The sequence below is a fragment of the Bradyrhizobium sp. ORS 285 genome (assembly GCF_900176205.1).
GTDB lineage: Bacteria > Pseudomonadota > Alphaproteobacteria > Rhizobiales > Xanthobacteraceae > Bradyrhizobium.
In genome coordinates, this window is record NZ_LT859959.1 from 7574139 (window position 1) to 7631809 (window position 57671).

Genomic DNA, 57671 nt, shown 5'->3' on the forward strand with positions numbered 1-57671 from the left:
GCGCGGCGTCGGCCAGGACAGCGGCAGCACGATGTCGAGCAGATGCGGCGCCGCCAGCCGCTCGCCATACTCGTAGACGAAGTCGCGCAAGGTCGTGCCGTGGCGGCCCATCTCGAACGAGAACATCGTGCGCCCCGCGATGTCCAGCGTCATGCGCTGCATGGTCTCGCGCAGGTCGATCGGCTGCCCGCACTGCTGCCGCAGCCGGTCGACGGTCTCGTCGGTCACCGCGACCATGTGCGGAATGAGCCCGGAGACGGCGCGCGGCGTGAAGGCCGGCGCCAGGGTGCGACGCTGGTGCTTCCACGCTCGGCCCTCGGCGATCAGGAGGCCCTCACCGAGCACCGGACGCAGCACGCGGATCGCGCCGACCGTGCGGGCGTAGTTCTCCCAATTGTCGACCAGCACATGCTTGATCGTCTCGGGCGTGTTGAGGATGTAGCTGGAGCTGCCGAGGAAGCGGCCGCGGATGATCTCGTCCTCATAGGCGCGCTGGCTCCAGGTGGCGATCGCGTTCTGCCCCATCATCAGCACGCGACGAAGCGCGCCCATGCTGTCGGGCGCGCGCGGCGGCATCGGCGGGATCAGCGGTCCCCGTGACTGCTGGACCCGTGCCTGCGGCAGATAGTGGATCTCGGCCGTGCTCATGGACGTCCTCGCAACGGTGCTGCGCCGAAGCGCCTGCGGCTGCAGACGTCGCAGCCGGGCGCGGACGGGCTCGCGCCCAGGACAAGCCTATCCGGGCCGCGTGCTGCCATCGTGACGGGGAGGACACGATCTCGGGTCCTCCGGGAACTCTGACGTACCATCTTACTCCAGCAACTAATTAGTCAGCTCGATCAGCGCAATCCTGCTCTCCGATGCTGGCCAAAGCCGGGCGGCGATGCGTTCCTCGTTGAACAGTCCGATGACGCTGCGGCCGACGTCGCCTGCCGGCAGCCGCAATGTCGTTGCCGCATCGGTCGGGACGCCCTTCTGTACGTCCGCGGGCTCCTTGCCGTCGAGCAGCACGATGTCGCGCGGCAGGCCAAAATAGCCGCGTGGCCTGGTCATGATGACGATGGCGCCCGCGCCAGCGTCGGCCTGGCCCATGGGGCGCGCTGCCCGCAAATGCACCACATCCGACGAGCGCGGGAACGGCGAGCGGTAAAAGTGCGTGATCGGTGCGTTCGGTGACGTCAGTACGATCTCGACAGAGGAGGTCGGATCGATCTCCGCAGGCCCCCAGCGACCATCGGCCCCGGTCTGGCCGCGATACACCGGCTCGCCCTGGCGTGCGCCGGTCTCGGCCGAGACGCGATACACCTCCACGCTGGCGCCGGCGACGGGGCGATTGGTCGGCGCGCCGCCCGGCGTTCCCGTGACGAGGCCGCTGATGCGCACCTCGCGCTCCGGCTGGATCGCGATGAAGGCCGGCTCACGGCCGGCGATGAACTTGTAGATCTCCCGGAACGCGCGTGGATGGAACGCGACCTCGCGATGGTCGAGCGCGCCGATCACGAGGTTGGTGGCGCCCTTCAGCGCCGGACCCTCGGCGGTGATGCCGGTGGGCACGCCGGGCTTGCCGACGAGGCGCCCATCGGACTGCGCATATTTGTCGAGCCCGTCGCTGCGCAAGGTCAGGAAGACGGTGCCTTCCGTCACCTCGCTGTCGCCGGTGTTCAGTCCGCGCAGGAATGGACCGCGGCCATTGAACTCGCTGCCGGGGCTGTCGTCCCAGTCGAACACGCCGTGATTGGGTGTGCCGCACAGCACGGCATGGCTGACATCGGCGCCGCCGCCGTTCTTGACGACGTTGCGGATCGCATTGCCGCCGCGCGAGCTGCCGACCAGCGCGACGCGCGCAGCACCCGTGCGCTCCTTCAGCGCCTTGATGGCGTCGCTGAGCTCGCGGCGCTGATCCTCGGTCGAGGACCGGTTCGGCTGCGCCACGGCGTCGTCATTGCGGGCCAAGGGATCGGTGAAGTTCAGCGCCGCGAGGCGCGCGCGCGGCACGCCGTTGGATTCCATCCGCCACAGCGCGGTCATCCACAGCGCCGCGTGATCGCCATTGCCGTGCACGAACAGCACCGGCGGCATGTCGCTCGCCGAGGGCGCTGCCGTCGTTTGCGCCGAGGCAGGTAAGGTCAGACCGCTGGTCAGCAGTGGCAGGGTTCCCATGCTCTGCAAAATGGTGCGGCGCGTCAGCGTCATCGGCGGTCCTCCGTCTCGTTCATTCTGTGTTCGTTGGCCGCAGTCCATGATCGGGGATCGCGCACTGGACAGCGGCTGATATTCGCAGGCATCACATACGTCCGGCCGGAATCAAGCGATAGTTCAATGCAAACGGACGACGTGGACGGACCTGAATGAATGCGCCTCCGAAACGAGAGCTGTTCGCCGCGGAGAGCATCGCCGCGCCGCTGAAGCACATTGTGTTCCGCCGCATCTGGCTGGCGAGCCTGCTGTCGAATCTCGGACTCCTGATCCAGGCCGTCGGCGCCGCCTGGGCGATGACGCAGATGACCTCCTCGGCCGACAAGGTCGCGCTGGTGCAGACCGCCTTGATGCTGCCGGTGATGTTCATCTCGATGCCGGCCGGCGCCGTCGCCGACATGTACGACCGGCGCATCGTGGCGCTGGTCTCGCTCGCGGTCGCGCTCGGCGGCGCCACGACGCTCACCGTGTTGGCCCGGCTCGGCATGATCACGCCCGAGCGTCTGCTCGCGCTGTGCTTCGTGATCGGCAGCGGCATGGCGCTGATGGGTCCGGCCTGGCAGTCCTCGGTGAGCGAGCAGGTGCCGCCGGAGACGTTGCCGGCGGCGGTCGCGCTCAACGGCATCAGCTACAACATCGCGCGCAGCTTTGGCCCGGCGATCGGCGGCGTCATCGTGGCCGCCGCAGGCGCGGTCGCCGCGTTTGCCGCGAACGCCCTGTTGTATCTGCCGCTGCTGGCGGCGCTGTTTCTGTGGCGGCGCGTGGTCGAGCCGAGCCGGCTGCCGCGCGAGCCGCTCAACCGCGCCATCGTCTCCGGCGTCCGCTACATCATCCATTCGCCGTCGATCCGCATCGTGCTGATCCGCACCCTCGTCACCGGCATCATCGGCGGCTCGATCTCGGCGCTGATGCCGCTGGTGGCGCGCGACCTGCTGCATGGCGGCGCGCAGACCTACGGCATCATGCTCGGCGCGTTCGGCATGGGCGCCGTGGTCGGCGCGCTCAACATCGGCGAGATCAGGAAGCGGCTGTCGGGCGAGGCCGCGATCCGCACCTGCGCGCTGACCCTGGGGGCTGCGACGGCTGCGGTGGGGCTGAGCGGCGAGCCGGTGCTGACGGCCGCGGCGCTGGTCATCGCCGGCGCCGTCTGGATGCTCGCGGTCGCGCTGTTCAACATCGGCGTGCAGCTGTCGGCGCCGCGCTGGGTCGCGGGCCGCGCGCTGGCGGCGTTCCAGGCGGCGATATCAGGCGGCATCGCGATCGGCAGCTGGGGCTGGGGCCGTCTCACCGACGCCGCCGGCGTCGAGGTGGCGCTGCTGGTCTCGGGCGCGCTGATGATCGCCTCGCCGCTGCTCGGCCTGTGGCTGCGCATGCCGCCGATCGGCGCCCGCAACGAGGACGGCGAGACCCTGGCCGATCCCGAGGTGCAGCTGGAGCTGACGCCGCGCTCGGGGCCGCTGGTGGTCGAGATCGAGTATCGCGTCGCCGAGGACACTGCCCGCGCGTTTCACGACCTGATGCAGGAGGTGCAGCTCAGCCGGCAGCGCAACGGCGCCTATGGCTGGTCGATCGCGCGCGACATCGCCGATCCCGAGCTCTGGACCGAGCGTTATCACTGTCCGACCTGGATCGACTATCTGCGCCAGCGCAACCGCTCGACCCGCGCCGAGCGCGAGCTGCACAAGCGAGCGATCGACTTCCACATCGGCGCCGATCCGGTGCGCATCCGCCGCATGCTGGAGCGGCCGTTCGGCTCGGTGCGCGGCCGCGACGACATCGACCGCACCGCGGAGCAGGCCCCGGCGGTGGCGTCCACGGCGCGGAGCGGACCGTAGCGCGGCGGCAGAGGACTTACTGCCCGTGCTCGGTCAGCACCTTGTCGCAGGCCTTCGACAGCTTGGCGCGGTGCTCCTTGAGGCACGCCAGGACCGCCTGGTCGCCGTTGTTCATCACGGCGCGGCAATGCCGCGACACGTCGCGTGCGCAGGCATCCTGGCCGACCTGCTGCTGGGCCGAAGCCGCTGACGCGAGCAGGAGGAAGGGGATGATCACCAAGACTTTGTTCATGACTGACGCCTCGCTCCCGGCATTGAGGGTTTGGCGGCGCTTTTAGTGGCCACAACCGGGCCTCGCAAGCGCCTCGGTCGCAGCCGAGGCGCGCAGGCGGAGCCGGGGAGGGGCCTCAGTTGGACTCGCCGGCTTCGGCGACCTTGCCGTTCCGCTTGAGGACCTCCTTGTCGAGCACCGTGCGGCAGCCGGAGCTCAGCGAGGAGCGGTTCTTGATCATGCAGGCGGTGACCGCCGGGATGTTCGGGATCTCGCTGCTGCACAGGCGGAAGGCGTCGCCGGTGCACATCTGCTGCGCCTCGGCGCTGAAGGCGAAGCTGGCGCTCGAGCTGAGGGCCGAGATGGCGGCGACGCCGGCGGCGGTCAGAACGGCGGTGCGGAGGAGATTGAAGGTCTTCGTCATGGCTGGCTCCCATCGGCTCCGCATCAGCGCGGGGCCCTTGTTCAATGCGTCCATCATGGCCGGCCCGCTCTCTAGCAACAGTGACGCGAGTCACGCCAGATCGGGCCCTTCAACCCAGCTCCGCAATCCTGTCGCGTGGCGCGTGCGGGACCTTGCCGCGGCGACATGTCACTCCGGCGAACTGCCGATCTGGCGCGTGCATCACTCTGGAAATGTTCGCCGATCACCACCGTGTTGGGACCGCGTTAACGAGTCGTTGGCATTAATGGATTTCAAATGAGGGCGGCGGAAATCCTCGTGTCCGCCTGTCACGTGTCTCGCGTTTTCGGGAAGAGTAACCATGCGTAATGCGTTAGGCTTGCTGCTGGCCACCGTCGTCGCGGCGCTGGCGATCACCGGTGTCTGGTATTGGGTGTCCAAGCCCAACGCCGCCAAGGCCGCAGCGCAGAGCGCAGCGGCAAAGCCCTCCGAACCTGCACCGCCGCCGCCGACCAGGGTCGCGGCCAAGGGCGCGAAGGACGATGTCGACTATACCGGCACCGTGCCGGCGAAGCCCGCGGCGTCCGCCGCCCTGCCGGTGCAGCCGAAATCGACCTGCGCCAATCCGGATGCGCTCGGCATCTCGCGGACCGTCGTGGTCGACACCACGGGCGGCCCCGGCTTCGGTCTCGACCATTTCAAGCAGTTCGACTTCCTCGCCGACCACGAAGTCGTGCTGACCTTCGATGACGGCCCGTGGCCGGTCAACACGCCGGCCGTGCTGAAGGCGCTGGCCGACGAATGCACCACCGGCATCTTCTTCACCATCGGCAAGCACGCGACCTATCATCCGGAGATCCTGCGCCAGGTCCAGGCGGCCGGTCACGTCGTCGGCGTGCACACCTGGTCGCACGTCAATCTGAACGGCAAGAAGATGACCGACCAGATTGCCAAGGACGAGCTGGAGAAGGGCATCAGCGCAGTGAAGTTCGCGCTCGGCGGTAGCAACCCCGCGCCGTTCTTCCGCTTCCCGCAGCTGCAGCACCGGCCGTCGGCGGTGGCCTATCTCGGCGAGCGCAACGTCGCGATGTTCTCCTGCGACGTCGACAGTTTCGACTTCCGCTCCAAGGACGCCGACCAGGTCGTGAACACGGTCATGACCGGGCTTGAGAAGAAGGGCAAAGGCATCATCCTGATGCACGACTTCCAGAAGAACACGGCGCTGGCGCTGCCGACCCTGCTGCGGCGGCTGAAGGCCGGCGGCTACAAGGTCGTCGCGATGAAGCCGAAGGGCACGCTCGACACGCTGCCGGAGTATGACGCGATGGTCGGCCAGGATCCGAAGCTGCCGACCACCATGACCAATGCGCGGCCGATCTCGAGCGTGATCCAGACCGTCCAGCAGTGACGCCGCATCCGCCTCTCAACGCGAAGGCCGGGCAGCTTGCCCGGCCTTTTTCGTTGTCGGCCTGATGCCAAAACTCACCTGATGCTGAGGCTCACCAATAGATGCCGTGGCGGTGCAGCTCGCGCACGATGCGCGCCTCCGTCCAGCCCTTGCTGCGCGGCTTGCTCGCGCGTGCCGATTTCGATCGCCGCGACGAGGTTTGCACCGGCTTGGCCTGCTCGGTGGCGGTGCTTGCGGTCGCCGGGGCGGCCTGCGCGGCGGCAGGTGCCGGTGCTGCTGCCGTCGCCGGAGCGGCTGACGCCGCCGGAGCGGGCTGGGCCTGGGCGGTCGCCGCCGGCGCGGGGGCCGGCGTGATCGTGACCTCGCCGGCCTGCTGCACATAGGTCGGCCGCGGCGCCGGCGCCGCGGTCTCGCTCGGCGACAGCGACAGGCTGCGGGTTCCCTGGGCCTGGGCTGTGGTGGCGGATGCGAGCACCAGGGCTCCGATCAGGATCATCTTGCGCATGTGAGAAACTCCCCTCGTTGATGGAGGCGAGGTTTAAGCGCTCGCGGGGTGCTTCGATGTGATGCCGGTCACATCAGCCGCTGCAAGTCTGAATTGAACCACGCCCGCCGGCACGTCGGCGCGGCACGGAGCACCATTTTTCTCGGAACCTTTTTGCCGTCGCGGCGACTTCCGTTGAGGACGACAGGCGTGGGGACGCATCGGTCCAACATTCCGATAAGCGATGGTTGGCAGCGCTCGCGCCGGGGGCGCATCGCAATTCCGCTCAGCCAGGTTTGCTACCACATTACCGTCATGACGAGGTGTTCCATGGAGACGGAACGGCCGAAAGCTCAGGTATGAGCGTATGCATACCTACTGCCTGTTGGTGATGTTTAGAAAGTTCGCCGAATTCGATACTGACCTTCGTTTAGCGGGAAGGATGGGCGCATGCGCCGGATGATGATTGCGTTTCTCCTGGCGGCCGCCGTCTTGCAGACCGTCATCGGCCCGGCCCTCGCCCAAGGCGGCGAGAACGAGGTCGAGGAGATCTATATCGGCCGCACCGTGCGCCATGGCCGCGTAGTGCCCTCGGATTTCTGCGCGCCGACCAAGACCGGCTTTGCGCCGGCGCTGGAAGACCAGCTCGCGGTCCAGTCCGTCAACGTGCAGCCCGGCGATGGCCGCATGACCGGCACCAACGACAAGAGCATCGGCGAGATGCGGGTGTGCATCGGGCAGGCGATGGACCCGACCCAGCTCGGCACCTACACCGAAGGCCAGCTCAACGGCATCGCCTTCACCGGCATCGGCGAGTGCCGGCTGGTGCGCGGCAATCTGCCGGAGGAGGGCATCCTCACCCACCGCTGCTTCATGGCGCTGTCGGGCTTGCCCGCGCCCTATGTCGGCGGTTTCCTGATCACCAGCTCGCTGTATTCGAAGACCCCGTTCGGGCCCGAGAGCTCGCCGCCGGGCTACGCCCAGGCCGGCATCATGATCGTTCGGCTGTGGAAGAAGCGGCTGCCCTGAGGCCGCCGTTCTCCACGCCTCCTAAAGCGCGATGAGATCAGGATGAATCGTCATCGCGCTTTAGGTTGTTGTTTGCGCATGATCTTTTCGGAAAACCGCTGCGCACTTTTCCGGATCATGCTTTGAGCATGCTGTGATCGCGCGGAAACGCGTCATACCTTGATCGCCATGCCCCCGATGATCACGACGGCAGCACGGCGATCTCAGTCTCACCCTCCCCTCGAGGGGGAGGGTCGATCGCACGCGAAGCGGGCGAGCGGGGTGGGGTGAAGCCGCGGAAACCGGTGCAAGTGGACAGACCACCCCACCCCGGCTCACACGCGCTTCGCGCCTATGAGCCGACCCTCCTCCTCCAGGGGAGGGTGATAGTTCTCCGGTCAGGCCGGCGAGAAGGTCTGCACGAAGGCGCGCACCGTCGCCGACACCTTGTCCTCGGAGACGTGCCACGCCGCGCCGTCATCGGCCGCAAAGAAGCTGGAGGCATTGGAGCCGCCCCAGCGGAACACCTCGAAGGACGGCCAGTACCAGATGTCCTCGAGGTTCGAGTTGTTCACGACCTCGTGCGCGACCAGCCGCATCGTGCTCTTCGACAGGCAGTCGGCCTGCACCACCGATTCATATTCGAACGATGTGAGCAGCGGCACTGGCGACACCGTGACGATGACCTTGATGCCCGGCGAGATGCTCCTGACGAAGTCGATCAGATAGAGCACGTTGTCGACGTTCTCCTGCACGGTCGCGGTGCGGAACTTGTACTTCTCGGCCAGCGCCCGCGAGTTCAGCGCGGTCGGCCGCGGCAGCACGAAGGCGCCGGTCTCGCGGTCGAAGAAGGCGGCGGCCACGCCCAAGGTCAGGATGAAGACGTCGGCCTGCCGGATCACCGACAGCGTGTTCTCCTTGCTCGAGCCCGGCGGCAGCAGCTCGACGATGCGCTCGCGGATCTCCGGATCGATCTTTGCATCGCGCAGCCAGTCGACGAACACGCGGTTCGCGAACGTGGTGTTGATGTATTCCGAGATCTCCATGTGGTGGCTGGAATAGCCGCTGTCGTTCAGGCTCTTCGACAGATTGCGCGCGAAGCACGAGCCCATCGTGAAGAAGCGCGTGCTCTTGTCGAGGAATTTCGGCGCGGCGGCGAGGTTGACGGCGATGTGGTTGGTGATCAGCGTCTGCAGATCGCCGAGAAAGTCCTTGGTCTCCGGATAGCGGCCGACCTTGGCGCGTCCCTTGACGTCCTTTGCCTTGCCCTTCTTGGCGTTGGAGCGCGCGATCTCCAGCGTCTCGCGATTGGTCGGCAGGTCATAGGCCGGGTCGAGCTTGATCGCCTTCTCGAGCGCGGCCACCGCCTCGTCGAACTCGTTGTTCTGGGTCAGGATCTCGCTGAGCGAGAAATAATCGGCGGCCTGGTTGGAGGCGTGGGCGAGCTTGCGGAACAGCTCCATCGAGCGCGTGAACGGACCGACATGGCTGCAGCGCACGGCGGCGCTGCGGATCAGATGCAGATTGCCCTCGGTCGCCTGCTCGAAAATCTGGGGGTTCTCGTCGAGGATCGCCAGCATCATGTCGCGCGCCTCGGCGCGCTTCTTGTGCGAGCCGTCGTCGATCAGCTGCGCATAGATGAAGCGGGCGTTGATGTCCTTGGGGTCGAGCTCGAGCAGCTTCTGGAAGGCGAGCTGCGCGCTGACGAAATCCTTGTCCTCGATATATTTGTAGGCGAGCGTCCGGATCTGGCCGAGGATCGATTGAAACTGCGTGTGACTGTCGAGGGCAGTGGTGCTCATGTCGAGGCTCGCCTTGTGTCTCGTTGCTGTTCGGCCGTTGATCCGGCTCGCTGCGGCTGCCAGAGCCGCGCGTCGTCGCGTCGGGCCGAATTGTCACGCGCGCACACAGCGCAGACCGCGAGCGGGACATCTCGACCATGACTTTGGATACTGATCGCCACCGGCGGGGCCGCTGGCGTACGCCCGAGCGCAGCCGACATTTGCGGGATTCGAGCGAACAAAACGCCGGATCGCCACCTGCTGCCAGCGCGGGTATTCGTCCCGCGGCTCGCGCCGGACGATGGCGCGATTTGGGTTAAGCAATTCTTAACCGGGCGTGCCGGCGGCAAGGGATCGAGGTGAGCGCTGGTAAGCGAGAGCGCGCCTGACTCCATGCGCGCTGTCCTGACCTCGTCCTCTGCCGGCTTAGCTATGGAGGAATGGCGCACAGGATCAAACCTTGGACTAAACGTCATGGCTGGCGTCATTCGCGGTGATTTACACTGCTTGCTGCCGGCTAGTAGAATCAACTAATAGTTGCTGGTTGGACATTGGAAAGAAGACCTTGATGAGCCGCCGCGAGCGCCGGGCTTCGCCCTCTCTCCGAGCATCGAAGACAAGCTCAAACGGCTCCAGGCTTGTCAATCCAGCTGCTCTTTATGAAACGGCGTTTGCCCAGTTTCAGGCCGGCAAGCTCCTGGAGGCGATGCGCTGTTGCCAGGACGCGCTTGCGGTCGACCCCAATCATTCGGATGCCATGCATCTCATGGGGCTTCTGTCGCTGCGGATGGGGCAGAATGGCCAGGCCATCGACTGGTTTGCGCGCGCGATCAAATTGGCTCCCAAGAGCGACTACGTCTCAAGCCTTGGATCGGCGCTTCGCAAAGCGGGACGGTTGGAGGACGCCCTCAAGGCCTTCGACAAGGCGGTCTCGCTCCAACCGGACAATGCCCAGTATTGGAAGGATCTCGGAGCTGTTCTGGCAGAGCTGGATCGTCCGGATGACGCCATCCTGAGCTTGCGCCACGCTCTGCAATTGTCGCCAGAATATGTGGACGCGGCCAATTTATGTGGCCTGCTGCTTTGCAGGCGGAATCGGTTTGCCGAAGCTCTCGAACTCTTCGACATCTCGGTGAAGGCAAACCCCGGCCAGGCAGAAGCGCTTCACATGCGCGCGCTCGTTCTTCAAAACCTGGGGCGGTTGGAAGAAGCGGCCGCCGATGGCCTGCGGTCGCAAATGCTCGATCCAGCCAATTTCGAGACGCACAATAATCTTGGCTGGGTGCTGCACCGGCTCGGGCGGCACGAACAGGCATTGGCCTGCTTTGATCGCGCCCTCTCGCTTCGGCCAGACTACGTGTTGGCTCTGAAGAACAAGGCGGATCTGCTGGCTGATGGCCTTCGATTCGAGGAGGCGATGGCTTGTCACGAGAGGGTCCAAACCATCGCGCCGAGTGATCCAATCACCATTTGGAACATGGCGTTGATCCACATGGTGACCGGAAATTTCGAAGCAGGCTGGCTGGGGCGTGAAATCCGATGGAAGACGGGGCTCGGTATCGCCCATCCGGATTTTGCCCAGCCGCAATGGTCGGGGGACGACTGCATTCGGGGCAAGACGATCCTGATCTTCGCCGATGAAGGACTCGGAGATGCCTTCCAATTTGCCCGATATGTTCCGATGGTGGCGGAGCTCGGAGCCAAAGTAATCCTTGCGGTGCAGGACCCGGCCTCCTCGCTATTGTCGAGATTGGCGGGCGTGACTGAATGCATCCCGAGATCGACGGCGGCCTCGGCAAGCTTCGATTTGCACTGTTCCATGTCGAGCCTGCCGCTCGCGTTCAAGACGACGCTTCGCACGATTCCAGCCGATGTGCCCTATCTGCCGTCGCCGCTCCCGGCACGGCAAGCGGAGTGGGAGAGAAGGTTGGGTCCGCACGACAGGCTTCGTGTCGGGCTGGTCTGGTCAGGTAACCCCGGGCACAGCAACGATCGGAATAGGTCGGTGCCCTTGCAGCTCCTCACAAGACTGTTGGACATCGATGCGCAATTCGTCAGCCTGCAGAAGGACGTCCGAGAGTCGGATAGGGACGTTCTAGCTGGACTCGACATCGTCGATACGACTGAGAGCCTGGCGGACTTCGACGACACTGCGGGACTTTTGTCCTGTTTGGATGTCGTCGTCACTGTCGACACGAGTGTCGCTCATCTCGCCGGCGGCCTCGGGCGTCCCGTATGGATCCTCCTGCCCTATCGGCCCGATTACCGCTGGCTGCTCGGCCGCACGGATTCTCCGTGGTATCCGACAGCGCGTCTCTTCAGGCAGAACGAAGCACGCGACTACGGCTGGGTCATCGATCAAGTGCGCCACGAATTGGCGGCCGAGGCCGCGGCGTTTCGAGGCGCGCCTTGTGTCTCGCTGCGGTTCGGCGGTTGATCCGGCTTGGGGCTGCCACAGCCGTGCGTCGTCGCGTCGGCTGAACTGAACGAGCGCACGCATCGCAGACCGCGAGCGGGACATCTCGACCATGGCTTTGGGTGCTGATCGCCACCGCCATGTCACTATTGCTCAAAGCACCCGCCAAGCGCAGAGTCGTCGTCCTTGCGGGAGCATCAAACGAGGGGGAAGTGATGCAGCGAGCCGATATACTTATCTGTGATATATTTCCTCGTGCCGAAATTGACCCGATGTCGAAAAAGCCGAGATCGACGGATGTACCGCGATTTTGGATGCTCGAGCTTTGCAAGGCGCGCGATTTTCTCGATAAGGCAGAGCGGCTTCTAGACGAGTCGGAGGCGACTAACCGAACTGATGGATTCGGCGTACGCTATACGCGATCATATTTGCAGGTGGGCTAACGTCATAAACTATGTCCAACCGGCCCACGGCATATTCGTGAGCGGAGGCGGCAGTGATTCCGTACACGTATGAGCAGATGCAGGCAGTCGTTGATGAGATTGCGAAACAATCCGATCGTGGCGCAGCACTCGTTGCTGCATCCGCCGTCGACAACTTCTTAGAGTGTCTCATCATCGCAAGGCTGCCTCAGCTCGAGCCGAAACGGCAAAAAGCACTGTTCAGCCAACCAAATAGCCCATTATCAAGCTTCTCTTCTAAGATAGAGATTGGCTTCGCTCTCGGCCTTTTCGACGAAGAACGAAGGGTAGCTCTTCACCTAATACGTGACGTCCGCAACCGTTTTGCCCACAAAATGGATCCTATCAGGTTTGAAGATCCAGATATTTGCGCAATGTTGGAGCAGCGACTTCCCACGGGCATCAAGGCATATAGGACTATGTCGTCGCGGGAGAAATTTCTCCTGATGGTCAATACTTTAATCCCCGTACTCGGCTTCGCCGCTTATTACCCTCAGATCAAGATCAACAGACTTGATTGTGAGCCGTCATTTCGCTCGTATGTTCAGGCGACGGTGGACGTCCTGATGCGTCATGTGACGTCTAAAACGACAGGCGAATGAGAACCAAGATTGAAATGTCGGGCTCTCCGAAATCAGACGACAACTCGCCATTTAAGGTCAAACGGCTAGCCTCGATCTGGAGTTACGGTGACGCATTTATGTCCGAGTATTTTTCTCCGGCGAAGGTCTAGTTGACGCTTCGGGACATACTCAGGTGCAGATCGCGTTTACGATCAGTTCTAGGGCAACTCACCGCAGGAGATCCAGCCGCAGCGCGCATGGTGCCAGCAAACGCGATGGCTTCTGAATACCAGAAAATTCCTTGACGCCGACCCCAAATCAGTGGTCTTATCCCGCCATCCTGCTTCGCCGAGAGGGACGTATCGCGATCGTCACGGCACGTGAGGTGGGTTGCGGTGGCCGTGGCTTCGTCAGGCGCTTTTGCGCGACGACTGATGAGGTGCGGACGGCGAAGTCGCGTGGTCCTGGCGCCCCGAAGCTGGCGTCAAGGTCGCAGCGTTCATGACGAGCGCAGCGGGCGACGGGGGCAAGACAGCCGGTCCCCGGGGAGATCGCGTATAAGACGTAAAGCCACCGCGCGGGGAAGGCCGGATGTTCGGCCGTACCTGTGGTTCTGCCGCGTGCTTTTTTGCTGCACGCGGACCGCGGGTGTGGTCAGCACCCGGCCTTCCTCGCGCCCTCTCACCTGAAGAGGACGCCGATTGCAGCAGAGCTCGGGCCGATCCGGCCGCGGGATCGCGGCGGCATGGGCGTCAGCAAGGCCGCAATGAGCGCCTCGCTGTTTGACAGAGTTCATTGGGATCAGAGAGCCGGGCTTGGCTGAAGCACCTGGGGGGCTCAAACGCCCGGCTTCGCCAAGTGGCTACGCCGAGCACGCTTCGCCCTTCGGGCCACTGCGCGGCTGCGCCACGCGTAGCCCGAAGGGCGAAGCGTGGTGCCGCAAGAGGGACTCGAACCCCCGACCCCGTCATTACGAATGACGTGCTCTACCAGCTGAGCTATTGCGGCGAACCAAAGCGGTGCGTGCCCGGCACGGGCCGGACGACGCGGACGCGCTCCTGATATCGGGCGAACGGGCGGTTGGCAAGGACAACCCGTGCCGCCCGGGGCCGGAATCGAGCCGGTGTGACCGGAACGGCTGGCCAGCCTGGCCGTTCGCCGGCCTCAGCTCCCGAACCGGGACCAGAACCCGCGCCAGCCGCCGGCCTGGACCTTGGGGGCGATCTGCTCGGCGAACTCGTCGCGCGGCTGGTCCTCGTCCTCGACACCGGGATCATCCGGCGGGCGCATGATCGGGACGATCGCCTGGATCTGGGTCTCGGCCGGCTTGGCCAGGTCGTTGCGGTTGCGGAACAGCGGCGTCGGCGCGGCGGCGGCAGTCTCTGCTGGCTTCACGGGCTCGGCCGGCGCCTCCGGCTCCTCCGCGGTCTCAGGCTCCGCTTCGGCCTCGCTAGGGGCGGCCGCCTGCAGCGGGGGCGCAGGCTCGGCGGCCGGCGCGGCGACGGGCTGCGCCGTCACCTCCAGCGAAGGGTTGTCCTCAGCCTTCTCAACAGGGATATCCACCGGCTTGTCGACAGGCTTGTCCACCGCCGCCTGCTCGCTCGGCGTCGCAGCGCTGGGCTCGGGCGTGGCGACGATGTCGGCGGGTTTCGGCGGATCGTTGTCCTGCAAGGTGGTCGGCGCGATCACCACCGGAGCTGAGGCCGCGCCGCGCGGCGGCTCGACCAGGCCCTCGGGGATCGCCGGGCGGCTCGGCGGCGCCAGCACGGCCTCCGCGAATTCCGAGCTTTCGATCACGCTGTTGCGCTCCGACGGCAGGCTCGCCACCGGGGTCTGCCACTGGAACGCGTCGAGCCGGCCGGTGACCGGCGAGATCGGCCGCCAGCGGTCGCTGACATAGCCGTCGGCGGTCCAGGCCGGGTCGTGGCGGGCGCGCACCGCGCGCAGGGTCCATTCGCGCGCCTTGCCGGCATCGCCGTGCTCGGTGCGCTCCAGCTCGGCCATCAGCATCGCCACGCGCTGGGTCGGATCGTCGGTGAACGGCGCCAGCACTGCGCGGGCGCGGCCGAACTCGGCGGCGTCGATCGCGGCGCGGGCCACGGCCAGCGCAGCCTCGACATGCTCGGGCGTGCGCGCGGCGAGGCTCTCGATCCGGGACAGCCGCTGCCGGGCCGAATCGCCGAGCCGGACATGGGCATAGGCGTCGGCGAGATCCGGATGCGGGCAGGATGCCCAGGCCGCCTCGATGATCTTCATGGCGCGCCGCACCTGGTGGGCCTCGCTCTCGAACTTGGCGGCGAGCACGGCGGCCGGCACCAGAGTCGGCGCCAGCTTCACGGCTTCCATCGCGCTGGAGCGCGCGAGGTCGCGGTCCTCGGTCTCCAGAGCCATCGCGCGCGCCGTCAGCAGCACGCCGCGCTGGCGGCGATAGGTCGGCTTGTCGATCATCCCGGCGGTGTAGTTGCCGTCGAGGATCGCAAGCGCCCCGTTCCAGTCGCCTTGCGCGCAGCGGAAGCCGAGCACGGCATGCGAGGCCCAGGTCGCGTTCGGGGCGAGCTTGAGCGCCTCGTCGGCGATCACGACAGCGGCCATCGCGTCATCGGCGCGCTGCGCCTCGACGAATAGGCCGCGCAGGCCGAGCAGGCGGGTGTCGTGGCGCTCGGCCATGGCGCGGAAGGCGCGGCGCGCGCCGTCGCGGTCGCCTTCGAGCTGCGCCGCCTGGGCGTGCAGCAGCAAGGTCAGCGGATCGTCGCCGGCCAGCCGCTTCGCCATGTCGGCATGCTGGCGCGCGGCGGTCGAATCGCCATGGCCGATCGCCAGCAGGCCGTGGGTGATGGCGTGGCGGCCGCGCCGGTGCCGGCGCTCGCGATGCGCATGGCGGATCCGGCCGGGCGCGCGCAACAGCGCGCTGAGCAGGTTCCAGACCAGCACGCAGGCGGCAATGGTCAGGCCGAGCGCCAGCACGAACACGGGCAGCGTCATGGCGATCCGCCAGGGACCCCAGTTCAGCACGACGTCGCCGGTCTGCTCGGCGACCCAGGCGGAGCCCGCGGCGGCGAGCCCGACCAGGATGAGGAAAACAACGATCCGGATCATGAGCGTCCTTGGGCGTCCTATTGCGCGGGTTTGGCGAGCGCGGTCATCGAGTCGTCGGCGAATTTGCGTGCCGCCGACAACGCGGCATCACGCGCATCGGCCTTGGCGAGCCAGTCATTGGCGGGGACGCGCTCGTCCGCCGGCAGGCTCTTCAGCTCGCGCCGCGCCTCGGCGAAATCGTTGCGCAGCGCCGCCGCGGTGATCCGCGCGACCACGGCGCCGCGGTCGGTGCCGGCTCCGTCGGTGCGCTCGACCTTGACCAGGTTCGAGGCGCCGGCCGAGAGCTTGCTGAGGATCGAATTGCCGGTGGTGCTCTCGGTGGCGGGCGGCGCCAGCTTCGGCACGATGGTCAGGAGATCGCGGCTGAGCGCGGCCGGGCTCGGGACGCCATTCGCCGCGAAGGCCTCCAGCGGCTTCAGCGCGGCGGCATCTGGCGCCAGCGACTTCGCGGTCGACAGCGCCGCCGCATAGGGATCGCCGTGGCGGACGGCGACGTCGAGCAGCGTCGCCGCGACCACGCGGCGCAGCGGCGCATCATCGGACGTCTTGGCCGCCTCGGCGGCCTCCGTGAGCTTGCGGCTCTCCTGGGCGAGCGCTGCGCTCTGCGTCCTGCTGGCGCGCTCCAGCGCGTCGATGCGCGCGGTCAGGCCGGACAGGTCGACCGGGGCCGGCGCGGGTGCCGCCGCAACACCGTCGCGCGGTTGCGCCTTGACGTCGTTGAGCGCCGCCACCGTCTTGTCGCTCTGGCTGCGCAGGCCGGCGACGTCGCTGCGGACGCCGGTGATCGCCTTGTCGATGGCGTCGATGCGGCCGGTCACGGCGGCATCGGGCTTGCCGATGCGCTGCTCGAGGCCGGCGACGCGCGAGGTCAGCTCGTCGACCGCTGTCGACAGCGGCGTCGTCGGCGACGGCGGTTGCACCGGTGGCCAGCCCAGCATCCAGCCGACGCCGATCACCAGCGCCGCCGCAGCCGCGCCGGAGAACGGCGCGATGATCCAGGGCGACACCGGGCGCGGTGGCGGGGATGGCGGAAGATCGGCGCGCGGCGGCTCGGCCGCGGCGACCGTCTCGTCGGGCGTCTCGGTGCTGGCGGTGTCCGGCGCGATATCGTCGGCGCCATGCGGATGCGACTGGCTCGCCGCGCCGGATGACCCCTCGGCGACCGCCTCGGCCGGCGCGGACCATGGCGAGGGCGTCGGCCGCTCGGCTGCGCTCTCGCTCGCGGCGGGACGCTCCTCGCGCGAGGTCGGCTCCAGGTCGATGGTCGGCGGTGGCCGCTTCGGCCGCCCGGTATCGGAGGCCGGCGCAACGGTGTCGGGTTCATCGACCATGGTGGGAGTTCCCTGGCTGAGGCAAGATTGAGCAGGCCCTCTTACGCCATTCACGACCGTAGCGCACGAGCTAGCCCTTCCAGCATCTGGTTTTCATCCGGATGCGCTGGGATTGTGACCTGGGTCGCCCCGGCCTCACGCAGCACCTCGGCCACATTGGCCGACAGGCAGCCATGCGGCACGGCCAGCGCCGAGATTTCCACGCCCTCGGCCCCGATCGCCGCCACGAATGCCGCGGCACTTCGCCGCGAATAATGCAGCACGGCCTCGATTCGATTGGCCGCGAACGCCTCGCAGACGGCGCGCGGCAGCGCCGCGACCGGCACCATGCGGTAGACCGTCTGCGTGACCACATCGAATCCGCGCTCCGCGAGCTCGCCGGCCAGATCACGCGAGATGTCGGCGCCGGCCAGATAGAGCAGGGTGCCGCCCGCGCCGATCACGCCGCTGGTCGCGATCAGCTCGCGCAGCGCCGTGGCATCGCCGGACGCCGACATGACCTGCCCGAAGCCGGCTGCGTGCGCTGCGGCGGCAGTCTGGTCGCCGACCGCGAACAGCGGCAGGCCGAGCAGCGCCGAGCCCTCGAGCTGGGGCGCGATCGCACGCAGCGCATTCGACGAGGTGACGATCACGGCCGCGGCATCGCGCCCGGCATCCTCCGACAGCGCCACCGGCTCGAAGCGCAGCATCGGCGCCAGCAGCACGTCGAAGCCGCGCGCGCGCAAAGCCGCGGCGGTGCGTTCATTGTCGGGGGCGGGACGGGTCACCAGCACGGCCATGTGCTATGCTCCCGTCGAATACGGATCGGCCCGGCTGCAACGGACGGACGATTGCACCTGGCGACCTCGTGGTGTTAGGCGGTTCCGCGCACTCATAATAACCGAAGGGTTGAGATTGGGTAACGATTCGACAACGCTGCTGCTCGGCATCGAGACCACTTGCGACGAGACCGCCGCAGCCGTGGTCTCCAGGGATTCGGACGGCAAGGGGCAGATCCTCTCCAACGTGGTGCGCTCGCAGACCGATGAACACGCGATCTATGGCGGCGTGGTTCCCGAGATCGCGGCGCGCGCCCATGTCGACATGCTCGATCACCTGATCGACGCGGCGATGCGCGAGGCCGGCGTCGACTACGCCGAGCTGGCCGGCGTGGCCGCCGCGGCGGGGCCTGGCCTGATCGGCGGCGTCATCGTCGGTCTCACCACAGCCAAGGCGATCGCGCTGGTGCATGGCACGCCGCTGATCGCGGTCAACCATCTCGAGGCGCACGCGCTGACGCCGCGCCTCACCGATGCAATCGACTTCCCTTATTGCCTGTTCCTGGCCTCCGGCGGTCACACCCAGATCGTCGCGGTGGCCGGCGTTGGCGATTATGTCAGGCTTGGTACGACGGTCGACGACGCGATGGGCGAAGCGTTCGACAAGGTCGCCAAAATGCTCGGCCTGCCCTATCCCGGCGGACCGCAGGTGGAGCAGGCCGCGCGCACGGGCGATGCGACGCGATTCGCCTTTCCGCGCCCGATGCAGGGGCGCAGCGATGCGAACTTCTCGCTGTCCGGCTTGAAGACCGCCGTGCGCAGCGAGATCGGCCGTCTGGAGAGCGTCAGCGAGCAGGACACCGCCGATCTCTGCGCCAGCTTCCAGGCCGCGGTGCTTGAATCCACAGCGGACCGCCTGCGTGTCGGCCTCGATCTGTTCAAGCAGCGTTTCGGCGCACCGACCGCGCTCGTCGCCGCCGGCGGCGTCGCCGCCAACCAGGCGATTCGCGGCGCGCTCGACGACGTCGCGCAGAATGCCGGCACCCGCCTGATCATGCCGCCGCCCGCGCTGTGCACCGACAATGGCGCCATGATCGCCTGGGCCGGCGCCGAGCGACTCGCGCTCGGCATGGTCGACGGCATGGACGCCGCTCCGCGCGCCCGCTGGCTGCTGGATGCCAATGCGCAGGTGCCGGGCAAGTTCGCGAAAACGCGCGCGGGGTTTTGAGCTTGGGAAGGCCGATTCCAAATCCGCAACTCGTGGCGGTCGGTGGTTGGGGCTGCCCCTCACCCCAACCCTCTCCCCGTAAGAACGGGGAGAGGGAGTGCGGCGGCGCCTGCCGTCAATGACGTCTTTCCAAACCATCTCCATCATCGGCGCCGGCGCGTGGGGCACCGCGCTCGCCGCCGTGGCGGCACGCGCCGGCCGCGCCGTGACGCTGTTCGCCCGCGATGCCGATCATGCCGCACGCATCGCAGCCGCGCGCGAAAATCCGCGTCTGCCGGGCATTCCGCTGGCGGACAGCATCGCCGTCACCGCCGATCTCGCCCAGGCCGCCCGCGCCGATGCCGTCCTCATCGTCGTCCCCGCGCAGCACCTGCGCGGCGCCGTCATGCATCTGGCGCCGCTGCTCAAGCCAGGCACGCCGCTCGTCGCCTGCGCCAAGGGCATCGAGCACGGCACCCACAAATTCATGACCGAGGTGATCGCCGAGGCCGCGCCGAACGCCACGCCCGCGATCCTGTCCGGCCCCAGCTTCGCGGACGACGTCGCCCGCGGCCTGCCAACCGCGGTGACGCTCGCCGCACCCGACGAGACGCTGGCGGCCGATCTCGTGCAGGCGCTGGGCTCGCCGACCTTCCGCCCGTATCACTCGACCGACGTGCGCGGCGTCGAGATCGGCGGCGCCGCCAAGAACGTGCTGGCGATCGCCGCCGGCATCGTCGCCGGCCGCAATCTCGGCGCCTCGGCGCTGGCTGCGCTGACCACGCGCGGCTTCGCCGAGTTGGTCAGGCTCGGTCGCGCCTATGGCGCGCGCAGCGAGACGCTCACCGGCCTGTCCGGCCTCGGCGACCTCATCCTCACCTGCGCCGGCCCGCAATCGCGCAACTTCGCCGCCGGGCTGGCGCTCGGCCGAGGCGAGCCGCTGCCCGCGGGCAAGCTCGCCGAGGGGCAGTATACCGCGCCGGTGCTTGTCGAGCTCGCCGCCTCGCGCGGCGTCGAGATGCCGGTGGCGCAGGCGGTGGCCGCGATCCTGGCCGGTGCGGTCACCATCGATGCCGCGATCGAGGCGCTGATGATGCGGCCGTTCAAGGCGGAGGAGTGAGTACGTAGGCCACGCCTTCGCGCACGGACCTCTCGCTGCCGTCATGCCCGCGCTTGTCGCGGGCATCCACGTCTTGGATAATGGACAAAGCGGTGAGACGTGGATGGCCCGCACTTCCGAAACGCGAGGGCCGCGTCTATGCCCGGCCATGATGAATGGAAAGAGAACGGCAAGATGAGCTACTGGCTGGTGAAATCCGAACCCTCGGTGTGGTCCTGGGACCAGCAGGTGGAGAAGGGCGCCAAGGGCGAGGCCTGGACCGGCGTGCGCAACTACACGGCGCGGCAGAATCTGGTGGCAATGAAGAAGGGCGAGCTCGCCTTCTACTACCATTCCAACGAGGGCAAGGAGATCGTCGGCATCGCCGAGATCATCAAGGAAGCCTATCCCGACCCGACCGACAAGACGGCCAAGTTCGTCTGCGTCGACATCAAGGCGCACAAGCCGTTCAAGACCCCAGTGACGCTGGCCGCCATCAAGGCCGAGCCGAAGCTCGCGGAAATGGCGCTGGTCAAGCAGTCACGTTTGTCGGTGCAGCCGGTGACGCCGGAGGAGTGGAAGCTCGTCTGCAAGATGGGTGGCGTGTAACGGACCGCTGGCATTTCTCCCAGGGCACCGATCGTGCCGACATAACTCAAGACACGCCAGACGGTGGCGGAACATTGGCGGCGTACCAGTCGCGGAGCGGCTCCAGCGCCGGGTGTGCCAGTGAGCGGTGCAGATAGCCCCAAATGCGGGGCTGGTGTTTGAGGTAGTGCGGCTTGCCGTCGCGGCGGTTGAGGCGGGCGAAGGTGCCGAGCAGGCGGGTGTTGCGCTGCGCGGACATGATCGCGTAGTGCGCGCCGAACTCATCGGCGTCGAAGTCCGCGGCGGCTGTTTGACGTGCCGCGACGTAGCGTTCCCGCAGCGCCTGCTCGATATCTGCGGGGACATCGATGCGGGCGTCCTGAGCCAGCGACACCACGTCATAGGCAGGAGGGCCCATCACGGCGTCCTGGAAGTCGATCACGCCGACCCGCGCGATGCCCTCGCGCGTGGGCAGCCAGAGCAGGTTCGGCGAGTGATAGTCGCGGATCACCCAGGTCGGTTTCGCGGCGAGCGGCGGCTGCAGCAGGTCGCGCCACATCTCCAGGAATTCGGCGCGCAGCACCTGCGACGGCTCCACGCCGCGATCAGGCAGGTACCATTCGAGCATCAGGCCGATCTCGATCAGCATGGCGTCGACGTCGAAGGTCGGGACCTTGTAGGTGACTTGCGGGGCGAGCGGCAGCACTGAGGGCACGTCCTGCGCATGCAGCGCGGCGAGCAGGTCGGTCGCGGCCTCGTAGCGCTCCACGATCGGACACGGCGGCTCGCCTTCGATGACGCCCGCGCGCCCCAGGTCCTCGGTGACCAGGAATCCGTGGTCGAGATCGGCATCGTTGATCTTCGGCGCCGAGATGCCGCGGCCGCGCAGCGCGCCGGCCATCGCGACGAACGGGCGGACGTCCTCGGCAAGATGCACGGCGCCGCTATAGGGCTTGCCGTTGTAGATCGCCGGACCATCCGGCCGCTTCGGCGAGTTCATCAGGATATAGACGCGCTCACCCTTGTAGAGCCGCGCATAGGAACGGGTCGACGCATCGCCGGCCATGCGCTCGCGGCGCGATTTGCTGTGGCCGGCTTCGGTAAGGAATTCGCGCAGCGCCTTCAGACGCGCCACGATCGCCGCCGCCTTGCCGGTCCCGGTGAGCTCGATGCTCCGCGCGTTGTCGCCTTGCGCTGCATCGTGGCGCAATGCGATGTCGATGCGGTCCTGCGGCAGCGCATCGCCGGCGCGCTCGGGCCATTCGATCAGTACCACCGTCGCTTCGGGCAAGGGCGAGAGCCCGATCTCCTCCAGCTCGGAGGCATCGCTGATGCGGTAGAGATCGGCATGGACAAGGGGAAAGCTCGGCAGGTCGTAGCTCTGCGCCAGCGTGAAGGTCGGGCTCGGGACCTCCAGCTCGGCATCATCAGCGAGATAGCGGATCATCGCCCGCGCGGCCGCGGTTTTGCCGGCGCCGAGATCGCCCGTCAGCGTGATCAGCACGCCTGAGCCGATCAGCAGCGCGAGGTCGGCCATCAGGGCGGCGGTTGCGGTCTCGTCCGCCAGCGCGGTCGTGTATGTCTGCCGGTCCGTCATTCCGCGGCGTTGCGTTGGGCGATGTGGTCGGTCGGGAAATCGCAGGTGACCGTGGTGCCCTTTCCGACCACCGAATCCATCCGCACCTTGCCGCCATGCAGCTCGACGAAGGAGCGCACCAGCGACAGGCCGAGCCCGGCGCCACGATGGCGCGAGCCCTGCGAGCGGCTGACGAACCAGTCGAACATCTGGTCCTTGATATCGGCCGGAATACCGGGGCCCGAATCCGTGACCGCGAAGGCCACGCTGTGATCGGTGCGGCGGGCCGACACCACGACGGTCGAATCCTGCGGCGAGAAGCCGACGGCATTGGCGAGCAGATTGTACAGCACCTGTACGACGCGGCGCTCATCTCCGACGAAGCTGCCGACATCGGCCGCGACATCGACCGTGAGGCGGATGCGATCCGTGGCGAGGCGGTCCTGCACGCCCTCGGCCGCGGCCTCGATCGCCTTGGCGGCATCGACGGGGCCGAGCTCGAGCTTCATCGCGCCGGCATCGATGGTGGCGAGGTCGAGAATGTTGTTGGTCAGCGCCAGCAGCGCGTTGGTCGACTTGGTGACGTAGTCGAGATACTCGGCCTGCTTCGGCGTCAGCGGTCCGGTCGACGGGTCCGACAGGAAATGCGCGAAGCCGATGATTGTGGTCAGCGGGGCGCGCAGCTCGTAGGAGACGTGGTGGACGAAGTCGATCTTCATCTGGCCTGCGGCTTCGAGCGCCTCGTTGCTCTCGCGCAGGGCACGCTCGACATTCTCGGTGTCGGTGATGTCCTGGAAGGTCAGCATGGTCGCGCCGTCGGGCAGTGGACGGCTCATGCAGTCGAGCACGCTGCCGTCCTTGCGCTCGAGCTTGAGGGCCACGTCGAGCCGGTTCTCGATCGAGGTGATGGCTTCGCGAATGGTGCGCCAGGCGACGCCGTCGTCATAGAGCGAGCGGCACCAGGATTCGACGGTGTCGATGTGCGGATGCTCGCGCAATGAGTCCGGCGACAGCCGCCACATCTTGGCGAAGGCCGGGTTGAACAGCTCGACGCGGCCGTTCGAGCCGAACACCGCGACGCCCTCAGCGAGGCTGTCGAGGGTTTCGCGCTGAACGCGGATCAGGCCGTCATAGCGACGGGCGAGCGCAAAGCTCTCGGTGACGTCGTCGAACAGATAGGTGACGCCACCTTCCGGGTTCGGCGTGGTGACGACCGAGAGCGCGCGGCCGTCGGGCAGGAACCAGGTGTCCTTGGCCGCCTCGACCGCGCGATAGGCCTCGTGCAGCTTGGCCTTCCAGGCGCGGAAATCCGCCTGCTCCGGGAGCTTGCGCGAGGCGCGCAGGCGATCGAGCACGGAGGAATCATCCGGCTGGCTGTCGAGGAAGGCGGTGTCGAGATCCCAGAGCCGGCGATAGCTGTCGTTGTAGAAGGCGAGCCGGCGCTGGCCGTCGAATACGGCGACGCCCGACGACAGCTGGTCGAGCGTGCGGCGATGCGCCTCGTGCATCCGCACCAGCGCATCGGTCAATGCGGCCGCTTCGCTGGCGTCGATGGCGACACCGGCGCTGCCGCCGCCGAGCGTGAAGGCGCGGACGTCGTGCATGCGGCGTTCGCCGCCGGTCACGATCGGCAGCCGTCCCTCGAAATGGCCGCCGGCGCCGAGCGCGCGCTGCAGGTCGGTTCGATCAGCGGAATCGAGCAGCTCGAGATTGCGGCTGATCGCGTCGGGGATGTCACGCGCATCGGCGGCGCGGGCATAGGCGGCGTTGACGTAAGACAGCGCGCCATTGGCCTGCCGGGCCCAGATCGGCCAGGGCAGCGCGGAGGCGAGCGCGCGTAGCGACTCGGTCTCCTCGCCGAGCGCCTTGAAGCGCAGTTGCGTCTCGGCGAGCTCGCGGCGCAGGCCGGAGAGCTCGCGGATGCGCACGATGGCCTGGCCGCCTATGGCGCGGCCCATCGCCTCGATGGCGTGGCCATGCGAGGTGGTGAGATTGAGCATGAAGCCTTCGCCGGCCTCGCGCAGTGCCTCCACCGCGTGGTCGAGCTGCAGCGCCGGCTCCGGCGGCAGCCAGGTGCCGAAGGCGAGGATGCGCTGCGGCTGATCCGATGGCACCAGCATCGAGGTGTCGCCGGAGATCTGCGGGCGATGACCGCCGGCGGGCCAGGCGATCAGGATCTGCGGCTCGGCAAACAGCAGCGCGCGATAGCGATCAGCCTGCAATTGCAGCTCGGCGACGTCGGCGCGCAGCCGCGCTTCTTTCCGCGCAGCGGCAAGCCGCGTGCGGACCAGCGCGATGGCTGCGACGACGGAGAAGCCGAGCAGCGCGAGCATCGCCGTGACCTCGGCGACATCGGATCGGCTCAGCTCGAACAGCGTAGAAATCGCATCCGCCGGCACGCCATCGCCCGCGAGGACCGGTGTCGCCGGCGCAAGCGCAGTCGCAGCGAGACCCATCAGGCCTTTGCGCGCGAGTGACGTGCACGACAGCAGCGTCTGACGCATCACCACGATCACGCCCGACATATTTGCCCCAAACCGCACGAAAGTTCCGCGCGGCGCCGATCGGGTCGACCGCGCCGTCTCACGAATCAATCAACAATAACCGCTTCGGGACTCCAGCGGTAAGAGTCCAGACCGTGAACGGTGGTTGCACGGAATGAAAATGCGTTCATCGATGGGCATAGCCGAGTCGGAACTGTGGCGAAGTCCCGTAGTTCAACGGCCTGTCGAGCCGAAGCCGCCGCTGCCGCGCGCCGTCTTGGACAACGTCGTGACGATGCTGAGCTCGGCGCGTGCGACCGCTGCGATCACCATTTGCGCAATGCGCTCGCCGCGCTTGATCAGAAACGGTTCCTGGCCGTGGTTAATCAGCAGCACGCAGACCTCGCCGCGGTAGTCGGCGTCGATCGTGCCCGGCGAATTCAGCACGGTCACGCCGTGCCGGGCGGCGAGCCCGGAGCGCGGCCGCACCTGCGCCTCGAAGCCGTCGGGCAGCGCGAGCGACAATCCCGTCGGCACCATCGCGTGGCGGCCCGGCGCGAGCACGACAGGCGCATCGTCCGGCACCGCCGCGAGCAGATCCATGCCGGCCGCATGCGCGGTCTGATAGGCCGGCAGCGGCAGCCCCTCGCCATGCGGCAGGATCTGAATGTCGACGGCGATGGCCTGTGTCACGCTGATGGTCCTATCGTTCGGGCGATCTCGGCGACGAGGGCGGTGGCAACCTCGTCCTTGGTCATGATCGGCCACGACGCGACATGGACGCCGTCGGCATCCCTCGTCAAGAGATGCACGGTGTTGCGGTCGCCGCCCATCACGCCGGTCGCGGGCGAGACGTCGTTGGCGACGATCCAATCGCAGCCCTTGCGCGCGAATTTGGCTTTCGCGTTGTCGATCAGATGTTCCGTCTCGGCCGCGAAGCCGATCACGAGGCCGGGCCGCTTGTCCTTCAGCTTGGAGATGGTCGCGAGGATGTCGGGGTTCTCGACCAATTGCAGCGGCGGGATCGCCTTGTCCGTCTTCTTCAGCTTCTGGCCGCCTTCACTGGCGACGCGCCAGTCCGCCACGGCGGCGGCAAAGATCGCGACGTCGGCCGGCAGTTCGGCTTCGACCGCGTCGAGCATCTGCCGCGCGGACTCGACATGCGTGACCTTGACGCCCTTGGGATTGACCAGCTCGACGGGTCCGGCGATCAGGCGCACGTCGGCGCCGGCGGCTTGCGCCGCGGCGGCAATGGCAAAGCCCTGTTTGCCGGAGGAGCGGTTGGCAATGTAGCGGACGGGGTCGATCGGCTCATGCGTCGGTCCGGCGGTGATCAGCACGCGGCGGCCGGCGAGCGGCCGCGGCACCGGCGGCTTCAGCATCGCGACCACGGCCTCCGCAATCTCGGTCGGCTCGGCCATGCGGCCGACGCCCGCCTCGCCCTTCTCGGCCATCTCGCCGGCGTTCGGCCCGATCATGTGGATGCCGTCGCGCTGCAGGGTCGCGGCGTTGCGGCGGGTTGCGGGATTGCTCCACATCATCGGGTTCATTGCAGGTGCCAGCAGGATCGGTCGGCTCGCGGCGAGCAGGATGGCGCTGGCGAGGTCGTCGGCGGCGCCTTGCGCCATCTTGGACATCAGGTCGGCGGTCGCCGGCGCGACCACGATCAGATCGCAATCGCGTGCCAGCCGGATGTGGCCGACGTCGAACTCGCTGCGGGGATCGAACAGGTCGGTGAAGACGCGGTCACCCGACAGCGCAGAGGCAGCGAGCTCGGTGACGAACTGCGTCGCCGCCTTGGTCATGACGCAGCGGACCTGGATGTGGCGCTCTTTCAGCCGCCGGATCAGGTCGAGCGATTTATAGGCCGCGATGCCGCCGCCGATGATCAGGGTGACGCGCGCCTCGCGCGCGGCGCCGGGCTGCGGGACGAGCGGCTCGGGCAGGGGAGCGGGAGCAGGGGGCGCCGATGGCGGCTCGGACGGATCGACCGGCTCGATCAGCGCGCGCAGAATGACACGGACTTCCTCCTCGACGGACCGGCCGTTCTGCGCGGAGCGCAGGCGGAGATAGGTTTTCAGCGAGTCGTCGAGCTTGCGGATGGTCAGGCTAGCCATGACCGCCTCCCAGCATTGTCCCTGTGAAAGCAATGCTAGCAGAAAATGAATGCAGTGCAATCATTGGCAAAGCCTGCCGCCGGCCCCGGGGCGCGTTCCTTACCTCGCCCCGCTTGCGGGGAGAGGTCGGATCGCATCGCCAGATGCGATCCGGGTGAGGGGGACTTTCCGCACGGTCGGTGGGTGGGGCGGCCCCTCACCCCAACCCTCTCGCCGTGAAGGACGGGGAGAGGGAGCTGACCGGCGGGGAGAGAGCCCGGCTCTCAAATGATCACAGCCGCAGCACCGCGAACAGGATGCCGATGAACGTCAGCGCGATGACCCACAGGGCGATGGCGCGCCAGCGGCTCTTTTTGCCTTCGGTGCGGCCCATGGCGGCGATGGTTTCCGGCGACAGGCGCAGGCCGTCGCGGGTCATGGTCTCCAGGTTCTCCAGCACGGCGGCGGCGCGGGCGGCGAGCACGGGCAGGGTGGCCGTCAGGCGGGCCAGCTCGCCGATGCCGGTGACGGCGCCCTCGATGCGGCCAAGCGGGCCGAGATTGCGCTCGATCCATTCGCGCACCACGGGGTCGGCGACCTTCCAGATGTCGAGCTTGGGATCGAAGCCGCGCGCGACGCCCTCGACCACCACCATGGTCTTCTGCAGCAGGATCAACTCCGGCCGTGTCCGCATGTCGAACAGGCCAGTGACCTCGAGCAGCAAGGTCAACAGCTTGGCCATCGAGATCTCTTCGGCCGTGCGGTTGTGGATCGGCTCGCCGATGGCGCGGATGGCCTGCGCGAAATTCTCCACCGAATGATGCGGCGGCACGTAGCCGGCCTCGAAATGCACCTCGGCAACGCGGCGATAGTCGCGGGTGATGAAGCCGAGCAGGATCTCGGCGAGGAAGCGCCGCTCCTTCATGCCGAGCCGGCCCATGATGCCGAAATCGACCGCGACCAGACGTCCCTGCTTGTCGAGGAACAGGTTGCCCGGATGCATGTCGGCGTGGAAGAAGCCGTCGCGCAGCGCGTGGCGCAGAAAGCTCTGGATCACCTTGCGGCCGACATCCGGCAGATCGACATTGGCCTGCGCGAGGCGGACGTGGTCGTTCAGCGCGATGCCGTCGATCCACTCCATGGTGAGCACGGTGTTGGCGGTGCGGTCCCAATCGACGGTGGGGACGCGGAAGTCGGGATCGTCCTTGATGTTCTCGGCCATCTCGGACAGCGCGGCGGCCTCGAGCCGCAGATCCATCTCCATCGCGACCGAGCGCGACATCGTGTTGATGACCTCGACGAGGCGCAGGCGGCGTGCCTCGGACGAATGCGCTTCCGCCTTCTCGGCGACGAAGAAGAAGTCGGAGAGATCGCGCCGGAAGCGCGCCGAGACGTTTGGCCTGAGCACCTTCACCGCCACGGCGTGACGGACGCCATCGCGCTCGACCTCGCCGCGATGCACCTGCGCGATCGAGGCGGCCGCGACCGGCGGCCCGAGCGAGGTGTACAACTGGCTGATCGGCCGTTCGAGCGCGGTGGCGATGACCGCTTCGGCCTCGGCCTGCGGGAACGGAGGCAGCCGGTCCTGCAAGGATTCGAGATCGCGCGCCATCACGACGCCGACCACATCCGGCCGCGTCGCCAGGAACTGGCCGAGCTTGAGATAGGCCGGGCCCATTCGCTCGAGGGCCCGCGACAATCTCGGCCCGGATTTGGCGCCGGGGCGCTCGACCAGGCGCGCGAGCTTCAACGCGATCTGACCCGGCGGCGGCGCCAGGCTCGGATCCACGGCCCCGAACACGCCTTCGCGCGCGAACACCAGGGCGGCCCGGGCGAGCCGCGTAATATGAGTGAGTGCAGAGATCACAAACGCCAGCCGGAATGGAGCGCGACGATGCCGCCGGAGAGGGTCTGCCAGGACACACGCGAGAAACCGGCCGCCGAGATCATCTCGGCGAAGGCGTTGGGGCGCGGAAACTGGCGGATCGATTCGACGAGGTAGCGATAGGACTCGGCATCGCCGGTGACGGCGCGGCCGAGCTGCGGGATGACGTTGAACGAGAACAGGTCGTAGAGTTTGTCGAGCCCGGGTACCTCGACAGTCGAGAATTCCAGGCACAGGAAGCGGCCGCCGTGCTTGAGCACGCGATAGGCCTCCGCCAGCGCCAGCTCGATCTGCGGCACGTTGCGGATGCCGAAGGCGATGGTGTAGGCGTCGAAGGAGCGATCGGGGAAGGCGAGCTTCTCGGCATTGCCTTCGACGAAGGAGACCTTGTCGTCGAGATATTGCTTCACCGCGCGCTGGCGGCCGACTTCCAGCATGTCACTGTTGATGTCGCACACGGTGGCGTGGAATCCAGCGCCGGCCTTTCGAGCGGCGCGGAACGAGATGTCGCCGGTGCCGCCAGCGACGTCGAGCAGCGCAAAAGGCGCATCGCTCTTCGGCGGGTTCAGCGTGTTGATCATGATGTCCTTCCAGACGCGGTGCAGCCCGCCGGACATCAGGTCGTTCATCAGGTCATAGCGGGAGGCCACGCTGTGAAACACGTCGTTCACCAGCGTCTGCTTCTCGCCCAGAGGCACGTCCCTGAAGCCGAAATGAGTGGTCTGGTCCGTCTGATCCATCACCCTTACTCCGATACGGCACCATAGCGCCGGTGCGGCCAAGGCGCTATCACGTCGGCCGGACAAGGTGAATGGTCGTGGACGCAAAAGGTGAAATGAACAGACATGCCTGAGCTGCCCGAAGTCGAGACCGTCCGGCGCGGGCTGCAGCCGGTCATGGAAGGGGCCAAGATCGTCACCGCCGAGGCCCGGCGCGGGGACCTGCGGTTTCCGTTTCAGCCCGATTTTGTGAAGCGCTTGCAGGGCCAGACCGTCAAGGGGCTCGGCCGGCGCGCCAAATATCTGTTGGCCGATCTCGGCTCCGGCGACGTGCTGCTGATGCATTTGGGCATGTCCGGCTCGTTCCGGGTGGTGAAGCCGGAGCATGAGGAGACGCCGGGCGAGTTTCACTATCCGCGCGGCAAGGACAGCGTGCACGACCATGTCGTGTTTCACATGTCCTCCGGCGCCGACATCGTCTTCAACGATCCGCGCCGCTTCGGCTTCATGAAGATCATCGGCCGCGGCGAGATCGAGAGCGAGCCGCATCTCAAGGATCTCGGGCCGGAGCCGCTCGGCAACGAATTCGACGCCGCGATGCTGGCGCGCGCCTGCGCGGGCAAGAAGACCAGCCTGAAGGCGGCGCTGCTCGACCAGCGCGTCGTCGCAGGGCTCGGCAATATCTATGTCTGCGAAGCGCTGTTCCGTTCGCATCTGTCGCCGCGCCGTCTGGCCGCGACACTGGCGACCAAGAAGGGCGAGCCGACCGATCACGCCAAGCGGCTGGTCGAGGCGATCCACGCCGTGCTCAACGAAGCGATCCGCGCCGGCGGCTCGTCGCTGCGCGACCATCGCCAGACCACCGGCGAGCTCGGCTATTTCCAGCATTCGTTCCAGGTCTACGACCGCGAGGGCGAGCCGTGCCGAACCGACGGCTGCGAGGGCGTGGTGAAGCGGTTCGTGCAGAATGGACGTTCGACGTTCTGGTGCCCGAAGTGTCAGCGCTGAGGTGACGGCTGGAACGCGCGCCGGGCCTGCGGTCTGCTTGTAGGGGTCGGTTGCGGGCGTATACTCCTGACATGGCTGTCAGCTCGCCCGACCTGAAGGCATTCCTGCTCGCCACGCCGTTTTTCGGCGGCCTGTCGGACGCGAGCCTGGAGCGGCTCGTGTCCATGCTCGTCGAGCGTCGCTTCGAGGCCGGCGCCAGCATCGTCGCCGAGGACGAGCCGGGACGTTCGATGTTCGTGGTCCACAGCGGCACGCTGGAGGTCAGCGAGCGCCTACCGACGGGCGGGGCGATCCACATGTCGAATCTCGAGCCCGGCGATTTCTTCGGCGAGATGACGATGCTTGAGATGCAGAACAGGTCGGCGACGGTGGTCGCGCAGACTTCAACGGTCTTGTACGAGCTGACGGCGCGCGAGCTCTACGGGTTCTACAAGGCCGACATCCAGGCCTATGTGCTGGTGATGCAGAACATCAATCGCGAGCTGTGCCGCCGCCTGCGTCGCGCCGACGCGCGCATCAAGACGCTGGAGATGCGGGAGGGTGGAGCGCGGCCGGAGTAGATGGCCAAGGTGGTCAAGGCATCACATCGTTCTGAGATGCACTGCTCCGAGCGCGACGCGCGGAGTTGCTAATCCGTTGCTCGTCATGCCCGGGCTTGTCCCGGGCATCCACGTGGTTCTCAGTATGACGCGCGACGTGGATGGCCGGGACAAGCCCGGCCATGACGATGCGCAGACAGAGCGGCTCAAAAATCCGATCGTCAGATCCGATGCGCCTGACTGAGCGGGACGCCGGCTCGTTAGAGGCAGGCGTCCCAGAACAGATTTGCTTCGCTCGACGGCGTTGCTGGTGCGCTGAGATTCGTTGTGCGCGATTCTGCAAAAGCGGCCCGCGCCGACCGGCCGCAGCCGTCCTCGCTGAGCTGCGCCTCGACCCATTGCCATAGCAGCCGCATTTCATGGGCCGACTTCCCTGCGGAATGGAATTCGGTCACGCCCAATCCGGCAGCCAGCGCGTCCTGGTGATCGATGCGCAGCGTGATCAACGGCCTGGCGACGACGTCGGCGAGATCACGGTCGGCCTGCGCCAACGCGCTAGCCGCCTCGGCGCCACGTTGCCCGCGATGCGGCGCCTGGTTGAGCACGAAAGCAAACCGCCCGCCGCTACTCCTGATGATTTTCACCGTCGGCTGTGACGCCACGATGTCTGCGACGCAAGGGCGCGCCGGCACCAGGCAAAGGTCGGCATGCTCGATCGCGGCACGCGTCAGCGCGTTGATGCCGCTCGAGGTATCGATGACAGCGAGCGTGACGCCGCCGCGCGCCAACGCATCGATGCGGCGGCCGAGATCCAGGGGCTGATGAACCGGTTCGACGAAGGGTTCGGCGAGTCCGCGACGGCTCTGCCAGTAGGACAAAGTGCCCTGCGGATCAGTCTCGAGTACGCGTACGCTCTCTCCGGCCTGCTGAGCGGCGACGGCAAGACCCATCGCCAGCGTGCTCTTGCCGCTGCCGCCCTTCTGAGTGGCCAAGACGATCGTGCGCATCCTGCATTCCCTTGCGCGTCCGCAAAAGCCGTCTGCAGACCACCGCAACGGAAGCACCGTTCGAACGGTTGGCAGCCCTTGGTGCCGAGCGCTCACTTTGAGCGGATCGACCCGAATGCGTGTCTCGAATCGCAAGCTTTTACGTCCCGGCCGAACTATGACACTCGTGTGACGGTTGTAAATGTCGGATGACGGGCGTAGCGCGCAAAGTTGGTAGTTGTGTCGACGGGGCTGTATCGATCCGCGGCGCTTGTCGACGCGGAGGTGAAATGCAAACGGCCGCTCGTTGTGCGAGCGGCCGGCTTCGACAGCAAATGATTCGCGTGAGCTCGAGTCAGGCGGAGCCTGGCAGCGGGACTACAGCCCTGCCTTCCAATTGATGCCGTTGTCGGCCCAGGTCGGGTAAGCGCGCGTCACCGGCAGCTTCGGCTCCTCCGGCTGCGGCGTCAGCATGATCGGGAATTCGACCTCGACGTGCTCGCTCGCGTCCTTCAGCTCGCCGGCCTCGTGCATGACGTGGTCGCCGGCAAGCTTGCCCGCGGTCCAGCGCCACAGGCTCTTGATCTCCTGCGCCGACTTGCCGTCGCCGTCGAACTCGGTGACGCCGAGACCGGCGGCGAGCGCGTCCTGGTGGTCGTTGCGCATCATGATGAAGGGCTGCGCCAGTACCTCGGCGATGTCGCGCGGCGCGTCGGCATCCAGCGCCGTGGTCGCGTCGGTGATGCGGTGGCCGCCGCGGATGGGGGCCTGGTTGAGCACGAAGGCGAAGGGCTTGCGCCAGGCCCTGACGACGCTGAGCGTCGGTGCCGTCGCTTCGATGTCGGCGACGCTCGGCCGCGCCGGGATCAGGCACAGATCGCAATAGCGGATCGCGGCAGTGCTGGATGCCGTGATGCCAGCCCCGGTGTCGATGATGCAGACGGTGACGCCGTCGCGCGCCAGCGTCGCCAGGCGCGGCTCGATCATCTTGGCGTCGTAAACGGCTTCGACGATCGGCTCTTGCGCGGCGCGGCGCGCCTGCCATTTCGTCAGCGTGCCCTGGCGGTCGGTTTCGATCACGCGCACCTTGTGGCCGGCCTGCTGGGCCGCCACGGCGAGACCAATCGCGAGCGTGCTCTTGCCGCTGCCGCCCTTCTGCGTGGCCAAAACGATCGTGTACATCGGGAGACAGTCCTTCGGATGTTGACGGAACTAATGAGAACGCCAAAGCTGAGGTGCATCGCGGTCGCGATACGGAGCTATTCTCGCTCAGGACAGTCCCGGCCCGATCCTGCTCACATGGAGGGATCGCGGTGGTCCGAATCAGCACGCCGACAAAACTGTTCGAACTATCTCATGCACGGCCCGTGCTTGCACAGACCGTTTGACTACGGCGGGAGCCGTTCCGAGTTGATAGCAAGGTGCTAGGAAGCGAGCCGCGAACGAGCGTTCGGCATCGTCGGGCATCGTCACACGCAGTCGCGATGCTGCACCTGAGATCCCCGTCGGCCGCCGTTGGGCCCTTAATTTTTTCTAAAAGGACATGCTTAATTTTGCGTAAGCACCCGCCGCGCTGCAGTGCGCGGCGAGACCTCCGCAGCGCTATTTGCGCACGCAGATCACGCGCACGGTGGCGGCCTTGACATCGAGCGACGTGCCGTCCGGCTTGACGCCTTGCGCCGAGAGGAAGCCACGGACCGCATCGGCGCTCACCATCACCACCTGTGTGGATGGAACGAGCCCCGTGCCGGCGAGCACGCCCGGCTTGAGCAGCGTGACGCCGGCGAACTTGCCGTCGCCGTCGAGCGCGGCCGCGCCGGAGAAACCGAGGCCGGGCGCCGGCGCGAGCGACACGTCGCCTGGGCCGCTGCCCGCAAGCTGCGCCCTGACGGTGCTGATCGCCGCGCCGCCGCCCTGGCTCTGCGGGTCGGCGATACCGACGATGTCGACCGATGATTTTGCATTGCCGCCCGACAGCGCCAGCGGCTTCAGGCCGCGCGCGCCGTAGATGCGCAGCAACGCCAGCCCGTGCTCCTTGTCCTCGGCAATACGCTCGGCATGGCCGAAGCCGGGAGCGGTGATGGCCACGCAGGCATCGGTCACCTCGCGGTCGGCGATCACGGCGCCGTCCTGGCTGACGACGATGCCGGTGCCGTAGTCGACGCTCCGCCGCGGTGCCGGCTGGGCAGCCAGGGATGCTGCCGGGAATGCGGTGAAGGCGCTGGACATCGCGATCACGACCGCCTCGACGGTGTTCTCCGTGGCCTGGTCGTACAGGATCGTGAGGATGCGCACCTCGTCGCCCTTGAAAGTGCCGCGGATATAAAACTTCTTCAGGTTCTGCAGGCCCGACAGCACGAAGAAGTCGGGCTTCACCACGGTGTAGTCGACGGTCCGGCCCGGCTCCTTCTTCTCGCGGTCGGCCAACGCCGCGGTGGTCGGGTTAGCCTCCTTGCGGCGCGACAGCACGACCTGCACGGTGCCCGTGGGCGAGGTCCATTTCGAGCCGTTGGCGTCAGTGGTCTGCTGCGGCACCAGTCTGGTCGGAACGCCTAGGCGCGCGCCGCTGGTCGGCTCGGTCACGAGCTTCCACCCGACGCTCTCCTGCTTGCGCCGCGCAGTGTCGGCAAGCCCGGCGCGCTCCTGCGGATTGAGCACGCCGGTCGGCTTGCCGCCCTTGAGCTTCTGGTACTCCTTGATCGCATTGACCATGCGCTCGCTGACGTCGCCGGTGATGGCGCCATTGTACTGGCCGACCCAGGCAAGGTCGGATTGCAGCGACAGCCGTTCGGCCTGGCTCATCCCATTGGCGGTGTCGGCCGGCGCCTGCACGGCGGGCCGCACGGCCTGGGTGGCGACCGGCTTGGGCTTGGCGCCGGGCAACACGCCCTGTGCCGGCGGCGTCTGCGCCTCCGCCGACGCGCACGCGGCGATCGCGCAGATGAAGGTTGCCGTGGCCAGCCGTCTCATGACAAATCCCGCTGCTCTTGCCGCTGCCGTAAATAAGCACATCTGCTTGGTCGGTCACAATCCGGCGAGGGTTCAGTGGGGAGATGTCCCGTCTCCATCGTCGCCCACAGCGAATTGGTAGCGGAAGGACGTTTGTAACGATGCTGAGCGACGAGGAAGTGGAGCGCTACGCGCGTCACATCGTGCTGCGTGACGTCGGTGGTCCCGGCCAGGCAGCGCTGAAGCGTGCAAAGGTGCTGGTGATCGGCGCGGGCGGGCTCGGCGCCCCGGCGCTGATGTATCTGGCCGGTGCCGGCGTTGGCACGATCGGCGTGGTCGATGATGACGTGGTATCGCTGTCCAACCTGCAGCGCCAGGTCATCCATGCGACGCCGGATATCGGCAGGCCGAAGGTCGACAGCGCGGCCGAGCGCATCAACGCGCTCAACCCCCATGTCGATGTCGTGACGCACCGGACCTGGCTCAATGCCGACAATGCGCTCGACCTGATCGGCCGTTATGATCTCGTGCTCGACGGCTCCGACAATTTCGACACCCGCTATCTCGCCTCCGATGCGTGCTTCCTTGCGGGCAAGCCGCTGATATCGGGCGCGCTCGGCACCTTCGATGCGTCGCTGACGACGATCCGCGCGCATGAGCGCAATGACAGAGGCGAGTTCAATCCGACCTATCGCTGCCTGTTCCCCGAGCCGCCGCCGCCCGGCACGGTGCCGGCCTGCGCCGAAGCCGGCGTGATGGGCGCGCTCGCGGGCATGCTCGGCTCGATGATGGCGCTGGAGGCGATCCGCGAGATCGTCGGTTTCGGCGAGGGATTGGTGGGGCGGCTGATGATGCTGGATGCCCGCACCATGCGGTTCGAGACGTTGCGCTATGGACGCGATCCGGCCAACCCGCTGAATGGCGATGGACCAGTGATTGCGGATCTGAGCGCGCATCGGAAGTGAGATCGCAAATCGGCCTCACATATTCGGCTTTGGCCATGAGTTGGAGGTTCGCGCCTCAACCTCCGCCGTCATCCCGGACAAGCCTGCCGACGCAACGCGGCGGTAGGCGCCGATCCGGGATCCATACGCCGCAGCGCTTGTTTTAGGCAAAAAGCCAATGACCAGCGTGCCTCAAACTGCACCCTGGGCGTATGGGTCCCGGCTCGAGGCCGGGACGACACCGAGGGTGTTGCGCGAGCGTGGCTCACTCCTGCTTTCCGCGCTCGCTGTCCATGTGCACCAGTTGCGCCTCCGGATAGCGCTCGCCCGCTGCGACGCCGGGCGGAAACGCCTTGTCCAGCGCGGAAAGCTGCACCTCGGTGAGCTTCACGCAGAGCGCGCCAAGCGCTTCGTCGAGGCGGTCGCGACGGCGGGCGCCGACCAGCGGGACGATGTCGTTGCCTTGCGCGGCCACCCAAGCGATCGCAACCTGAGCCGGCGTTGCGCCGACCTGATCGGCTATGCTGCGCAGCGTCTCGACGAGATTGAGATTGCGATCGAGATTCTCGCCCTGGAAGCGCGGTGAATGACCGCGGAAGTCGGTCGCGCCGCCGCGGTCCTTCGACCAGTGGCCGCTGATCAGCCCGCGTGACAGCACGCCATAGGCGGTGATGCCGATGCCGAGCTCGCGGCACGTCTTCAGAATGTCGCTCTCGATGCCGCGCGAGATCAGCGAATATTCGATCTGCAGATCCGAGATCGGATGCACCTTGTGCGCCCGGCGGATCGTCTCGGAGCCGACCTCCGACAGGCCGATATGCTTGATGTAGCCGGCCTGCTTCAGCTCGGCCATGGCCCCGATCGTGTCCTCGATCGGTACGTTCGGATCGAGCCGCGCCGGGCGGTAGATGTCGATGGCATCGACGCCGAGCCGCTGCAGCGAATAGGACAGGAAGGTGCGCACCGCCTCCGGCCGGCCGTCATAGCCGAGCCAGCTCTTGTCGGGGCCGCGCAGCGCGCCGAACTTCACCGAGATCTGCACGTCGCGGGGGCCGACTGACGCCAGCGCCTCGCGGATCAGCATCTCGTTGTGACCCATGCCGTAGAAGTCGCCGGTATCGAGCAACGTCACGCCGGCATCGAGCGCGGCATGAATGGTAGCGATGCTCTCGGACCGGTCATTGGGGCCATAGAAGTCCGACATGCCCATGCAGCCCAGGCCGAGGGCCGAGACCGTGGGGCCGGTGGTGCCGAGTTGGCGGGTTTCCATGATCATCTCCCTGCGTCGGAACGGCCAATCGGCCGCTTCTTCAACGCAGGAATCGCATCCTGGCTTCAATCGTTCTCACGGTCCCCGCCGTGGAACCGCGGCCTAGCGATGAGATCACGATGAAGCGTCATCGCGGTTTACGCTTCTGTGTGCGCACGATCTTTCGGAAAACCGCTGCGCACTTTTCCGGATCATGCTTCAGAGCATGCTCGGCAGCACGCGGTCCGGCGGACGGTGGTTGTCGAGGAAGGTCTTGATGTTGATGATGACCTTCTCGCCCATCTCGACGCGGCCCTCGATGGTGGCCGAGCCCATATGCGGCAGCAGCGTCACCTTGCCGGCCTTGGCGAGCCGCACCAGGCGAGGATTGACGGCGGGCTCGTGCTCGAACACGTCGAGCCCGGCGCCGGCGATGTCGCCGGCTTCGACCAGCCGCGTCAACGTCTCCTCGTCGATCACCTCGCCGCGCGCGGTGTTGACGATGTAGGCATCCTTGCGGATCAGTTTGAGCCGGCGCGCCGACAGAAGATGGAACGTCGCCGGGGTGTGCGGACAGTTCACCGAGATGATGTCCATGCGCGCCAGCATCTGGTCGAGGCTCTCCCAATAGGTCGCGCCGAGTTCGTCGGCGATCACGGGGGCGACCGGGCGGCGGTTGTGATAATGGATCTGCAGGCCGAACGCGCGGGCGCGGCGCGCCACCGCCTGGCCGATCCGGCCCATGCCGATGATGCCGAGCCTTTTTCCTCCGATGCGGTGGCCGAGCATCCAGGTCGGCGACCAGCCCGCCCAGTTCTTGCCCTCGGTGAGCACCGATGCGCCCTCGATCAGACGTCGGGGCACGGCGAGGATCAGCGCCATGGTCATGTCGGCGGTGTCCTCGGTGAGCACCTTCGGCGTGTTGGTGACGGTGATGCCGCGCGCCACGGCCGCGGCCACGTCGATGTTGTCGACGCCGTTGCCGAAGTTCGCGATCATGCGCAGCTTGCAGTCGGGCTGATTGAGGATGTCGGCCGAGATGTGGTCGGTGACGGTCGGAACCAGCACCTCGGCGGTGCGCACGGCGTCGGCGAGCTGCTCCTGGCTCATCGGCTCGTCGTCGAGATTGAGCCGCGCGTCAAACAGCTCGCGCATGCGCGTCTCGACCGAGTCCGGCAGCTTGCGTGTCACCACGACGAGGGGCTTTTTCCTACCTGACATGTGCTGCTCTCATGAGATCCTTCAGACCTCATTAACCGGGTTCGCCGAAACTACCGTCGTCGTCTGAGAGCGGCGTTTCCCTGGACTGGCGTGTCGGATCTCGTGGCGTAGCCGATCCGTCCCTGACAGGGTTTCGCGAGCGATTCTCAGGCGCTTCCTGGCCGCTTGTGTTCGGTCCTGTCTAGCAGAAGGCCGGGCCAAGACAAGAAGCCAACGGCGGGGCCAGGACCTGCGCTGCGGCAAGCCCTCTCTGTGCACGAAGGGGGGCAGCCCGGCGGTTCGATGGGGATCGGGCGAAGGGGGCGCGCGCGGCGAAGGCGGCGTTCCCTGACGAGGGAGAGTGAGTTGAGTTCAAGCGTGTTGGGACGTCTCGGTGCAGTCGCAATTGTCGTCGCGGTTTTCTGCGTCAGCCTGCTCCACGGTTCGGTCAGCACCGGTGCCGTGGCCAAGGATTCGGTTCTGCCCGCCAGCGGCCTGCCGGTGCCGCGCTATGTCAGCCTGAAATCGGATCATGTGAACGTCCGCGCCGGTCCGACCAAGGACAACGACGTGGCCTGGGTCTACACGCGCTCGGGCCTGCCGGTGGAGATCACCGCCGAATATGAGAATTGGCGCCGCGTGCGCGACTCCGAGGGGTCCGAAGGCTGGGTCTATCACTCGCTGCTGTCGGGGCGCCGCACCGCGGTCGTCACGATGAAGAACAAGGACGATCTCGCGCCGATCTATGAGAGCGCCGATACGACCAGCGCGGTCACGGCGCGGCTGCAGGCCGGCGTCGTCGCGCAGGTGAAGAAGTGCGGCAATGGCTGGTGCCGCGTGCTCGGCAACGGCTTCGAGGGCTGGATCCAGCAGCAGCGGCTGTGGGGCGTCTATGCCGACGAGCAGGTGAACTGACGTGATCGACGGTCGGCATCGCCGGTCGTTGTTCCGACGCTCAGCTGACACAAAAATGCCCGCGGCTGACGCGGGCATTGGCTTGTTCAGAGGCTGCGTTAACGTTCAGCGCTTCTTGCGCAGCCGGACCACCATGTCGATCCGGGCGATCTCGTAGCCCTCCGGCGCCTCCGGCAGCTTCGACAGCGCCAGATGCTGGTCCGGAATGTCCACCAGCTCGTGATTGTTCTCGAGATAGAAGTGGTGGTGCGCGGTGACGTTGGTATCGAAATAGGTCTTGGTGCCGTCGACGCTGACCTGGCGCAGCAGGCCGGCATCGGTGAGCTGGTTCAACGTATTGTAGACGGTAGCGAGCGACACGGGAACCTTGGCCAGCGTCGCTTCCTCGTACAGCATTTCCGCCGTCAGGTGGCGCGCGCCCTTGCCGAACAGCAGCCAGCCCAGCGCCATGCGCTGGCGCGTCGGACGCAGGCCCGCCGTCTGCAGCATTTCGTTGACGTCGTGCCACGGACAGCCATTGAGCGCAGGCTGCCGACCCGTTCCCAGTCCATCCGGACCGGCCCGATCGTGACCACTCATCGAAGCGTTGTTGCTGGCGTCCACGTCATGCACCGAAAAATTCACATCGACCAGTTTGGATATAGGAAGAAACCTGCTCAGATGCAAGCTTATCGCAACTACCCTATCTAGAACGACCCTAAACTGCATCTGCTGCCCGGGGCGGTTGCGCGCCCGGGGCCCGCGTCGATTTAGCTGGATACGCGCATTGACGCCGCAATCCCCTATGTTAGAGAGCGCGCGGACCCGATTTGACCTGCCATGGCGGGCGCAGCTGGCCGCGATGGCCGTCTGTGCCGTTCCAACTGCCTGGTTTGGGGCGCTGGCCAGTCGACGGTATGGCCGGACGGCGAAGCGGCGCATCAAGGGGTCGACGCGCGAAGGGGCATGTCGCGCGCCATATTTTCCACTGGGGACGTTGAGAAGGGCTCATCAAGCATGCTGGATCGACGCGGCAGTTATGAATACGAGGACCTGCTGGCCTGCGGCCGCGGCGAGCTGTTCGGTCCCGGCAATGCGCAGCTGCCGCTGCCGCCGATGCTGATGTTCGATCGCATCGTCGAGATCTCGGAGACCGGTGGCGAGTTCGGCAAAGGCGTCGTGCGCGCCGAGCTCGACGTGAAGCCGGACCTCTGGTTCTTCGGCTGCCATTTCAAGAACGATCCGGTGATGCCGGGCTGCCTCGGCTTGGACGCGATGTGGCAGATGGTCGGCTTCTTCCTCGGCTGGACCGGTGGCGCAGGACGCGGCCGCGCGCTCGGTCTCGGCGACCTCAAATTCTCCGGCCAGGTTCTGCCGACCGCCAGCAAGGTTGTGTACAACGTCGACATCAAGCGCGTGATGCGCTCGAAGCTCGTGCTCGGTATTGCCGACGGGTGGCTTTCGATGGACGGCGACATTATCTATCGCGCCAAGGATCTGAAGGTCGGTCTGTTCAAGCAGGACGCCGCGCCGTCTTGAACCGGCGGACTGCGATCATCGACAGTGCAGCAGGCATGACTGCAACAAAACACACGAGCAAGGCGAGGCGGACATCATGAGGCGGGTCGTCATCACGGGCATGGGCATCGTCTCGTCGATCGGCAACAACACCCAGGAGGTGCTTGCGAGCCTGTACGAGGCGAAGTCCGGCATCTCCCGTGCTGAGAAATATGCCGAGCTTGGTTTTCGTTCGCAGGTGCAAGGTGCGCCGACGCTGAATCCGGCCGAGGTGGTCGACCGCCGCGCGATGCGCTTTCTCGGCGAGGGCGCGGCGTGGAATCACGTCGCGATGGAGCAGGCGATCCTCGACTCCGGCCTGGAGCCATCCGACGTTTCCAACATCCGCACCGGCATCATCATGGGCTCGGGCGGACCGTCGACGCGCACGCTGGTCGAAGCCGCCGACATCACCCGCACCAAGGGCCCCAAGCGGGTCGGACCTTTCGCGGTGCCGAAGGCGATGTCGTCGACGGCGTCTGCGACGCTCGCGACCTGGTTCAAGATCAAGGGCGTGAACTACTCGATCTCCTCCGCCTGCGCGACCTCGAACCATTGCATCGGCAATGCCTATGAGATGATCCAGTACGGCAAGCAGGACGTGATGTTCGCCGGCGGCTGCGAGGAGCTCGACTGGTCGCTGTCGGTGCTGTTCGACGCGATGGGCGCGATGTCGTCGAAGCACAACGACACGCCTGCGACCGCCTCGCGCCCCTACGATGTGAGCCGCGACGGCTTCGTGATCGCCGGCGGCGCCGGCGTTCTCGTGCTGGAGGAGCTCGAGCGCGCCAAGGCGCGCGGCGCCAAGATCTACGGCGAGATCGTCGGCTATGGCGCGACCTCCGACGGCTACGACATGGTCGCGCCGTCCGGCGAGGGCGCCGAGCGCTGCATGCAGATGGCGCTGTCGACGGTGAAGACCAAGATCGACTACATCAATCCGCACGCCACCTCGACGCCGGCCGGCGATCCGCCTGAGATGGAGGCGATCCGCAAGGTGTTCGGCGTCGGCGAGAAGTGCCCGCCGATCGCGGCGACCAAGGCCCTGACCGGCCACTCGCTCGGCGCCACCGGCGTCCAGGAGGCGATCTACTCGCTGCTGATGATGAAGAACGGCTTCATCTGCGAGAGCGCCAACATCACCGAGCTCGATCCGGTGTTCGCCGACATGCCGATCGTGCGCAAGCGCATCGACAATGCCAAGCTCGGCACCGTCTTGTCGAATTCGTTCGGCTTCGGCGGCACCAACGCGACGCTGGTGTTCAAGCAGCTCGACGCCTAAGGTTTCGAACAGGATCGTTCCAATCGGCATCATGGCCGGGCAACAGCGCGAAGCAATGTCTTCGCACCGATGTCCGGCCATTTGCGTCTGTGACGGGCGGTCGTTTCAAGCTGCCAGGGCGCGTGCCCGGCATGACGAAGGAGAGACATCATGCAGGGTCTGATGGCAGGCAAGCGCGGTCTGGTCATGGGCATCGCCAATGACCATTCGATCGCCTGGGGCATCGCCAAGACGCTGGCCGCGCACGGCGCGGAGATGGCCTTCACCTATCAGGGCGATGCGCTCGGCAAGCGCGTGCGTCCGCTGGCTGACGAGCTCGGCGTCAAGCATGTGCTGCCTTGCGACGTCGAAGACATCGCCAGCGTCGACGGCGTCTTCACGAGCTTGCGGGACGCCTGGGGCGGGCTCGACTTCATCGTCCACGCCGTCGCCTTCTCCGACAAGAATGAGCTCAAGGGCCGCTACGCCGACACCTCGCGCGAGAACTTCTCGCGCACGATGCTGATCTCCTGCTTCTCTTTCACGGAGATTGCCAAGCGCGCTGCCGAGCTGATGCCGGAGAGCGGCGGCAGCATGATCACGCTGACCTTCGACGGCTCCAACCGCGTGATGCCCAACTACAATGTGATGGGCGTCGCGAAGGCCGCGCTCGAAGCCTCGGTGCGCTACCTCGCCGCCGATTACGGCCGCCGCAGCATCCGCGTGAACGCGATCTCCGCAGGCCCCGTGCGGACGCTGGCCGGCTCCGGCATCGGCGATGCCCGCTTCATGTTCGCGTTCCAGCAGAAGCACTCGCCGCTCGGCCGCGGCGTGACCTTGGAGGAGCTCGGCGGCTCCGCGCTGTATCTGCTGTCGGAGCTCTCCGGTGGTGTCACTGGCGAGATCCACTACGTCGACTCCGGCTACAACGTCATCTCGATGCCGCGCCCCGAGGATCTCAAGGCGGAATAGTCGCCGTCCGGTCCACAGCGGGCGTCTGATCGGCGGGTGCGGCCGCCGATTGCTGCGATGCGCCCATTTTTTCCCAGTTGAAGACGATCGATCCCCCACTGATAATCGATCGACCTTGACGCGACCTCGGCACGCGCGGCCCCGCGTTGGGCAGCCAGTCGGGTTCGCGCCGGCAGCAAGACGACATCGTGGGGGCGATGATGCCGCATTGGAAGGCCTGCGTCGTCGCGTTCTGCGCGGCGGGCGCCTCATACGTCGCCGGCGCTGTGCCGGCGCGGTCTCAATCGACCGTCTGGGATTCGACGATCTCCAACACGAACTGGTATGTGCCGACAGCCCAACTGCTGGCCTACATGTCGCCGAAGACAAGTTTCACCAACCCGATCCCGATCGGCGACCAGACGCTGTGGTCCCTGGGCACGGCGACCAACGGCGCCTTCACCGGCACCAGCGTCGCGCAGCTCCGGATCGGTCCGGCCCTGTTGACCGACAGCTCGACAATCCAGGGCTTCGTCACGCCGCGGGGACAGATCACCATGCTGTTCACGCCGGCGGGCGGCGGCACTGTCACGGTCGGGCTCGGCTATATGCGCACGCTCAATGGCGTCACCAGCATGGAAATGCAGATGATCACCGGCGAAACGCTGCTGGTGACGCATTGGGCCTACATGTTGCCCTACGATCCCGCCACCTTCACGCCGCCGCCGTCAGCGCCCGTGCCGGCCAATTCAGTGCCGCAATGGGCGTGGACAGCAGGCACGCCGTGGCGGATCGTCAGTCCGGCCCTGTTCGGCACGCAGGCGCCGGGCCGCTTCGTCATCACGAACTATCAGAACGGTTATTTCTGGGGGGCAGGCGTCGCGCCGGCCGGCAGTGCAGCCGGCGGCTTCACGCTGCTCGGCTCGGTGACACCCGAGGGCAGCGTGCTGTTCAACACGCTGTCACGCGGCAATCTCACCAGCCTGTACGGCGCGGCCAGCGGCAATGCGTCGGGCGCGCAGATGATCACCTCGACCTATGATCTCACCGGCAACATGACCGGAGATCTGGCGTCGATGTCGCTGGTCCAACCCTATGGCGATACGTTGCGCTCGGCCGGCGACAGGGTCGGCCTGGCGGCCGCCGATGCGTTGTATCGGCTATCGATGACCTCGGCAGGCTGGAGCGGATCGATGGCTTCAGGGTTCGTCGCGCTCGATAATCTCAGCGGTCCATCGCTGAGCAACGCGGTCAAGCAGACGCTGCCGGTGCTGACCGGCGCTGCGTCGCAGGCGACCTATGTGACGCAGCGCGATTTCCGTCAGACGATGACCAACCGGCTCGATGAGATCAGCGGCGCCGCCGGCCGCAATGTCTGGGTGCAGCCGCTCGGCAGCGTCACGCGGCAGGCCGGCCGCGATGGTGTTCCAGGCTATGACGCCTCCGGTGGTGGCCTGGCCTTCGGCGCCGATGCGGCGCTGTCGCCACGCGCCATGGTCGGCGGCGTCTTCGGCTATTCACGGCAGACGATCACGGGCAGCGATGATGCCGTGCCGAACCGTCTCGGCCTGTCGTCCTACCAGCTCGGACTCTATGGAGCCTACGCGATCAGCCGCGACGTGATGCTCGACTATCAGCTCGACGGCGGGTGGAGCGACAACGGCGAGAACAGGTCGCTGACTTTCATGGCGGCGTCCGCGGGCGGAAGCTATCGCTCCGTCACGGGTCATGCCGGCGTCGGTATCAAGACGCGAATTCCGCTGACGGCAGACGTCGCGCTGATCCCGTCGCTGCGGTTCGACTACGGCACCGTGCGCAGCGATGCCTATCGGGAAAGCGGGGCCGGCGGCTTCAGCCTCAACGTCGACCCGCAGAGCTATCAGGAGCTGACGACGACGGCCGGCTTGAAAGCCGTCTACCAGCTGGCGAGGCAGGTTCGTCTGACCGCCGATCTCGGCGCCGGCTACAACGCCCTGAACCAGAGACTGCAGGTCGGCGCAGCCTTCTCCGGCGGCGGCGACAGCTTCGTCACCAACGGCCTCGGCCTGTCGGCGTGGACCTATTCGGCAGGCCTTGGTCTGATCACGACCGCCAGCGACCGGCTCGATCTCAGCCTTCGCTATGGCCTCGACACGACGCCGTCTGGCCTGGTCCGGCAGTCAGGTCATGGAGTGCTTCGCCTAAGGCTTTGACGGCGAAGCCGCCGGCGTATCGCCGCGTTTCCAGCGGTAATATTTCATGATCCGGCCATGCACGGGATCGGCCTCCGTCTTCTCCAGGACGAAGCGTTCGCGTTCATACCAGCGCCACGCCCTCTCGTTGCCTTCGGCGCAACGCAGCCAGATCTCGTGCGGGAGCAGCTGGCGGGTGAAGCCGAGCAGGCGTCGGCCGAGCGAGCGGCCCTGATAGGCAGGGGCGATCATCAGCTGGTCGAGATAGAGCCGTTCGACGTTGATCGCGAGCATCGCGGCGAGCGCGCCACCGTCATCCGCGACATAGAGGCTCCAGCCGCCGGCAACCTCGCGCGGCACGCGGTCAGCGAGATAGGTCAGCAGCTTCTCGCTCGGGCTATCGAGCCCGGTCGAGCACCAGCTGTCCATCCAGAGCCGGGCGACGGCGTCGTATTCTTCGGGGCGGGCCATGCGGATGATCAGCTCGGGCATGGACGTGTGACCTCCGGCGGGACGTGGAGGAAGCCTAAAGCGCGATGAGATCAGGATGAATCGTCATCGCGCTTTAGGTTGTTGTTTGCGCATGATCTTTTCGGAAAACCGCTGCGCACTTTTCCGGATCATGCTTTAAGCTTTCTCATCCGTCATTGCGAGATGTCGACCGCCGAAACGAAAAGGGCGGCCCGAGAGCCGCCCTTCGTATCTCATCGATGAGCTACCAGCTTACTCGCCGGCGGCTTCGCGCGCCTCGGCGGGCGCGTCCTTCTGCTTGGCCTCGAGGTCCTCGCCGGTGGTCTGGTCGACGGCCTTCATCGACAGCCGGGTCTTGCCGCGGTCGTCGAAGCCGAGCAGCTTGACCTTGACCTTGTCGCCTTCCTTGACGACGTCGGTAGTCTTCTGCACGCGCTTGTCGGCGAGCTGCGAGATGTGCACGAGGCCATCGCGGGTGCCGAAGAAGTTCACGAAGGCGCCGAACTCCATCACCTTGACGACGGTGCCGTCATAGATCTGGCCGACCTCCGGATCGGAGGCGATCGACTTGATCCACTTGATGGCGGCCTTCATGGCCTCGCCGTCGCTGGAGGCGACCTTCACGGTGCCGTCGTCCTCGATGTTGACCTTGGCGCCGGTCTTCTCGACGATCTCGCGGATCACCTTGCCGCCGGTGCCGATCACTTCGCGGATCTTGTCGGTCGGGATCTTGAAGGTCTCGATGCGCGGCGCGTATTCGCCGAGCTCGGCGCGCGCGTTGGTCAGCGCCTTGGACATCTCACCCAGGATGTGGATGCGGCCCTCACGCGCCTGGCCGAGCGCCACACGCATGATCTCCTCGGTGATGCCTTCGATCTTGATGTCCATCTGCAGCGAGGTGATACCGCTCTCGGTGCCCGCGACCTTGAAGTCCATGTCGCCGAGATGGTCCTCGTCGCCGAGGATGTCCGACAGCACGGCGAAGCGGCTGCCCTCCAGGATCAGGCCCATCGCGATGCCTGCGGTCGGCCGCTTCAGCGGCACGCCGGCATCCATCAGTGCCAGCGACGAGCCGCAGACGGTCGCCATCGACGACGATCCGTTCGACTCCGTCACCTCCGACACGACGCGCGTCGTGTAGGGGAATTCGTGATGCGGCGGCAGCACCGGGTGGATCGCGCGCCAGGCCAGCTTGCCGTGGCCGATCTCGCGGCGCTTGGTGCCGCCGAGGCGGCCGGTCTCGCCGACCGAGTAGGGAGGGAAGTTGTAGTGCAGCAGGAACGTCTCTTTGTACGTTCCCGACAGCGCGTCGATGTACTGCTCGTCCTCGCCGGTGCCGAGCGTGGTCACGACCAGCGCCTGGGTCTCACCGCGGGTGAACAGCGCCGAACCGTGGGCGCGCGGCAGAACGCCGACTTCGCAGACGATGTTGCGCACGGTCTTGGCATCGCGGCCGTCGATGCGCTTGCCGGTGTCGAGGATGTTCCAGCGAACGATCTTGGCCTCGAGCTCCTTGAACACGGCGGCGACCCGGAGCTTGTCGTATTTCGGCTCCTGCCCCTCGGGGAAGAAGTAGGCCATCACCTTTTCCTTGACGGCGCCGACCGCAGCGTAGCGCTGCTGCTTGATCGGAATCGCGTAGGCGGTGCGCAGGTCCTGCTCGGCGATGCCGAGCATCTCCTTCTCGATCGCGCTGTTGTCGATGATCGCGACGTCGCGCGGATCCTTGGCGGCCTTCTCGGCCAGCTCGATGATCGCGTTGATGACCGGCTGGAAGTGACGGTGACCGAACATCACCGCGCCGAGCATGATGTCCTCGTTGAGCTCCTTGGCCTCCGATTCCACCATCAGCACCGCGTCCGAGGTGCCGGCGACGACCAGGTCGAGCTGGGTGTCGGCCATCTCGTCGAGGGTCGGATTGAGGATGTATTCGTCATTGGCGAAGCCGACGCGGGCCGCGCCGATCGGGCCCTTGAACGGCACGCCCGAGAGGGTCAGCGCAGCGGACGCGCCGACTAGCGCCACGATATCCGGATCGTTCTCCATGTCGTGTGACAGCACGGTCACGATGACCTGGGTCTCGTTGCGCCAGGAGTCGACGAACAGCGGGCGGATCGGACGGTCGATCAGACGGGAGACCAGCGTCTCCTTCTCGGTCGGACGGCCCTCGCGCTTGAAATAGCCGCCGGGGATGCGGCCGGCCGCGTAGGCCTTTTCCTGATAGTCGACGGTCAGGGGCAGGAAGTCGACGCCGTCGCGCGGCGCCTTGGCGGCGACGACGGTCGCCAGCACGACGGTCTCGCCATAGGTGGCGACGACGGCGCCGTCAGCCTGGCGCGCGATCTTGCCGGTTTCCAGCTTGAGGGGACGTCCACCCCAGTCGATCTCGACGGAATGCTTGGTAAACATGGGTATCTTCTTTCATAGGATGAGAGAAGGCAGATCCCCCAAAACAAAAAAACCATGCGCAAGATTGCAGGGCGCTGGATTGCGATCAGCGCCCTGCGATCCTGCCATGGTTTTCTTATTTCGGATGGCGTCCATCCTTCTTGTCGTACGGGCACCTTGCCCGTCACGCCCAGCGGCCGGATTGCTGCTGAGGCGTACTGTACAGTCTGGGCGGAACCGGCGGGTCAGCGTATCGCTTCTTTCCGGATTCCGGCCAGACCGCATGATCCCGGACTTCGCGAACGCCGCGACCTGCGGCGTTCTCAGGACCATGCCATCACGCGCGCGAACTCGCGCGCGCTCACTCGAGGTCGAAGCTCAACGACGGATGTTGTGCTTCTCGAGCAGCGCCTTGTAGCGCGCCTCGTCGTTCTTCTTCAGATAGTCCAGCAGCGAACGGCGGGTCGACACCAGCTTCAGGAGGCCGCGGCGGGAGTGATTGTCCTTGCCGTGGGTCTTGAAATGGTTCGTCAGGTTGTTGATGCGTTCCGACAGGATCGCGACCTGCACCTCGGGAGAACCGGTATCACCGGCCTTGGTGGCGTTCGCCTTGATGATTTCCGCCTTGCGCTCTGCGGTCACCGACATCGTCAATCTCTTTCGTTGCGACCGGAGCTGGCAGTCAGTCCGGTCAGGTTGAACACGCGCTTGGGGATGAGTTCGCCATTGCCAATTTCGGCAAGCGCCAAAAGGCGGCCTGCGACCGTGACATAGACTGTGCCGCTACTCTGGGGCGCATCCCGTCCGCGCAACAAGACGGCCTGGCCCCGGTGGAGCCTTGCCGCGTCAGCCCGCGTGACGGCCAGTGCCGGGATGTCGTCCAGCGCGGTCTCAACGGGCAGCAGTGCGTCGGCGAGGTTTCCCTCACCGGACGCGGCTCTATTGCACAAAGCCTCCAGCTGTTCCAGCGGAATCATGTCGTTCTCGGTAAACGGACCGACCAGGGTCCGCCGGAGCGCGCTGATATGGCCGTAGCAGCCGAGGATGCGGCCCATGTCGCGGGCCAGCGCCCGGACATAGGTTCCCTTGCCGCATTCCGCCTCGAACACCGAATGGTCGGCGTCGGGCTGGTCGACGAGGGTCAATTCGTGGATTTCGACCGGACGCGGCTGCAACTCGACGACCTCGCCATCGCGGGCGAGGTCATAGGCGCGCTCGCCCTGGATCTTGATCGCGGAATAGCGCGGCGGGGTCTGTTCGATGCGGCCGGTAAATTGCGGCAGCAGCGCACGGATCGCTTCGACGTCCGGCCGGCTCTCGCTGGTGTGGACGACGCGGCCTTCGGTGTCGTCCGTATCGCGCTCCGCGCCCCACGTGACGGTGAAACGGTAGCGCTTGCGGCCGTCCATCACGAACGGAACGGTCTTGGTCGCCTCGCCCAGCGCGATCGGCAACCCGCCCGAGGCGAGCGGATCGAGCGTGCCGGCATGGCCGGCGCGCTTGGCCTGGAACAGCCGCTTGGCAACGGCGACGGCCTGCGTCGAAGTCATGCCGATCGGCTTGTCGAGCACCACCCAGCCATGAACGTCGCGACGGTCGCGGCGCGGCTGTCCCTGATGGTTTCCTTGGCGCTGCTTGTTGCGCGGATCATTGTTGTCGCGCGGACGTCCGTCGGCCGAATGATTTTTTTTCGCATTGACGGCGATCGTATCGGCGGGAAGCGATTCGACAGTGCCGGTTTCGGGGGGAATGGTCATCAGCTCTCTTCCGAATCCGAGTTGAGATCTCTCTGCACCGCAGGTGTTCTTAGTAATTTCTCGATCCGTTCCGCTTCGTCGAATCGCTCGTCGACGCGGAAGCGGACGTCAGGTGCAAATTTCAGGTTAACGCGCCGCGCGACTTCGCCGCGCAGGAACTTCTTGTTGCGCTCCAGCGCCGCGAGCACGACGTCCGTGTCGCGTCCGCCGAGCGGCATGATGTAGATCGTTGCAAGCTTGAGATCGGGCGACATGCGGACTTCGGGCACCGTAATGATGTGTCCCTCCAGGTCCGGATCGTGCGCATGACCCTGACTGAGAATGTCGGCGACAGCGTGGCGCACGGTTTCGGCGACGCGCAGCTGGCGCTGCGAGCCCCCGGAAGCCGCGCTTCCCCTCTGATGATGACGAGGCATGTTGCGAAATATCCAATGGATCATCGCCCCGCGCTGACGCGGGCGAGAGGATCATTCTGATTGAGTTCAACGACGCTTGGTTAAGTTCAAGCTGCGCAGCGATTCCGCAGATGCACGGAATCGCTGCTCACTTGAATGCAGCGCGCTCTGTAGGATTCGGACTTACAGCGAGCGCTGAATGGTCTCCACGCGATAACATTCGATGACGTCGCCGACACGCATGTCGCCGTAGCTCTCGAAGGCCATGCCGCACTCCTGGCCGGCCTGCACTTCCTTCACTTCGTCCTTGAAGCGCTTCAGCGTCGACAGCTTGCCCTCGTGAACCACGACGTTGTCGCGGATCAGGCGGACATTGGCGCCGCGCTCGACGGTGCCGTCGGTGACGCGGCAGCCGGCGACCTTGCCGACCTTGGAGATGTTGAACACCTCCAGGATCTGCGCATTGCCGAGCATGGTCTCGCGCAGCGTCGGCGCAAGCAGGCCGCTCATCGCCTTCTTCACGTCATCCACGAGGTCGTAGATGATGTTGTAGTAGCGGATCTCGATGCCGTTGCGCTTGGCGAGCGCAGCCGCTTCCTTGTTGGCTCGGACCGAGAAGCCGATGATCGCGGCGTTGAAGCCTTCCGCCAGCGTGACGTCGGACTCGCTGATGCCGCCGACGCCGGCATGCAGGATGCGGGCGGCGACCTCGTCGGTGCCGAGCTTCTCCAGCGAGCCGAGAATGGCTTCCAGCGAGCCCTGCACGTCGGCCTTGATGACCAGCGGGAATTCCTTGCGGCCCGCCGTCTTCAATTGCGACATCATCTGCTCGAGCGAACCGCGCATGCCGGAGATCGAGGCGGCCGCGTTCTCGCGCTTCTGGTGCGCGCGGTAGCTCGTGACCTGGCGGGCGCGGGCTTCGTTCTCGACGACGGCGAGACGATCGCCGGCTTCCGGCGGACCGTTGAAGCCGAGCACCTCGACCGGGACCGAGGGACCGGCCTCCTGCAAGGTCTCGCCCTGATCCGAGATCAGCGCGCGGACGCGGCCCATCTCGGCGCCGGCGACGATGATGTCGCCGACCCGCAGCGTGCCGCGCTGGACCAGCACGGTGGCGACCGGACCACGGCCGCGATCGAGCTTGGCTTCGATCACGGTACCCTCGGCCGGACGATCCGAATTGGTCTTGAGGTCGAGGATGTCGGCCTGCAGCGCGATCATCTCGAGCAGACGATCGAGATTGGTCTTGTTCTTGGCGGACACTTCGACGTCGACGACTTCACCGCCGAGCGATTCGACCTGCACCTCGTGCTGAAGCAGCTCGGTGCGGACGCGCTCGGGACGGGCGTCGGGCTTGTCGATCTTGTTGATCGCCACGATCATCGGCACCTTCGCCGCCTTGGCGTGGTTGATGGCCTCGATCGTCTGCGGCATGACGCCGTCATCGGCCGCGACGACCAGCACGACGATGTCGGTGACCTTGGCGCCGCGGGCGCGCATCGCGGTGAACGCGGCGTGGCCGGGCGTGTCGATGAAGGTGATCTTCTTGCCGCTATCCGGCGCCGTCACCTGATAGGCGCCGATGTGCTGGGTGATGCCGCCGGCTTCGCCCGACACCACGTTGGCGTGGCGCAGCGCGTCGAGCAGCGAGGTCTTGCCGTGGTCGACGTGACCCATGACGGTCACGACCGGCGAACGCGGCTCGGTGTCGCTGGAATCGTCCACGACGTCGAACAGGCCCTCTTCCACGTCCGACGCGGCAACGCGCTTGACGGTGTGGCCAAGTTCTTCGGCGATCAACTGTGCGGTGTCGGCATCGATCACGTCGGTGATCTTGTGCATCGCGCCCTGGCGCATCAGCAGACGGATCACGTCGACTGCGCGCTCCGACATGCGGTTCGCGAGCTCCTGGATGGTGATCGCCTCGGGAATCGTGACCTCGCGGATCAGCTTTTCCTTCTGCTCGTTCGCCGCATGGCCCTTCAGGCGCTGGGTACGGCGGCGGAACGAGGCGATCGAGCGCTCGCGGACATCGTCGGCGGTGAGCGCGGTGACGACGGTCAGGCGGCCGCGCTGCTTCTGCGGGCCGGGCTTGTGCGTGGTCTTCGGCGGCGGCGCGGGACGCGCAGCGCCACCGGGGCCACGGCGGATCTGGCGCGGACCTTCATCCTCGTCGGGACCCGCGGCGACGCCAGGCGCACGGCCGAGCGGGCCGCCACCGGCCGGACGGGCTCCGGCAGGGCGGGCGCCTGCCGGCTGAGTGCCGGGCGGCCGCGAGCTCGGACCACCGATCTGCGGCGGCCGGCTACCGGGTGCGCCGATCGGGCGGCCGGGCGCCTGGGCCTGGCGGGCCGGGGCGGTCGCGGTCGGCTGCGGGGCCGCTGCGGCGGCCGGACGCGGCGCTTCGCCTTCGCCGAAGCGCTTCTTGGCCTCGAGCTCGGCCTTGCGCTTGGCTTCCTCTTCGTGGCGGTGACGCTCTTCCTCGGCCTTGCGGCGCGCCTCGGCAGCCTCGCGCTCGGCGCGTTCAGCGGCTTCGCGCTCGGCGCGGCGGCGGGCTTCTTCCTCGGCCTGGCGGCGCTCCTCGATGTCGCGGACGCGCGCATCGGCGAGCGCGCTGGCGCGGGCCGAGCGCTCATCCTCGGTCAGGGTGCGCAGCACGACGCCGGAGCCGCTACGCTGAGGACCGGACGGACGCGGGCCCGACGGGCGGTTGCTCGGCGGCGGCGGTGGCGGCGCCTTGGCGACGGTCGGCTCCGGCGCATGCGGCGCATCGGGCGCCCCATCGCCGACGCGGCGCTTGGTGCCGCGCTTCTCGACCACCACCTGCTTGCTCCGGCCGTGCGGGAAACTCTGACGCACCGTGCCAGTCTCGACGCGCGGCTTGAGCGTCAAGGTCTTGCTCGGGACACCGAGTTTCTTGTCGCCCGGAGTGTTTTGATCGGCCATTCAGTCGTCCTAATCTCGTTTACCTGCGTGCGGGTCTGCCGCACCGTCCCATTCGTGCAATCGTCGTGTAATCGTCGCTATGTCTTCGAAGTCGAAGCAGATTTCGAGGCCGCGGTTCCGGCAATCTTGTCAGCGTCGGCCGACCGGTATCGGACCAGTGTCTGGCTGCGCGACAGGAATGTCCTGCTCGCCGGGCCTGCGAGCACGGCAGCATGTATCACATTTGAGCGCCCAAGTGCCAAATCCAATTCTGCCGAAGTGAGGCAGCAGATGATCGGAAATGTCAGGGCTTGACCTTGATCCCCATCATTCGACCGCACCATGGCATCGAGCTTGCGAATTCCGTCGGCTGCGCCGTCCGAGGCGTGGATCAGGGCGGCCAATGTGGCCCGCGACTGCCGCTGCGACAGCGCTGCTTCGACCTTGGAAAAACCCGAGACGACTTGGCCGGCCTTGGCCGCTATTCCCAGCGCTTCGATCGCGCTCCGGGCCAGCAGGGCCTCGAGATCCTCGGCGAGCGTCGGTTGGGCGCGGACGTTTGTCTTGAAGCCACGGCTGAAATGGTGACGCCGCACCGCTTCCGCAACCGCCAGCCGCGAGGCTGTGATCCACAACCCCCGTCCGGGCAGCTTGCGCTTGATGTCGGGCACGACGTCGCCCGACGGGCCGACCACGAAGCGGATCAGCTCGCCGATCGGCCGCACCTCGCGGCTGACCGCGCACATGCGCATGGTCGCGGACTTCTGGGTCCGCGGTCCATTGTCGAGCTCGGGGTCGGCCAAAGCGAGCATGCGGTGGTGCGGCTCCTCATCTCAAGCCAGCAGCGTCATGGCGGGGGTCATCGCGGCGTCCATCATGGGTCAGGCGGGCTGTCCTTCGGCTTCGTCCTCGGCAGCCTCGCCCTTGGCGAGATCGGCCTCGGTGATCCAGCCGGCCTTGACGCGGGCCTGCATCACCATGGCTTCGGCGTCGTCGCGCGACACCTCGAGACCATCGAGAATGCCGGGATACTTGGTCTGCTCGCCGCCGTCCTTGCGCTCGACCCAGCCGACCAGATCGTCGGTGGCACAGCCGGCGAGGTCGTCGACGGTCTTGATGTCGTTCTCGCCGAACTTGACCAGCATCTTGGAGGTGACGCCGGGCACGGCCTTCACCGCGTCCTCGACCCCGAGCTCCTTGCGCTTGGCCTCGAGCTCGGCCTCCTGCTGCTCCAGGAATTCGCGGGCGCGGGTCTGCAGCTCGGTCGCGGTCTCCTCGTCGAAGCCTTCGATGCCGGCCAGATCCTTGAGATCCACCAGCGCCAGCTCCTCGACCGAGGTGAAGCCTTCGGAGGCCAGCAGCTGACCGACGACCTCGTCGACGTTGAGCGATTCCATGAACACGCGGGTGGAGTTCTCGAAGTCGGCCTGACGGCGCTCGGACTCCTCCTGCTCGGTCAGGATGTCGATGTCCCAGCCGGTCAGCTGCGAGGCCAGGCGGACGTTCTGGCCGCGGCGGCCGATTGCCAGCGACAGCTGGTTGTTGGTGTCGGGCACCACGACCTCGATGCGCTCGCGGTCCTCGTCGATGACGACCTTGGCCACTTCGGCCGGCGCCAACGCGTTGACCACGAAGGTCGCGATATCGGGCGACCACGGAATGATGTCGATCTTCTCGCCCTGCAGCTCGTTCACCACGGCCTGCACGCGCGAGCCGCGCATGCCGACGCAGGCGCCGACCGGGTCGACCGAAGAATCGCGCGACACCACGCCGATCTTGGCGCGCGAGCCGGGATCGCGGGCGACCGCCTTGATCTCGACGATGCCGTCATAGATTTCCGGCACTTCCTGCGCGAACAGCTTGGCCATGAATTGCGGATGGGTGCGCGACAGGAAGATCTGCGGCCCGCGGGTCTCGCGGCGGACGTCGAAGACATAGGCGCGGACGCGATCGCCGTTGCGGAACACCTCGCGCGGCAGCATCTCGTCGCGGCGGATGATCGCCTCGCCGCGGCCGAGGTCGAGGATCACGCTGCCATATTCGACGCGCTTGACGACGCCGTTGACGATGTCGCCGATGCGGTCCTTGAACTCCTGGTACTGCCGGTCGCGCTCGGCCTCCCGCACCTTCTGCACGATGACCTGCTTGGCCGACTGCGCGGCGATGCGGCCGTACTCGAGCGGCGGCAAGGTGTCGGCGATGGTGTCGCCGATCTGCGCGCCCGGGTTGGCGCGGCGGGCGTCGTCGAGCGAAATCTGGTTGGACGGGTTTTCCACCTTCTCGACCACCAGCATGTGGCGCGACAGCCGGAGCTCGCCCTTGCGCGGGTCGATCTCGGCGTGAACGTCGGTCTCGCTGCCATAGCGGGCGCGGGCGGCCTTGGCGATCGCGTCTTCCATGGCGGCGATCACGATGCCGCGGTCGATCGACTTCTCGCGCGCGACGGCGTCGGCGATCTGCAGCAGTTCCAACCGGTTGGCGCTGACGGCCATGGTTCAGTCTCCTCTAATCAGGATCGATCTCGCCTCTGCGCGCGCGATCGGCGGCGAGGCGATGTTTCTTGGTGTTGGTCGGCAGCGGCTTCTTGGCCGGCTGCTTCTCCTTCAACTTCGGTTTCGGCTTGGCCTGGGCCGCCGGCTTGGCATGCGGCGCCAGCGGCGGCGCAAGCCCGAGGTCGCGCTTCTTCTCGCGCTCGGCTGCCTTGCCGCGGCGCATGGACTCGGCGATCAGCTCGTCCGTCAGGACCATCTTGGCGTCGCCGATGTCCGTCATCGGCAGCACGACATCCGGGTCTTGGTCCTTGGCGACGTCGTCGCGGGTGATCCGCACGCCATCGCCTTCCACGCCCTTGATGATACCGCGGAAGCGTTTGCGGTTCTGATGCGCCACCGCCATCTCGATCTTCACGAGATGCCCGAGATGGCGCTCGAAATCGGAGCGGCGCACCAGCGGGCGGTCGATGCCCGGCGAGGAAATCTCGAGCCGGTAGGCGCGGTCGATCGGGTCGGCAATATCCAGCACCGGCGACAGCGCCCGCGACACCGCCTCGCAATCCTCGATCTGCATGGTGCCGTCGGGACGCTCGGCCATCACCTGGACGGTGCAGCCGGACTCGCCGGAGATGCGGATCCGCACCAGGCGGTAACCCATTCCCTGCAGCACCGGGTCGGCCACTGCCGCGACGCGCGCCGCCACGCCCGGCTCGACGACGAGCCGGGGCTCGGTCAGAAGGTCGGTATCAGCGGCTGTGAGGGTCGGTTCCGTCATCGAGGCGTCGATCGCGTGTCTTGCTTGTTTCGGCCGTATGTTTTGACCGTCAGGCCGGTTCGATCGCGCTCACCGGACCGATCGCGCCAGGGGCGGAGCGATCCAGGTAACAAAAAAGAGCGGGTCCGGAAGGGCCCACCCTCACTACGCGATCGTATATGAGATGATGTTTGATGGCGCTCATATAGCCGCTTTGCCGGCTGTCGGCAAGGGTTGTCTCGGCCAGACTCGGAGGCCGGAACCCCAGATGAGCGTGCCCACGCGTCCGGCGGGCCCGTACAGGGCCGTGGGCCGGGCCTAATCCTTCATTCACCAAGATCATCTAAAAATAGCCATCAGGTGGCGTGCCCTACGTCCGGCGCTCATTCGGAGGCGGGGCACGGACATGTGTCGCGTTGCGTATGAGTTGTTGTCATGACCCCAGCTACTGCGCTGATCCCCGGCCTCGACGGGATTGTCCGGCACGGCGACGCGGAGCGTTGCGTCGAGGCGACGCGTCGCATTGCCGATCTCTTTCTTGAAGACGCAACGAGGCTGCGCCCCGAGCACATCAATCTGTTCGACGGCCTGCTGGTCGATCTGGTGCCGCTCGCGGATCGGGCGACGCGGGTCGATCTGTCCGAGCGCTTGTCGCGGCTCGTGAAAGCACCGCGCGTCGTGATCGGCCAGCTCGCGCGCGATGATGAAGTCGCGGTGGCCGGTCCGCTGCTGCGCCGTTCGCCGGCGCTCGACGACGGCGCGCTGATCGACATCGCCCAAGGCAAGAGCCAGGGCCATCTGCTCGCGATCGCCGAGCGCGCGCGGCTCTCGCCGGAGACGACGGATGTGCTGGTGCGCCGCGGTGATCGCGATGTGGTGCGGCGGACGGCAGCGAACGATGGTGCGGAGTTTTCGGCTCGCGGCTATTCGGACCTGATCAATCGTGCAAGTTTCGACGGCGTGCTGACGCTTGCGGTTGGCAAGCGTGGCGATCTCTCTGACGAGCACCTCAAGCGGCTGCTCGAAGGCTCTCTCGATGTGGTCAAGCGCCGGCTGTTCGATGTGGTCGGGCCGGAGCGGCAGACCAAGATCAGGCAGGCCGTTGCGGAGCTCGCAGGGACCGTGAGCGCAGCCGCCAGCAAGCGCAACTTCGTGCCGGCGCAGCGGACGATTCTG

General features: G+C 66.5%; 47 protein-coding genes and 1 tRNA gene (2 of these 48 cut by a window edge). 17 read left to right on the top strand and 31 right to left on the bottom strand.

Annotated elements, in window-relative coordinates; genetic code table 11:
• Nucleotides 1-648: the 5' end (the start) of a cytochrome P450 gene (locus BRAD285_RS34110; RefSeq protein ID WP_006615380.1), read on the bottom strand. 750 nt of this gene lie to the left of the window's left edge; 648 of the gene's 1398 nt are visible here — the first part of the coding sequence; its start codon is at nt 646-648; its stop codon lies beyond the left edge, outside the window.
• Nucleotides 649-822: 174 nt separating this feature from the next.
• Nucleotides 823-2193 (bottom strand): hypothetical protein, encoded by a 1371-nt coding sequence (locus BRAD285_RS34115; RefSeq protein WP_006615381.1) that lies wholly within the window; start codon nt 2191-2193, stop codon nt 823-825.
• Nucleotides 2194-2348: 155 nt separating this feature from the next.
• Between BRAD285_RS34115 and BRAD285_RS34120 the strand changes: the two genes are divergently transcribed.
• Complete coding sequence (locus BRAD285_RS34120) at nt 2349-4031, top strand: MFS transporter (RefSeq protein WP_006615382.1); 1683 nt, start codon at nt 2349-2351, stop codon at nt 4029-4031.
• Nucleotides 4032-4047: 16 nt separating this feature from the next.
• Here BRAD285_RS34120 and BRAD285_RS34125 read toward each other — a convergent pair whose 3' ends face one another.
• Nucleotides 4048-4263, bottom strand: coding sequence for a hypothetical protein (locus tag BRAD285_RS34125; RefSeq protein WP_006615383.1), 216 nt, complete (start codon nt 4261-4263; stop codon nt 4048-4050).
• Between the two features lie 115 nt (nt 4264-4378).
• Entirely contained in the window at nt 4379-4666 is a 288-nt protein-coding gene (locus BRAD285_RS34130) for a hypothetical protein (protein ID WP_006615384.1), read from the bottom strand.
• Nucleotides 4667-5006: 340 nt separating this feature from the next.
• On the opposite strand from BRAD285_RS34130, the gene BRAD285_RS34135 reads away from it, so the two are divergent.
• Nucleotides 5007-6053, top strand: a complete 1047-nt coding sequence (locus BRAD285_RS34135) for a polysaccharide deacetylase family protein (RefSeq protein WP_006615385.1) — start codon at nt 5007-5009, stop codon at nt 6051-6053.
• A 91-nt stretch (nt 6054-6144) separates the two neighbouring features.
• Here BRAD285_RS34135 and BRAD285_RS34140 read toward each other — a convergent pair whose 3' ends face one another.
• The gene (locus BRAD285_RS34140; RefSeq protein WP_087877706.1) at nt 6145-6558 is read right to left on the bottom strand and encodes a hypothetical protein; all 414 of its coding nucleotides are present in this window, start codon (nt 6556-6558) and stop codon (nt 6145-6147) included.
• A 429-nt stretch (nt 6559-6987) separates the two neighbouring features.
• On the opposite strand from BRAD285_RS34140, the gene BRAD285_RS34145 reads away from it, so the two are divergent.
• Entirely contained in the window at nt 6988-7566 is a 579-nt protein-coding gene (locus tag BRAD285_RS34145) for a hypothetical protein (RefSeq protein WP_006613418.1), read from the top strand.
• A gap of 377 nt (nt 7567-7943) precedes the next feature.
• Here BRAD285_RS34145 and BRAD285_RS34150 read toward each other — a convergent pair whose 3' ends face one another.
• A complete protein-coding gene (locus BRAD285_RS34150; RefSeq protein ID WP_006613209.1) occupies nt 7944-9347 on the bottom strand; it encodes a GSCFA domain-containing protein in 1404 nt (467 codons plus the stop codon).
• Between the two features lie 547 nt (nt 9348-9894).
• On the opposite strand from BRAD285_RS34150, the gene BRAD285_RS34155 reads away from it, so the two are divergent.
• The gene (locus tag BRAD285_RS34155) at nt 9895-11763 is read left to right on the top strand and encodes a tetratricopeptide repeat protein (RefSeq protein ID WP_006613208.1); all 1869 of its coding nucleotides are present in this window, start codon (nt 9895-9897) and stop codon (nt 11761-11763) included.
• 475 nt (nt 11764-12238) lie between these two features.
• On the top strand, nt 12239-12805 hold the full coding sequence (locus BRAD285_RS34160; protein ID WP_006613206.1) for a hypothetical protein: 567 nt from the start codon (nt 12239-12241) through the stop codon (nt 12803-12805).
• Nucleotides 12806-13698: 893 nt separating this feature from the next.
• On the opposite strand, the gene BRAD285_RS34170 is transcribed toward BRAD285_RS34160, so the two are convergent.
• From BRAD285_RS34170 to BRAD285_RS34185, 4 genes are all read right to left on the bottom strand, one after another.
• Nucleotides 13699-13774 (bottom strand) — tRNA-Thr (locus tag BRAD285_RS34170).
• A 156-nt stretch (nt 13775-13930) separates the two neighbouring features.
• Nucleotides 13931-15862: a heme biosynthesis HemY N-terminal domain-containing protein gene (locus tag BRAD285_RS34175; RefSeq protein WP_006613204.1), complete on the bottom strand. Its 1932-nt coding sequence runs from the start codon at nt 15860-15862 to the stop codon at nt 13931-13933.
• Between the two features lie 17 nt (nt 15863-15879).
• Nucleotides 15880-17193, bottom strand: a complete 1314-nt coding sequence (locus tag BRAD285_RS34180; RefSeq protein WP_006613203.1) for a COG4223 family protein — start codon at nt 17191-17193, stop codon at nt 15880-15882.
• Nucleotides 17194-17243: 50 nt separating this feature from the next.
• Nucleotides 17244-17972, bottom strand: a complete 729-nt coding sequence (locus BRAD285_RS34185; protein ID WP_006613202.1) for a uroporphyrinogen-III synthase — start codon at nt 17970-17972, stop codon at nt 17244-17246.
• Between the two features lie 139 nt (nt 17973-18111).
• Here BRAD285_RS34185 and tsaD point away from each other — a divergent pair, with 139 nt between their 5' ends.
• From tsaD to BRAD285_RS34200, 3 genes are all read left to right on the top strand, one after another.
• A complete protein-coding gene (tsaD, locus tag BRAD285_RS34190; protein ID WP_083846427.1) occupies nt 18112-19179 on the top strand; it encodes a tRNA (adenosine(37)-N6)-threonylcarbamoyltransferase complex transferase subunit TsaD in 1068 nt (355 codons plus the stop codon).
• A 118-nt stretch (nt 19180-19297) separates the two neighbouring features.
• A complete protein-coding gene (locus tag BRAD285_RS34195) occupies nt 19298-20278 on the top strand; it encodes an NAD(P)H-dependent glycerol-3-phosphate dehydrogenase (RefSeq protein ID WP_006613424.1) in 981 nt (326 codons plus the stop codon).
• 174 nt (nt 20279-20452) lie between these two features.
• Nucleotides 20453-20866: an EVE domain-containing protein gene (locus BRAD285_RS34200; RefSeq protein ID WP_035647550.1), complete on the top strand. Its 414-nt coding sequence runs from the start codon at nt 20453-20455 to the stop codon at nt 20864-20866.
• 46 nt (nt 20867-20912) lie between these two features.
• On the opposite strand, the gene BRAD285_RS34205 is transcribed toward BRAD285_RS34200, so the two are convergent.
• From BRAD285_RS34205 to ubiE, 6 genes are all read right to left on the bottom strand, one after another.
• Nucleotides 20913-22442: a bifunctional tRNA (adenosine(37)-N6)-threonylcarbamoyltransferase complex ATPase subunit type 1 TsaE/phosphotransferase gene (locus BRAD285_RS34205; protein WP_006613422.1), complete on the bottom strand. Its 1530-nt coding sequence runs from the start codon at nt 22440-22442 to the stop codon at nt 20913-20915.
• On the bottom strand, nt 22439-24946 hold the full coding sequence (locus tag BRAD285_RS34210) for a PAS domain-containing sensor histidine kinase (protein WP_006613421.1): 2508 nt from the start codon (nt 24944-24946) through the stop codon (nt 22439-22441). Before BRAD285_RS34210 ends, BRAD285_RS34205 begins: the two co-directional genes overlap by 4 nt.
• A 192-nt stretch (nt 24947-25138) precedes the next feature.
• Nucleotides 25139-25597: a dUTP diphosphatase gene (gene dut, locus BRAD285_RS34215; protein ID WP_006613420.1), complete on the bottom strand. Its 459-nt coding sequence runs from the start codon at nt 25595-25597 to the stop codon at nt 25139-25141.
• Nucleotides 25594-27021, bottom strand: a complete 1428-nt coding sequence (gene coaBC, locus BRAD285_RS34220) for a bifunctional phosphopantothenoylcysteine decarboxylase/phosphopantothenate--cysteine ligase CoaBC (protein ID WP_006613419.1) — start codon at nt 27019-27021, stop codon at nt 25594-25596. The genes dut and coaBC overlap by 4 nt, the downstream gene beginning before the upstream one ends.
• A gap of 271 nt (nt 27022-27292) precedes the next feature.
• Nucleotides 27293-28867 carry a 2-polyprenylphenol 6-hydroxylase gene (gene ubiB / locus BRAD285_RS34225; RefSeq protein WP_006608927.1) on the bottom strand — a complete coding sequence of 525 codons (1575 nt, stop codon included), beginning with the start codon at nt 28865-28867 and terminating at the stop codon, nt 27293-27295.
• Complete coding sequence (gene ubiE / locus BRAD285_RS34230) at nt 28864-29625, bottom strand: bifunctional demethylmenaquinone methyltransferase/2-methoxy-6-polyprenyl-1,4-benzoquinol methylase UbiE (RefSeq protein ID WP_006608926.1); 762 nt, start codon at nt 29623-29625, stop codon at nt 28864-28866. Before ubiE ends, ubiB begins: the two co-directional genes overlap by 4 nt.
• Before the next feature lie 105 nt (nt 29626-29730).
• Here ubiE and mutM point away from each other — a divergent pair, with 105 nt between their 5' ends.
• Both mutM and BRAD285_RS34240 read left to right on the top strand, forming a co-directional pair.
• The gene (gene mutM / locus BRAD285_RS34235; RefSeq protein WP_006608925.1) at nt 29731-30612 is read left to right on the top strand and encodes a bifunctional DNA-formamidopyrimidine glycosylase/DNA-(apurinic or apyrimidinic site) lyase; all 882 of its coding nucleotides are present in this window, start codon (nt 29731-29733) and stop codon (nt 30610-30612) included.
• 71 nt (nt 30613-30683) lie between these two features.
• Nucleotides 30684-31172 carry a Crp/Fnr family transcriptional regulator gene (locus BRAD285_RS34240; RefSeq protein WP_006608924.1) on the top strand — a complete coding sequence of 163 codons (489 nt, stop codon included), beginning with the start codon at nt 30684-30686 and terminating at the stop codon, nt 31170-31172.
• A 239-nt stretch (nt 31173-31411) separates the two neighbouring features.
• Here the strand turns inward: BRAD285_RS34240 and BRAD285_RS34245 are convergent, their stop codons facing one another.
• The 3 genes from BRAD285_RS34245 to BRAD285_RS34255 all read right to left on the bottom strand — a co-directional run bounded on the left by BRAD285_RS34245 (nt 31412) and on the right by BRAD285_RS34255 (nt 35107).
• Nucleotides 31412-32158, bottom strand: a complete 747-nt coding sequence (locus BRAD285_RS34245; RefSeq protein WP_006608923.1) for a ParA family protein — start codon at nt 32156-32158, stop codon at nt 31412-31414.
• A 357-nt stretch (nt 32159-32515) separates the two neighbouring features.
• Entirely contained in the window at nt 32516-33319 is an 804-nt protein-coding gene (locus tag BRAD285_RS34250) for a ParA family protein (protein WP_006608922.1), read from the bottom strand.
• A gap of 420 nt (nt 33320-33739) precedes the next feature.
• Entirely contained in the window at nt 33740-35107 is a 1368-nt protein-coding gene (locus tag BRAD285_RS34255) for a serine protease (RefSeq protein WP_006608921.1), read from the bottom strand.
• A 140-nt stretch (nt 35108-35247) separates the two neighbouring features.
• Here BRAD285_RS34255 and BRAD285_RS34260 point away from each other — a divergent pair, with 140 nt between their 5' ends.
• Nucleotides 35248-36051, top strand: a complete 804-nt coding sequence (locus tag BRAD285_RS34260; protein ID WP_006608920.1) for a molybdopterin-synthase adenylyltransferase MoeB — start codon at nt 35248-35250, stop codon at nt 36049-36051.
• Nucleotides 36052-36295: 244 nt separating this feature from the next.
• Here the strand turns inward: BRAD285_RS34260 and BRAD285_RS34265 are convergent, their stop codons facing one another.
• Together BRAD285_RS34265 and BRAD285_RS34270 are read right to left on the bottom strand one after the other, a co-directional pair.
• The gene (locus BRAD285_RS34265) at nt 36296-37300 is read right to left on the bottom strand and encodes an aldo/keto reductase (RefSeq protein ID WP_006608919.1); all 1005 of its coding nucleotides are present in this window, start codon (nt 37298-37300) and stop codon (nt 36296-36298) included.
• Between the two features lie 198 nt (nt 37301-37498).
• The gene (locus BRAD285_RS34270) at nt 37499-38500 is read right to left on the bottom strand and encodes a D-glycerate dehydrogenase (protein ID WP_006608918.1); all 1002 of its coding nucleotides are present in this window, start codon (nt 38498-38500) and stop codon (nt 37499-37501) included.
• A gap of 384 nt (nt 38501-38884) precedes the next feature.
• Here BRAD285_RS34270 and BRAD285_RS34275 point away from each other — a divergent pair, with 384 nt between their 5' ends.
• Nucleotides 38885-39394 (top strand): SH3 domain-containing protein, encoded by a 510-nt coding sequence (locus BRAD285_RS34275; RefSeq protein WP_371507741.1) that lies wholly within the window; start codon nt 38885-38887, stop codon nt 39392-39394.
• A 105-nt stretch (nt 39395-39499) separates the two neighbouring features.
• Here the strand turns inward: BRAD285_RS34275 and irrA are convergent, their stop codons facing one another.
• A complete protein-coding gene (gene irrA / locus BRAD285_RS34280; protein ID WP_035638612.1) occupies nt 39500-39973 on the bottom strand; it encodes an iron response transcriptional regulator IrrA in 474 nt (157 codons plus the stop codon).
• A 417-nt stretch (nt 39974-40390) separates the two neighbouring features.
• Between irrA and fabA the strand changes: the two genes are divergently transcribed.
• From fabA to BRAD285_RS34300, 4 genes are all read left to right on the top strand, one after another.
• Nucleotides 40391-40912 carry a 3-hydroxyacyl-[acyl-carrier-protein] dehydratase FabA gene (gene fabA, locus BRAD285_RS34285; protein WP_006608915.1) on the top strand — a complete coding sequence of 174 codons (522 nt, stop codon included), beginning with the start codon at nt 40391-40393 and terminating at the stop codon, nt 40910-40912.
• A 76-nt stretch (nt 40913-40988) separates the two neighbouring features.
• The gene (gene fabB, locus BRAD285_RS34290) at nt 40989-42212 is read left to right on the top strand and encodes a beta-ketoacyl-ACP synthase I (protein ID WP_006608914.1); all 1224 of its coding nucleotides are present in this window, start codon (nt 40989-40991) and stop codon (nt 42210-42212) included.
• 150 nt (nt 42213-42362) lie between these two features.
• The gene (gene fabI / locus BRAD285_RS34295; RefSeq protein ID WP_006608913.1) at nt 42363-43163 is read left to right on the top strand and encodes an enoyl-ACP reductase FabI; all 801 of its coding nucleotides are present in this window, start codon (nt 42363-42365) and stop codon (nt 43161-43163) included.
• A gap of 197 nt (nt 43164-43360) precedes the next feature.
• Nucleotides 43361-45334 (top strand): autotransporter outer membrane beta-barrel domain-containing protein, encoded by a 1974-nt coding sequence (locus tag BRAD285_RS34300; protein ID WP_006608912.1) that lies wholly within the window; start codon nt 43361-43363, stop codon nt 45332-45334.
• Here BRAD285_RS34300 and BRAD285_RS34305 read toward each other — a convergent pair.
• From BRAD285_RS34305 to rimP, 9 genes are all read right to left on the bottom strand, one after another.
• Nucleotides 45323-45805 carry a GNAT family N-acetyltransferase gene (locus BRAD285_RS34305; RefSeq protein ID WP_006608911.1) on the bottom strand — a complete coding sequence of 161 codons (483 nt, stop codon included), beginning with the start codon at nt 45803-45805 and terminating at the stop codon, nt 45323-45325. The two genes, BRAD285_RS34300 and BRAD285_RS34305, sit on opposite strands and share 12 nt — an antisense overlap.
• 231 nt (nt 45806-46036) lie before the next feature.
• Complete coding sequence (pnp, locus tag BRAD285_RS34310) at nt 46037-48193, bottom strand: polyribonucleotide nucleotidyltransferase (protein ID WP_006608910.1); 2157 nt, start codon at nt 48191-48193, stop codon at nt 46037-46039.
• Nucleotides 48194-48550: 357 nt separating this feature from the next.
• Entirely contained in the window at nt 48551-48820 is a 270-nt protein-coding gene (rpsO, locus tag BRAD285_RS34315; protein ID WP_006608909.1) for a 30S ribosomal protein S15, read from the bottom strand.
• Nucleotides 48821-48822: 2 nt separating this feature from the next.
• On the bottom strand, nt 48823-49929 hold the full coding sequence (gene truB / locus BRAD285_RS34320; RefSeq protein WP_006608908.1) for a tRNA pseudouridine(55) synthase TruB: 1107 nt from the start codon (nt 49927-49929) through the stop codon (nt 48823-48825).
• Nucleotides 49929-50345 carry a 30S ribosome-binding factor RbfA gene (gene rbfA / locus BRAD285_RS34325; RefSeq protein WP_006608907.1) on the bottom strand — a complete coding sequence of 139 codons (417 nt, stop codon included), beginning with the start codon at nt 50343-50345 and terminating at the stop codon, nt 49929-49931. Before rbfA ends, truB begins: the two co-directional genes overlap by 1 nt.
• A gap of 162 nt (nt 50346-50507) precedes the next feature.
• Nucleotides 50508-53270, bottom strand: a complete 2763-nt coding sequence (infB, locus tag BRAD285_RS34330) for a translation initiation factor IF-2 (protein WP_087877708.1) — start codon at nt 53268-53270, stop codon at nt 50508-50510.
• Between the two features lie 77 nt (nt 53271-53347).
• Nucleotides 53348-54061 (bottom strand): RNA-binding protein, encoded by a 714-nt coding sequence (locus BRAD285_RS34335; protein ID WP_006615455.1) that lies wholly within the window; start codon nt 54059-54061, stop codon nt 53348-53350.
• A gap of 69 nt (nt 54062-54130) precedes the next feature.
• Nucleotides 54131-55741, bottom strand: coding sequence for a transcription termination factor NusA (gene nusA / locus BRAD285_RS34340; RefSeq protein WP_006615454.1), 1611 nt, complete (start codon nt 55739-55741; stop codon nt 54131-54133).
• A gap of 13 nt (nt 55742-55754) precedes the next feature.
• Nucleotides 55755-56516, bottom strand: coding sequence for a ribosome maturation factor RimP (gene rimP / locus BRAD285_RS34345; protein WP_006615453.1), 762 nt, complete (start codon nt 56514-56516; stop codon nt 55755-55757).
• 414 nt (nt 56517-56930) lie between these two features.
• On the opposite strand from rimP, the gene BRAD285_RS34350 reads away from it, so the two are divergent.
• Nucleotides 56931-57671, top strand: partial view of a DUF2336 domain-containing protein gene (locus tag BRAD285_RS34350; RefSeq protein WP_006615452.1) — the 5' portion only. It continues 336 nt past the right edge of the window; 741 of the gene's 1077 nt are visible here — the first part of the coding sequence; it begins with the start codon at nt 56931-56933; its stop codon lies off the right edge, out of view.

Bases quoted from the DNA above. Each gene is read 5' to 3' on its own strand.
- BRAD285_RS34115 (WP_006615381.1), bottom strand. From the start codon at position 2,193: ATGACGCTGACGCGCCGCACCATTTTGCAGAGCATGGGAACCCTGCCA.
- BRAD285_RS34120 (WP_006615382.1), top strand. From the start codon at position 2,349: ATGAATGCGCCTCCGAAACGAGAGCTGTTCGCCGCGGAGAGCATCGCC.
- BRAD285_RS34125 (WP_006615383.1), bottom strand. From the start codon at position 4,263: ATGAACAAAGTCTTGGTGATCATCCCCTTCCTCCTGCTCGCGTCAGCG.
- BRAD285_RS34130 (WP_006615384.1), bottom strand. From the start codon at position 4,666: ATGACGAAGACCTTCAATCTCCTCCGCACCGCCGTTCTGACCGCCGCC.
- BRAD285_RS34135 (WP_006615385.1), top strand. From the start codon at position 5,007: ATGCGTAATGCGTTAGGCTTGCTGCTGGCCACCGTCGTCGCGGCGCTG.
- BRAD285_RS34140 (WP_087877706.1), bottom strand. From the start codon at position 6,558: ATGCGCAAGATGATCCTGATCGGAGCCCTGGTGCTCGCATCCGCCACC.
- BRAD285_RS34145 (WP_006613418.1), top strand. From the start codon at position 6,988: ATGCGCCGGATGATGATTGCGTTTCTCCTGGCGGCCGCCGTCTTGCAG.
- BRAD285_RS34150 (WP_006613209.1), bottom strand. From the start codon at position 9,347: ATGAGCACCACTGCCCTCGACAGTCACACGCAGTTTCAATCGATCCTC.
- BRAD285_RS34155 (WP_006613208.1), top strand. From the start codon at position 9,895: ATGAGCCGCCGCGAGCGCCGGGCTTCGCCCTCTCTCCGAGCATCGAAG.
- BRAD285_RS34175 (WP_006613204.1), bottom strand. From the start codon at position 15,862: ATGATCCGGATCGTTGTTTTCCTCATCCTGGTCGGGCTCGCCGCCGCG.
- BRAD285_RS34180 (WP_006613203.1), bottom strand. From the start codon at position 17,193: ATGGTCGATGAACCCGACACCGTTGCGCCGGCCTCCGATACCGGGCGG.
- BRAD285_RS34185 (WP_006613202.1), bottom strand. From the start codon at position 17,972: ATGGCCGTGCTGGTGACCCGTCCCGCCCCCGACAATGAACGCACCGCC.
- BRAD285_RS34195 (WP_006613424.1), top strand. From the start codon at position 19,298: ATGACGTCTTTCCAAACCATCTCCATCATCGGCGCCGGCGCGTGGGGC.
- BRAD285_RS34200 (WP_035647550.1), top strand. From the start codon at position 20,453: ATGAGCTACTGGCTGGTGAAATCCGAACCCTCGGTGTGGTCCTGGGAC.
- BRAD285_RS34205 (WP_006613422.1), bottom strand. From the start codon at position 22,442: ATGACGGACCGGCAGACATACACGACCGCGCTGGCGGACGAGACCGCA.
- BRAD285_RS34210 (WP_006613421.1), bottom strand. From the start codon at position 24,946: ATGTCGGGCGTGATCGTGGTGATGCGTCAGACGCTGCTGTCGTGCACG.
- coaBC (WP_006613419.1), bottom strand. From the start codon at position 27,021: ATGGCTAGCCTGACCATCCGCAAGCTCGACGACTCGCTGAAAACCTAT.
- ubiE (WP_006608926.1), bottom strand. From the start codon at position 29,625: ATGGATCAGACGGACCAGACCACTCATTTCGGCTTCAGGGACGTGCCT.
- mutM (WP_006608925.1), top strand. From the start codon at position 29,731: ATGCCTGAGCTGCCCGAAGTCGAGACCGTCCGGCGCGGGCTGCAGCCG.
- BRAD285_RS34240 (WP_006608924.1), top strand. From the start codon at position 30,684: ATGGCTGTCAGCTCGCCCGACCTGAAGGCATTCCTGCTCGCCACGCCG.
- BRAD285_RS34245 (WP_006608923.1), bottom strand. From the start codon at position 32,158: ATGCGCACGATCGTCTTGGCCACTCAGAAGGGCGGCAGCGGCAAGAGC.
- BRAD285_RS34250 (WP_006608922.1), bottom strand. From the start codon at position 33,319: ATGTACACGATCGTTTTGGCCACGCAGAAGGGCGGCAGCGGCAAGAGC.
- BRAD285_RS34255 (WP_006608921.1), bottom strand. From the start codon at position 35,107: ATGAGACGGCTGGCCACGGCAACCTTCATCTGCGCGATCGCCGCGTGC.
- BRAD285_RS34260 (WP_006608920.1), top strand. From the start codon at position 35,248: ATGCTGAGCGACGAGGAAGTGGAGCGCTACGCGCGTCACATCGTGCTG.
- BRAD285_RS34265 (WP_006608919.1), bottom strand. From the start codon at position 37,300: ATGGAAACCCGCCAACTCGGCACCACCGGCCCCACGGTCTCGGCCCTC.
- BRAD285_RS34270 (WP_006608918.1), bottom strand. From the start codon at position 38,500: ATGTCAGGTAGGAAAAAGCCCCTCGTCGTGGTGACACGCAAGCTGCCG.
- irrA (WP_035638612.1), bottom strand. From the start codon at position 39,973: ATGAGTGGTCACGATCGGGCCGGTCCGGATGGACTGGGAACGGGTCGG.
- fabA (WP_006608915.1), top strand. From the start codon at position 40,391: ATGCTGGATCGACGCGGCAGTTATGAATACGAGGACCTGCTGGCCTGC.
- fabB (WP_006608914.1), top strand. From the start codon at position 40,989: ATGAGGCGGGTCGTCATCACGGGCATGGGCATCGTCTCGTCGATCGGC.
- fabI (WP_006608913.1), top strand. From the start codon at position 42,363: ATGCAGGGTCTGATGGCAGGCAAGCGCGGTCTGGTCATGGGCATCGCC.
- BRAD285_RS34300 (WP_006608912.1), top strand. From the start codon at position 43,361: ATGATGCCGCATTGGAAGGCCTGCGTCGTCGCGTTCTGCGCGGCGGGC.
- BRAD285_RS34305 (WP_006608911.1), bottom strand. From the start codon at position 45,805: ATGCCCGAGCTGATCATCCGCATGGCCCGCCCCGAAGAATACGACGCC.
- pnp (WP_006608910.1), bottom strand. From the start codon at position 48,193: ATGTTTACCAAGCATTCCGTCGAGATCGACTGGGGTGGACGTCCCCTC.
- rpsO (WP_006608909.1), bottom strand. From the start codon at position 48,820: ATGTCGGTGACCGCAGAGCGCAAGGCGGAAATCATCAAGGCGAACGCC.
- truB (WP_006608908.1), bottom strand. From the start codon at position 49,929: ATGACCATTCCCCCCGAAACCGGCACTGTCGAATCGCTTCCCGCCGAT.
- rbfA (WP_006608907.1), bottom strand. From the start codon at position 50,345: ATGCCTCGTCATCATCAGAGGGGAAGCGCGGCTTCCGGGGGCTCGCAG.
- infB (WP_087877708.1), bottom strand. From the start codon at position 53,270: ATGGCCGATCAAAACACTCCGGGCGACAAGAAACTCGGTGTCCCGAGC.
- BRAD285_RS34335 (WP_006615455.1), bottom strand. From the start codon at position 54,061: ATGCTCGCTTTGGCCGACCCCGAGCTCGACAATGGACCGCGGACCCAG.
- nusA (WP_006615454.1), bottom strand. From the start codon at position 55,741: ATGGCCGTCAGCGCCAACCGGTTGGAACTGCTGCAGATCGCCGACGCC.
- rimP (WP_006615453.1), bottom strand. From the start codon at position 56,516: ATGACGGAACCGACCCTCACAGCCGCTGATACCGACCTTCTGACCGAG.